At 62.7% G+C, this 56,353-nt stretch carries 54 protein-coding genes, 2 tRNA genes and 1 riboswitch (1 of these 57 only partly in view); of the genes, 31 read left to right on the top strand and 25 right to left on the bottom strand.

Annotated features, from left to right (window positions below):
* From murA to AC0L2X_RS12200, 9 genes are all read left to right on the top strand, one after another.
* A protein-coding gene (murA, locus tag AC0L2X_RS12240; protein ID WP_292662909.1) for a UDP-N-acetylglucosamine 1-carboxyvinyltransferase crosses the window boundary here: on the top strand, positions 1-1,174 show its 3' portion. The gene continues 119 nt to the left of window position 1, outside the view; only the last 1,174 of its 1,293 coding nucleotides appear in the window; its start codon lies beyond the left edge, outside the window; the stop codon is at positions 1,172-1,174.
* A gap of 299 nt (positions 1,175-1,473) precedes the next feature.
* On the top strand, positions 1,474-1,905 hold the full coding sequence (locus tag AC0L2X_RS12235; RefSeq protein ID WP_473559481.1) for a DUF2948 family protein: 432 nt from the start codon (positions 1,474-1,476) through the stop codon (positions 1,903-1,905).
* A gap of 4 nt (positions 1,906-1,909) precedes the next feature.
* Positions 1,910-3,202, top strand: a complete 1,293-nt coding sequence (hisD, locus tag AC0L2X_RS12230) for a histidinol dehydrogenase (protein WP_473559479.1) — start codon at positions 1,910-1,912, stop codon at positions 3,200-3,202.
* A 2-nt stretch (positions 3,203-3,204) separates the two neighbouring features.
* A complete protein-coding gene (locus tag AC0L2X_RS12225) occupies positions 3,205-3,690 on the top strand; it encodes a UPF0262 family protein (RefSeq protein WP_473559477.1) in 486 nt (161 codons plus the stop codon).
* 28 nt (positions 3,691-3,718) lie between these two features.
* Positions 3,719-4,174, top strand: a complete 456-nt coding sequence (locus tag AC0L2X_RS12220; RefSeq protein ID WP_473499636.1) for an arsenate-mycothiol transferase ArsC — start codon at positions 3,719-3,721, stop codon at positions 4,172-4,174.
* An 89-nt stretch (positions 4,175-4,263) separates the two neighbouring features.
* Positions 4,264-4,482, top strand: coding sequence for a translation initiation factor IF-1 (gene infA / locus AC0L2X_RS12215; RefSeq protein WP_006200926.1), 219 nt, complete (start codon positions 4,264-4,266; stop codon positions 4,480-4,482).
* Positions 4,483-4,507: 25 nt separating this feature from the next.
* Positions 4,508-5,137, top strand: a complete 630-nt coding sequence (locus tag AC0L2X_RS12210) for a Maf-like protein (protein ID WP_352470150.1) — start codon at positions 4,508-4,510, stop codon at positions 5,135-5,137.
* Complete coding sequence (gene yacG / locus AC0L2X_RS12205; RefSeq protein ID WP_352488273.1) at positions 5,134-5,325, top strand: DNA gyrase inhibitor YacG; 192 nt, start codon at positions 5,134-5,136, stop codon at positions 5,323-5,325. Before AC0L2X_RS12210 ends, yacG begins: the two co-directional genes overlap by 4 nt.
* A 375-nt stretch (positions 5,326-5,700) precedes the next feature.
* A tRNA-Phe gene (locus AC0L2X_RS12200) sits at positions 5,701-5,776 on the top strand.
* A 39-nt stretch (positions 5,777-5,815) separates the two neighbouring features.
* Here AC0L2X_RS12200 and AC0L2X_RS12195 read toward each other — a convergent pair.
* The 12 genes from AC0L2X_RS12195 to AC0L2X_RS12140 all read right to left on the bottom strand — a co-directional run bounded on the left by AC0L2X_RS12195 (position 5,816) and on the right by AC0L2X_RS12140 (position 16,432).
* A complete protein-coding gene (locus AC0L2X_RS12195) occupies positions 5,816-7,003 on the bottom strand; it encodes an IS481 family transposase (protein WP_473556222.1) in 1,188 nt (395 codons plus the stop codon).
* A gap of 265 nt (positions 7,004-7,268) precedes the next feature.
* Positions 7,269-8,087 (bottom strand): class I SAM-dependent DNA methyltransferase, encoded by an 819-nt coding sequence (locus AC0L2X_RS12190; RefSeq protein ID WP_473556224.1) that lies wholly within the window; start codon positions 8,085-8,087, stop codon positions 7,269-7,271.
* 13 nt (positions 8,088-8,100) lie between these two features.
* A complete protein-coding gene (locus AC0L2X_RS12185) occupies positions 8,101-8,856 on the bottom strand; it encodes an AAA family ATPase (RefSeq protein WP_473556226.1) in 756 nt (251 codons plus the stop codon).
* Positions 8,853-9,257 (bottom strand): hypothetical protein, encoded by a 405-nt coding sequence (locus AC0L2X_RS12180; RefSeq protein ID WP_473556228.1) that lies wholly within the window; start codon positions 9,255-9,257, stop codon positions 8,853-8,855. The genes AC0L2X_RS12185 and AC0L2X_RS12180 overlap by 4 nt, the downstream gene beginning before the upstream one ends.
* Before the next feature lie 351 nt (positions 9,258-9,608).
* Positions 9,609-11,201, bottom strand: a complete 1,593-nt coding sequence (ggt, locus tag AC0L2X_RS12175; protein WP_473556229.1) for a gamma-glutamyltransferase — start codon at positions 11,199-11,201, stop codon at positions 9,609-9,611.
* Between the two features lie 21 nt (positions 11,202-11,222).
* Positions 11,223-11,942 carry an ABC transporter permease gene (locus AC0L2X_RS12170; protein ID WP_352488573.1) on the bottom strand — a complete coding sequence of 240 codons (720 nt, stop codon included), beginning with the start codon at positions 11,940-11,942 and terminating at the stop codon, positions 11,223-11,225.
* Positions 11,939-12,652 (bottom strand): ABC transporter permease, encoded by a 714-nt coding sequence (locus AC0L2X_RS12165; RefSeq protein ID WP_352488268.1) that lies wholly within the window; start codon positions 12,650-12,652, stop codon positions 11,939-11,941. Before AC0L2X_RS12165 ends, AC0L2X_RS12170 begins: the two co-directional genes overlap by 4 nt.
* A gap of 70 nt (positions 12,653-12,722) precedes the next feature.
* Complete coding sequence (locus AC0L2X_RS12160; protein WP_473556232.1) at positions 12,723-13,568, bottom strand: transporter substrate-binding domain-containing protein; 846 nt, start codon at positions 13,566-13,568, stop codon at positions 12,723-12,725.
* Positions 13,569-13,652: 84 nt separating this feature from the next.
* Entirely contained in the window at positions 13,653-14,324 is a 672-nt protein-coding gene (locus AC0L2X_RS12155) for a GntR family transcriptional regulator (protein ID WP_473556234.1), read from the bottom strand.
* Between the two features lie 511 nt (positions 14,325-14,835).
* Complete coding sequence (locus AC0L2X_RS12150) at positions 14,836-15,186, bottom strand: VanZ family protein (protein ID WP_473556237.1); 351 nt, start codon at positions 15,184-15,186, stop codon at positions 14,836-14,838.
* A gap of 684 nt (positions 15,187-15,870) precedes the next feature.
* Complete coding sequence (locus tag AC0L2X_RS12145; RefSeq protein ID WP_473556238.1) at positions 15,871-16,200, bottom strand: DUF6894 family protein; 330 nt, start codon at positions 16,198-16,200, stop codon at positions 15,871-15,873.
* Between the two features lie 40 nt (positions 16,201-16,240).
* Positions 16,241-16,432: a DUF3606 domain-containing protein gene (locus tag AC0L2X_RS12140; RefSeq protein ID WP_473556239.1), complete on the bottom strand. Its 192-nt coding sequence runs from the start codon at positions 16,430-16,432 to the stop codon at positions 16,241-16,243.
* Between the two features lie 421 nt (positions 16,433-16,853).
* On the opposite strand from AC0L2X_RS12140, the gene AC0L2X_RS12135 reads away from it, so the two are divergent.
* The 3 genes from AC0L2X_RS12135 (at position 16,854) to AC0L2X_RS12125 (ending at position 18,266) form a co-directional block, all read left to right on the top strand.
* Complete coding sequence (locus AC0L2X_RS12135; RefSeq protein ID WP_473556242.1) at positions 16,854-17,153, top strand: DUF1236 domain-containing protein; 300 nt, start codon at positions 16,854-16,856, stop codon at positions 17,151-17,153.
* A 140-nt stretch (positions 17,154-17,293) separates the two neighbouring features.
* On the top strand, positions 17,294-17,743 hold the full coding sequence (locus AC0L2X_RS12130; RefSeq protein ID WP_473556243.1) for a hypothetical protein: 450 nt from the start codon (positions 17,294-17,296) through the stop codon (positions 17,741-17,743).
* Positions 17,744-17,924: 181 nt separating this feature from the next.
* A complete protein-coding gene (locus AC0L2X_RS12125) occupies positions 17,925-18,266 on the top strand; it encodes a hypothetical protein (protein WP_292663955.1) in 342 nt (113 codons plus the stop codon).
* Positions 18,267-18,330: 64 nt separating this feature from the next.
* Here the strand turns inward: AC0L2X_RS12125 and ggt (AC0L2X_RS12120) are convergent, their stop codons facing one another.
* From ggt (AC0L2X_RS12120) to AC0L2X_RS12110, 3 genes are all read right to left on the bottom strand, one after another.
* Positions 18,331-20,067: a gamma-glutamyltransferase gene (gene ggt, locus AC0L2X_RS12120; RefSeq protein ID WP_473556245.1), complete on the bottom strand. Its 1,737-nt coding sequence runs from the start codon at positions 20,065-20,067 to the stop codon at positions 18,331-18,333.
* A 550-nt stretch (positions 20,068-20,617) separates the two neighbouring features.
* Positions 20,618-21,910 carry an L-rhamnose catabolism isomerase gene (rhaI, locus tag AC0L2X_RS12115; protein ID WP_473556248.1) on the bottom strand — a complete coding sequence of 431 codons (1,293 nt, stop codon included), beginning with the start codon at positions 21,908-21,910 and terminating at the stop codon, positions 20,618-20,620.
* A gap of 177 nt (positions 21,911-22,087) precedes the next feature.
* Positions 22,088-24,190, bottom strand: a complete 2,103-nt coding sequence (locus AC0L2X_RS12110; RefSeq protein WP_473556249.1) for a bifunctional rhamnulose-1-phosphate aldolase/short-chain dehydrogenase — start codon at positions 24,188-24,190, stop codon at positions 22,088-22,090.
* Between the two features lie 187 nt (positions 24,191-24,377).
* Here AC0L2X_RS12110 and AC0L2X_RS12105 point away from each other — a divergent pair, with 187 nt between their 5' ends.
* From AC0L2X_RS12105 to AC0L2X_RS12075, 7 genes are all read left to right on the top strand, one after another.
* Complete coding sequence (locus AC0L2X_RS12105) at positions 24,378-25,187, top strand: DeoR/GlpR family DNA-binding transcription regulator (RefSeq protein ID WP_352488252.1); 810 nt, start codon at positions 24,378-24,380, stop codon at positions 25,185-25,187.
* Between the two features lie 55 nt (positions 25,188-25,242).
* Positions 25,243-26,238 carry a rhamnose ABC transporter substrate-binding protein gene (rhaS, locus tag AC0L2X_RS12100; RefSeq protein WP_352448664.1) on the top strand — a complete coding sequence of 332 codons (996 nt, stop codon included), beginning with the start codon at positions 25,243-25,245 and terminating at the stop codon, positions 26,236-26,238.
* 83 nt (positions 26,239-26,321) lie between these two features.
* The gene (locus tag AC0L2X_RS12095; protein WP_473556253.1) at positions 26,322-27,863 is read left to right on the top strand and encodes a sugar ABC transporter ATP-binding protein; all 1,542 of its coding nucleotides are present in this window, start codon (positions 26,322-26,324) and stop codon (positions 27,861-27,863) included.
* Complete coding sequence (locus AC0L2X_RS12090) at positions 27,860-28,837, top strand: ABC transporter permease (protein WP_473556254.1); 978 nt, start codon at positions 27,860-27,862, stop codon at positions 28,835-28,837. The genes AC0L2X_RS12095 and AC0L2X_RS12090 overlap by 4 nt, the downstream gene beginning before the upstream one ends.
* Positions 28,834-29,835, top strand: coding sequence for an ABC transporter permease (locus tag AC0L2X_RS12085; RefSeq protein ID WP_473556257.1), 1,002 nt, complete (start codon positions 28,834-28,836; stop codon positions 29,833-29,835). Before AC0L2X_RS12090 ends, AC0L2X_RS12085 begins: the two co-directional genes overlap by 4 nt.
* Positions 29,835-30,152 (top strand): L-rhamnose mutarotase, encoded by a 318-nt coding sequence (locus AC0L2X_RS12080; protein WP_473556258.1) that lies wholly within the window; start codon positions 29,835-29,837, stop codon positions 30,150-30,152. Before AC0L2X_RS12085 ends, AC0L2X_RS12080 begins: the two co-directional genes overlap by 1 nt.
* Entirely contained in the window at positions 30,149-31,519 is a 1,371-nt protein-coding gene (locus AC0L2X_RS12075; protein WP_473556260.1) for an FGGY-family carbohydrate kinase, read from the top strand. Before AC0L2X_RS12080 ends, AC0L2X_RS12075 begins: the two co-directional genes overlap by 4 nt.
* Positions 31,520-31,555: 36 nt before the next feature.
* Here the strand turns inward: AC0L2X_RS12075 and AC0L2X_RS12070 are convergent, their stop codons facing one another.
* Together AC0L2X_RS12070 and galE are read right to left on the bottom strand one after the other, a co-directional pair.
* Positions 31,556-32,806: a D-amino acid dehydrogenase gene (locus AC0L2X_RS12070; protein ID WP_473556263.1), complete on the bottom strand. Its 1,251-nt coding sequence runs from the start codon at positions 32,804-32,806 to the stop codon at positions 31,556-31,558.
* Positions 32,807-32,851: 45 nt separating this feature from the next.
* Positions 32,852-33,847, bottom strand: a complete 996-nt coding sequence (galE, locus tag AC0L2X_RS12065; RefSeq protein WP_352516604.1) for a UDP-glucose 4-epimerase GalE — start codon at positions 33,845-33,847, stop codon at positions 32,852-32,854.
* A gap of 265 nt (positions 33,848-34,112) precedes the next feature.
* Here galE and hemA point away from each other — a divergent pair, with 265 nt between their 5' ends.
* A complete protein-coding gene (gene hemA / locus AC0L2X_RS12060) occupies positions 34,113-35,390 on the top strand; it encodes a 5-aminolevulinate synthase (protein ID WP_473556265.1) in 1,278 nt (425 codons plus the stop codon).
* A 32-nt stretch (positions 35,391-35,422) separates the two neighbouring features.
* On the opposite strand, the gene AC0L2X_RS12055 is transcribed toward hemA, so the two are convergent.
* The gene (locus AC0L2X_RS12055; RefSeq protein ID WP_473556268.1) at positions 35,423-36,589 is read right to left on the bottom strand and encodes a pyridoxal phosphate-dependent aminotransferase; all 1,167 of its coding nucleotides are present in this window, start codon (positions 36,587-36,589) and stop codon (positions 35,423-35,425) included.
* Positions 36,590-36,700: 111 nt separating this feature from the next.
* Positions 36,701-37,123 (bottom strand): large conductance mechanosensitive channel protein MscL, encoded by a 423-nt coding sequence (mscL, locus tag AC0L2X_RS12050; protein WP_473556439.1) that lies wholly within the window; start codon positions 37,121-37,123, stop codon positions 36,701-36,703.
* A gap of 235 nt (positions 37,124-37,358) precedes the next feature.
* Between mscL and AC0L2X_RS12045 the strand changes: the two genes are divergently transcribed.
* Entirely contained in the window at positions 37,359-40,847 is a 3,489-nt protein-coding gene (locus tag AC0L2X_RS12045) for a PAS domain-containing hybrid sensor histidine kinase/response regulator (protein ID WP_473556269.1), read from the top strand.
* A gap of 3 nt (positions 40,848-40,850) precedes the next feature.
* On the opposite strand, the gene AC0L2X_RS12040 is transcribed toward AC0L2X_RS12045, so the two are convergent.
* Both AC0L2X_RS12040 and AC0L2X_RS12035 read right to left on the bottom strand, forming a co-directional pair.
* Positions 40,851-41,513 (bottom strand): response regulator, encoded by a 663-nt coding sequence (locus AC0L2X_RS12040; protein WP_473556440.1) that lies wholly within the window; start codon positions 41,511-41,513, stop codon positions 40,851-40,853.
* Positions 41,514-41,633: 120 nt separating this feature from the next.
* Positions 41,634-42,065 carry a hypothetical protein gene (locus tag AC0L2X_RS12035; RefSeq protein WP_473556272.1) on the bottom strand — a complete coding sequence of 144 codons (432 nt, stop codon included), beginning with the start codon at positions 42,063-42,065 and terminating at the stop codon, positions 41,634-41,636.
* A 125-nt stretch (positions 42,066-42,190) separates the two neighbouring features.
* Between AC0L2X_RS12035 and AC0L2X_RS12030 the strand changes: the two genes are divergently transcribed.
* Together AC0L2X_RS12030 and AC0L2X_RS12025 are read left to right on the top strand one after the other, a co-directional pair.
* Complete coding sequence (locus tag AC0L2X_RS12030; RefSeq protein WP_473556274.1) at positions 42,191-42,541, top strand: DUF952 domain-containing protein; 351 nt, start codon at positions 42,191-42,193, stop codon at positions 42,539-42,541.
* A complete protein-coding gene (locus tag AC0L2X_RS12025) occupies positions 42,538-43,614 on the top strand; it encodes a quinone-dependent dihydroorotate dehydrogenase (RefSeq protein WP_473556276.1) in 1,077 nt (358 codons plus the stop codon). Before AC0L2X_RS12030 ends, AC0L2X_RS12025 begins: the two co-directional genes overlap by 4 nt.
* 3 nt (positions 43,615-43,617) lie before the next feature.
* Here the strand turns inward: AC0L2X_RS12025 and AC0L2X_RS12020 are convergent, their stop codons facing one another.
* Positions 43,618-45,042 (bottom strand): MATE family efflux transporter, encoded by a 1,425-nt coding sequence (locus tag AC0L2X_RS12020; RefSeq protein ID WP_473556443.1) that lies wholly within the window; start codon positions 45,040-45,042, stop codon positions 43,618-43,620.
* 50 nt (positions 45,043-45,092) lie between these two features.
* Here AC0L2X_RS12020 and AC0L2X_RS12015 point away from each other — a divergent pair, with 50 nt between their 5' ends.
* Positions 45,093-45,995 (top strand): histone deacetylase family protein, encoded by a 903-nt coding sequence (locus AC0L2X_RS12015; RefSeq protein WP_473556278.1) that lies wholly within the window; start codon positions 45,093-45,095, stop codon positions 45,993-45,995.
* 4 nt (positions 45,996-45,999) lie between these two features.
* On the opposite strand, the gene AC0L2X_RS12010 is transcribed toward AC0L2X_RS12015, so the two are convergent.
* Entirely contained in the window at positions 46,000-46,263 is a 264-nt protein-coding gene (locus AC0L2X_RS12010) for a DUF6460 domain-containing protein (protein ID WP_023677362.1), read from the bottom strand.
* A 133-nt stretch (positions 46,264-46,396) separates the two neighbouring features.
* Here AC0L2X_RS12010 and AC0L2X_RS12005 point away from each other — a divergent pair.
* A tRNA-Gly gene (locus AC0L2X_RS12005) sits at positions 46,397-46,470 on the top strand.
* A gap of 311 nt (positions 46,471-46,781) precedes the next feature.
* On the opposite strand, the gene AC0L2X_RS12000 is transcribed toward AC0L2X_RS12005, so the two are convergent.
* Positions 46,782-47,771 (bottom strand): LysR family transcriptional regulator, encoded by a 990-nt coding sequence (locus AC0L2X_RS12000; RefSeq protein WP_352488235.1) that lies wholly within the window; start codon positions 47,769-47,771, stop codon positions 46,782-46,784.
* 319 nt (positions 47,772-48,090) lie between these two features.
* Between AC0L2X_RS12000 and chvE the strand changes: the two genes are divergently transcribed.
* The 5 genes from chvE (at position 48,091) to AC0L2X_RS11975 (ending at position 53,741) form a co-directional block, all read left to right on the top strand.
* Entirely contained in the window at positions 48,091-49,158 is a 1,068-nt protein-coding gene (chvE, locus tag AC0L2X_RS11995; protein ID WP_352488234.1) for a multiple monosaccharide ABC transporter substrate-binding protein, read from the top strand.
* A gap of 99 nt (positions 49,159-49,257) precedes the next feature.
* Entirely contained in the window at positions 49,258-50,790 is a 1,533-nt protein-coding gene (mmsA, locus tag AC0L2X_RS11990) for a multiple monosaccharide ABC transporter ATP-binding protein (RefSeq protein WP_023677359.1), read from the top strand.
* A complete protein-coding gene (gene mmsB, locus AC0L2X_RS11985; RefSeq protein ID WP_292659525.1) occupies positions 50,787-52,079 on the top strand; it encodes a multiple monosaccharide ABC transporter permease in 1,293 nt (430 codons plus the stop codon). Before mmsA ends, mmsB begins: the two co-directional genes overlap by 4 nt.
* 189 nt (positions 52,080-52,268) lie before the next feature.
* On the top strand, positions 52,269-53,261 hold the full coding sequence (gene araD1, locus AC0L2X_RS11980; protein ID WP_473556283.1) for an AraD1 family protein: 993 nt from the start codon (positions 52,269-52,271) through the stop codon (positions 53,259-53,261).
* Positions 53,262-53,288: 27 nt separating this feature from the next.
* On the top strand, positions 53,289-53,741 hold the full coding sequence (locus tag AC0L2X_RS11975) for a hypothetical protein (RefSeq protein WP_473556285.1): 453 nt from the start codon (positions 53,289-53,291) through the stop codon (positions 53,739-53,741).
* Positions 53,742-53,757: 16 nt separating this feature from the next.
* On the opposite strand, the gene AC0L2X_RS11970 is transcribed toward AC0L2X_RS11975, so the two are convergent.
* Positions 53,758-54,852, bottom strand: coding sequence for a 2'-deoxycytidine 5'-triphosphate deaminase (locus tag AC0L2X_RS11970; protein ID WP_352566449.1), 1,095 nt, complete (start codon positions 54,850-54,852; stop codon positions 53,758-53,760).
* 135 nt (positions 54,853-54,987) lie between these two features.
* Positions 54,988-55,065: riboswitch (SAM riboswitch) on the top strand.
* 70 nt (positions 55,066-55,135) lie between these two features.
* Between AC0L2X_RS11970 and AC0L2X_RS11965 the strand changes: the two genes are divergently transcribed.
* Positions 55,136-56,326, top strand: a complete 1,191-nt coding sequence (locus AC0L2X_RS11965) for an O-succinylhomoserine sulfhydrylase (protein WP_473556288.1) — start codon at positions 55,136-55,138, stop codon at positions 56,324-56,326.
* The last annotated feature ends 27 nt before the right edge of the window (positions 56,327-56,353 follow it).

The following is a 56,353-nucleotide window of genomic DNA, read 5'->3' as shown; positions in this document are numbered from 1 at the left end:
GCTGGAAAACGTGCCGCATCTGGCCGATGTCGAGCAGCTGATCCGCATCCTCGGCAATCACGGCGTCGACTATTCGGTCAATGGCCGCCGCGAAAAGCAGCAGGAAGGCTATTCGCGAACCATCACTTTCTCCGCCCGTAACATTGTCGACACGACGGCGCCTTACGAGCTGGTGTCGAAGATGCGGGCGTCGTTCTGGGTGATCGGGCCGCTGCTGGCCCGCATGGGCGAGGCCAAGGTGTCGCTGCCCGGCGGCTGCGCCATCGGCACGCGCCCGGTCGACCTCTTCCTCGAAGGCCTGCAGGCGCTGGGCGCCGACATCGACGTCGACACCGGCTATGTCATCGCCAAGACCAGGAACGGCCGGCTTGTCGGCAACCGTTATGTGTTCCCGAAAGTCTCGGTCGGCGCCACCCATGTGCTGATGATGGCGGCCTCGCTGGCCAAGGGCGAGACGGTGCTCGAAAATGCCGCCCGTGAGCCCGAGATCGTCAACCTCGCCGAATGCCTCAACGCCATGGGCGCGAAGATCTCCGGCGCCGGCACGGCGACCATCACCATCGACGGCGTCGAGGCGCTGTCGGGCGCTCGCGTCAGGGTGATCCCCGACCGTATCGAGACCGGCACCTATGCGATGGCGGTGGCGATGACCGGCGGCGACGTCGTGCTGGAAGGCGCGCGGCCCGACCTGTTGCAGACGGCGCTGGACATCATCTCGCAGACCGGCGCCGAGATCACGCAGACCAATTCCGGCATCCGCGTCAGGCGCAACGGCGCCGGCATTTCGCCGGTCGACGTGACGACGGCGCCCTTCCCGGCTTTCCCGACCGATCTGCAGGCGCAGTTCATGGGCCTGATGACGATGGCCAAGGGCAAGTCGCGCATCACCGAGACGATCTTCGAAAACCGCTTCATGCACGTCCAGGAACTTGCCCGGCTAGGCGCCCACATCACGCTGTCCGGCCAGACGGCGATCGTCGACGGCGTAGCGAAGCTGAAGGGCGCGCCGGTCATGGCGACCGATCTTCGCGCCTCGGTGTCGCTGGTCATCGCCGGCCTTGCGGCCGAAGGCGAAACCACGGTCAACCGCGTCTACCACCTCGACCGCGGCTTCGAGCGGCTGGAGGAAAAGCTGTCCGGCTGCGGCGCGGAGATCGAGCGCATTTCGGGGTAACGATAGCAGGCTCAGGTCGGCGCTGCCCCTCATCCCCCTGCCGGGACCTTCTCCCCGTATAGGGACGGGGAGAAGTACCGCCTCGCGAAGGATTTCGCCAATCTCCAGCGTTGCGGAGAAGGTGCCGAGGTTGCGGCCAGTCCCTTCTCCCCGTCCCTATACGGGGAGAAGGTCCCGGCAGGGGGATGAGGGGCGCTGACCGGAGCGATTGCCTGGCCAAGACCTCCGGCGCGGTTGCACGAGCCGGGAAGACCGCCTAACAGAAGGTCGAATAGCCAACCTTCAGGTGTGAAATCCGCATGGCCCTCAAGCTTGTCGCGCTCGACGATCAGGATCTGAGCATCATCTCGGCGCATGTCCAGGATGCTGTCATGAAGGTCAGCGATCTCGAATACCTGCCTTCGGTAAAGCGCTTCGTGCTGACCATGAACCGCTTCGTCTGGGAGGCGAAATCCGGCTTCTTCCGCCAGCACAATGAACGGCGGCAGGCCGTGCTGCATTTCGACCGGGTGCTCGGCGCCAAGACCAGCGGCATTGCCCGCGACAAGCCCGACGAAGTGCTGTCGCTGCTGGCGATCAGCTTTCTCGCGCTCGACAAGCCGGCCGGCATCGTCGAGCTGATCTTTTCGGGCGGCGGCACAATCATGCTCGACGTCGAATGCATCGAGGCACGGCTTGCCGATGTCGGCGGCGCCTGGGAAGCGACGTCGCGCCCGGTCCACAGGGTTTGAGCCAATGGCCGTCACGCTTCGCCAGTCCGACCCCGATTTCGAGCAGCGCTTTGCCGCGTTCCTGCTGACCAAGCGGGAAGTCTCGGCCGATGTCGACGCCGTGGTGCGCGAGATCATCGCCAGGGTGCGCGCCGAGGGCGACGCGGCGGTTATCGGGTACACGCAGAAATTCGGTGGCGGCGACCTGGCCAGGCTCGGCATCGCCGTCTCCAGGGACGACATTGCCAGGGCCTACGAGGCCGCCGATCCGCAGACGGTCGAGGCGCTGAAATTCGCGCGCGAGCGCATCCGCGCCCACCACCAGCGGCAGCTGCCGCAGGACGACCGCTACACCGATGCCGCCGGCGTCGAGCTCGGCTCGCGTTGGACGGCGATCGAGGCCGTCGGGCTCTACGTGCCGGGCGGCACGGCGAGCTATCCGAGTTCGGTGCTGATGAATGCCGTGCCGGCCAAGGTCGCCGGCGTCGAGCGCATCGCCATGGTGGTGCCGGCCTCAGGCGGCGAGGTGCCGCCGCTGGTGCTGGTGGCGGCCGACCTTGCCGGCGTCTCCGAAATCTACCGCGTCGGCGGCGCCCAGGCGATCGCGGCCCTTGCCTATGGCACCGAGACGATAAAGCCGGTCGCCAAGATCGTCGGCCCCGGCAATGCCTATGTCGCTGCAGCCAAGCGTCAGGTGTTCGGCACGGTCGGCATCGACATGATCGCCGGGCCGTCGGAAGTGCTGGTCGTCGCCGACGGCAGCAACGATCCCGACTGGATCGCCGCCGACCTGCTCGCCCAGGCCGAACATGACGTGTCAGCGCAGTCGATCCTGATCACCAACGACCGTGCGTTTGGCGCAGCGGTCGAACAGGCAGTCGAACGCCAGTTGCAGAACCTGCCGCGCCGAGAAACGGCGGCGGCGAGCTGGCGCGATTTCGGCGCCATAGTCCTGGTGCCGACGATCGAGGCAGCATTGCCGCTGGTCGACCGCATCGCGGCCGAACATGTCGAGCTTGCCATCGACGACCCAGAGGCCTTCCTGGCGCGGATGCGCAATGCCGGCGCGGTGTTTCTCGGCCGCCACACGCCGGAAGCCATTGGCGACTATGTCGCCGGCTCCAACCACGTGCTGCCGACGGCGCGCTCGGCGCGCTTTTCGTCCGGGCTTTCGGTGCTCGATTTCGTCAAGCGCACGTCGATCCTGAAGCTCGGGCCGGAGCAATTACGGGCGCTGGCGCCGGCGGCGATCACGCTTGCCAAGGCGGAAGGCCTCGATGCGCATGGACGCTCCGTCGCCATCCGGCTGAACATGTAGAAATGTCCGACTACGACCAAATCCGCGCCAGGCTGATCGATGTCGAGCTCGACGAGACGATCGGCCGCTCGACGCCCGATGTCGAGCATGAGCGGGCGGTGGCGATCTTCGACCTGATCGAGGAGAACCGCTTCCAGCCGGTCAATGACGACGGCGCCGGGCCGTACCGGCTAAAACTGTCGCTGGCCGAATCCCGGCTGGTGTTCGCGGTGGCGCGCGAGGACGGCGCAGCCGTGGTCACCCACATCCTGTCGCTGACGCCGCTTAGGCGCATCGTCAAGGATTACTACATGATCTGCGAAAGCTATTACGATGCCATCCGCACCGCGACGCCCAGCCACATCGAGGCGATCGACATGGGGCGGCGCGGCCTGCACAATGAAGGCTCGCAGACGCTGATGGACCGGCTTGCCGGCAAGATCGAGATTGACTTCGACACGGCCCGCCGGCTGTTCACGCTGGTTTGCGTGCTGCACTGGCGAGGCTGAACTGGCCGCCCCGCTGCCCCGCCCGATCTTGCCCCGGTCGATCCTGCCCCGGTCGATCCTGTTTGTCTGCGGTATGAACGCCGTGCGCTCGCCGATGGCCGAATTGCTGGCGCGCAAGGTGCTTCCGCCTACCACCTTCGTCGCCTCGGCGGGAGTGCGCGGCGGCGAACGCGATCCGTTCGTCGATGCCGTGCTGGCCGAAGAAGGGCTGTCGCTGGGCGAACGGCACCCGAGAACGATGGACGACCTCGAGGACGACTATTTCGACCTGATCGTCACGCTGGCGCCGGAAGCTCACCACACCGCGCTCGAGCTCACCCGCTCGCTGGCCGTCGAGGTCGAGTATTGGCCGATGCCCGACCCGACCGGCGTCAGCGGCACGCGCGAGCAGATCATGGCCGCCTACCGCGACGTACGCGAGCGGCTGAAGGCGCGGATCGGCCGCCGTTTTCTCGGCAACGGGGCTGAAAACGCCGCGGATTAAGCATGTTCACAAGCGGACGTTTATCATATAGGTTCCGCGCAACTTTCCGGCCGGGGCGCTGGAAGTACCCATCCAAGCAAAGGTATCGAATGCCGAAGGAAGAAGTCCTCGAGTTTCCGGGTGTCGTGACGGAACTGCTGCCCAACGCGATGTTCAGGGTCAAGCTCGAAAACGAACATGAAATCATCGCCCACACGGCCGGCCGCATGCGCAAGAACCGCATCCGCGTTTTGACCGGCGACAAGGTCCTGGTCGAGATGACGCCCTACGACCTGACCAAGGGCCGCATCACCTACCGCTTCAAGTAAGTTCAAGGACCCGGCCGGGATCGCGATGGGCATTTTGCAGAAGCTCGTGCTTGCCTCGGGTTCGCCGCGCCGGATCGAGCTGCTGCAGCAGGCCGGCATCGAGCCGGACCGTGTGTTGCCGGCCGATGTCGACGAGACGCCGCTGCGCGCCGAACACCCGCGCTCGCTGGCCAAGCGCCTGGCGACCCAGAAGGCCGAAAAGGCGCTGGCCTCGCTGAAGACCGAGACGGACTACGCGCCGAGCTTCGTGCTGGCCGCCGACACGGTAGTTGCCGTCGGGCGGCGCATCCTGCCCAAGGCCGAGACGCTCGACGACGCCGCCAACTGCCTCGGGCTTTTGTCCGGCCGTTCGCACCGCGTCTATTCCGGCATCTGCCTGATCACGCCGGGCGGCAAGCAGCGCTTGCGGCTGGTCGAGACCAGGGTGCGTTTCAAGCGGCTGCCGCGCGAGGAGATCGAGGCCTACATCGCGTCGGGAGAATGGCGCGGCAAGGCCGGCGGCTATGGCGTCCAGGGGCTTGCCGGCGCCTTCGTCGTCAAGCTTGTCGGCTCCTACACCAACGTCGTCGGCCTACCGCTCTACGAGACGGTAGCGCTTTTGAGCGGCGAAGGATTCAAGGTGCACGCCAACTGGCTGTCGGGTGCGCGGATATGAGCCCGGACGACAAGGTCACGCCGTTGCGGCCCAAGCGGCCCTGCCCCGAATGCGGCAAGCCATCGGCGCGCGAAACCTATCCGTTCTGCTCGAAGCGCTGCAAGGACATCGACCTCAACCGCTGGCTGAAGGGGGTCTACGTCATCCCGGGTCGCGACGACGAGGACGACAACGACGACCAGAAATAGCGCCATCCACCTGCAGTTTTCCACAGGCTTGGGACGGCTTGCCAACCCTGACCGCGGCCGGTGAACTGGCCCGCATTGAGGGCCAATCGTTTCTGGCTGAAATCAATATCCAGCCTGTTCCATCCGGATAGAATCGGATGGAACAGGTTCTGGCTTTTCGTCTGAGCATGATGTTTTCCGAAAACCGGATTCCACTTTTCGGGATCATGCTTTTTGTCTGAGCATGATCTTTTTCCGAAAACCGGATTCCACTTTTCGGGATCATGCTCTAAGCGCTGGACAGGCCGAATTCCCGTGCTATAACCCACGCGCTTTCAAGGGGTGCCGACGGCGCTTTCATGAACCCGGTGTGCAGACTGCCGCGCGCCGGAGCAGGCCCAGATAGCTCAGTTGGTAGAGCAGCGGACTGAAAATCCGCGTGTCGGTGGTTCGAATCCGCCTCTGGGCACCACTACTTCCTCAGGTCCATTCTGGACACATGGGTTACGGTTTATACCGAAGACATGGGTAACACTTTTGGCCCGAAGGGGTTTTGAAGTGGTTCGAGCCTGCATGTCTCATCGTCGAAGTATCCCAAATCATAATCCATGAAGCTAGCCAACCAGATTCGGTCGTCGACCTGTTTGATGCCGACTTTTTGGCCAGCGAAGACGAGTCTGAGATTGATCTTCTTACGGTCGAAGCAGATGCGGCCGCAGGTGGTGACGGTGACCGCCTTGTCGTGGAAGGGATACTCGAGGTCGGGTAGTCCGCGATAGGGCCGTGGTGAGGCGCTGTAGCGCTCGGCTGGGCAAGCCATATCGAGCGCCTGGTGCGGGCGCTCGGTATTGAACTCCTCGACGAAGTCGTCGAAGCGGGCCTGCTGCTGCAGGAAGTTGGCGCCGGCCGGCTTGGTGGTTTCGAGCTTGAGCGTCAAATGCATGCGCTCATGGCGGCCGTTCTGTTGCGGGTTGCCCGGTTTGATGCGCTCGATCTCGATGCCGAGCCTCAGCCACCAGACCGACAACCTGGACAGGTTGAAGAGGGCATTGGGGCTGGCGAAAGGCACACCGTTGTCGGTCCTGATCGCGCTGGGCAGGCCGAACTCCTTGAAAACTCTCTCGAACACCGTGAAGGCATAGGCCTCCTTGGTGGTGTGGAGCGCCTCACAGGCCAATAGATAGCGGCTGGCGAAATCGCTGATTGTCAGCGGGTAGCAGTAACGCCGATCGGCGAGCATGAACTCGCCCTTATAATCGGCGCACCACAGGTCGTTGGGCTGGCAGCCATGCGAGAGCGCGGTTCCCTCCGCCCTGTTGCGACGGCGCCTGCGGCGTTTGACCAGGCCGTGGCGGTCGAGCACCGCATGCACCGTTGAGATCGCCGGCGTGTGGACATCCGGGTAGAGCCGAGCCAGCCGCTCCCTGATCTTCGGCGCGCGCCAGTTCGGCTTGTCCTGCTTGGCACGCACAATCAGCTTCTCGATTTGGAAAGGAAGCTGATTGGCGTGCCGGTAAGGTCGGCGCGAGCGGTCCGTCAGCCCTTCCAGCCCACAGTTATTGTAGCGGCCAAGAATCTTGTAGCCGGTCTTGCGTGAGATGCCGAACTCACGGCACAGCTGTGCCATCTTCTCGCCGTCCAGTAGGCGGGCGACGAACTTGAGACGCTCATCCATCGGGTTACACTCCTTCCAGGGCATTTTTGCTCTCCCGCAAAAAGCCCGATTGTGTAACCCATGTGCTCGGAATGAACTGTCACCCATCTCTCGGGAAGGGCACTCATATGAAATCAATGGCTTGCGATGTCGCCAACTTGGCGACTTATGGCATTTCATGTCGCGCCGCGTTGCGAACTGATTGAGCCAAGCGAAGCGCAGCCAAAAACAACACTCGATACTTTCCTGCCAATAGCTTCAACAAAGACCGGCCCCATGGCAAATGCTCGGTTTCATGTGCCCGCCGGCTTTACCGCTTTCTGGCAACCACCAGGAAATTCTGCGCAAGCCCCGCCGGAATCCTGGTACTTGCGCACATCCTTTCAAACGGCACGATCAATATTTCGCAGAGTCTTGGCAGCAAATTCCCGGGTCGCGGCAAAAAACCGTACCCAACTATCCGCTCGACAATAAAGCCATTTGCGATGAGCGTCTGCTCGTATCGTTTAATGCTCAAAGTGTGGCGGACTGTCCCTCCTGCATAACGGTTCAGAATGCGGCAGACCAGCCCTATTGGCGAGGTCGCATTCATGTGGATATTCGAGATCAGCAATCCACCTTCGTTCAAATGCGCGCTGATGGCCGACAGTGCATCCTTCCTGAGCTCATCTTCAGCATTGAGGAAGAATCTGAATGCCGTGACCACGTCGAACCTTTCGGCAAGCGGAGAGAACGTAAGATCCGCGCGGACCAATTTCACGTTCTTCGGAACCCGTGCGCTAGCCAGCATGGATTGGGAGATGTCAACGCCGACGACTTCACCAAAAAATTGAGCTGCGATATTTGCTATGCGGCCTGTGCCGCATGCGAAGTCCAGGCATTTCCGGTTCGGCCCGCCGACAGGCAGGAGAGTACGTTCGACCAAAGGCTTTTCGATACCCGACCACAGAGCTGCATAGTAGCCGGACCGGAACGTGTCGGAGTAATGGGCACCGTACCCAGCCGTCTGGTGGCTTGCGCGGTAATCCGGACGAGCGGGTGCACGGTTCTCATGAACGCTCCCTACCGGTCGCCACTGCGCCCGCAGAAATCTGCGAATGCCAACGAACGATCTCACCGTGAGCACCATGCAACTCGCGCCTCTAGTCTGGCCCGACGCATGCCGTCGCGGGCAATGCGTGTCCCACGATGCGCGCGACGACCTGTTCGAAATTGCGTGGGTCGAGGCCGTCGACACGCATCAGCGGCCATTTGTCTTGCAGGCATTGGCCGATCTCCCTCGCAATATCCGCTTGCTTCAGGCCCCTGACCACTCCGACTTCGAGAAGGCGCTCGAGGTACGGCTGCCGCGCATACCGCTCAATGAGGCGGTGGCGCAGCGTTTCCCCGGGCGCGTCGACTTGAATGAGGAGATCCGGTCGCGGCAGGAACGTCAGGCAATTACGAACCATGTCGATACTTTGATCTCGTCCCAACAGGACGAGCGCACACAACGCCTGAACGATGCCCTCTTCGAAAATGAAGTACCCTTCTGAGGCCTGCGCCGTATTCCAGGCTTCGAAGAGCAAAACGACGTCGATCTTCAGACGCAACGCCCATAATCGACTTTTTGGAGGGATCGATGCCAAAAGCCGCGCAGCGGCCCCCTCGCTCGGCGGGGTCGAGAACAAGACCGGACTCGCGGTGGCGAGCTTGTGCACCAGACGCTGGATGCCATGGCGTGTCTCCGGGCCTTCATCCTCGACCGAATCGACTTCGCTGCCGAAAGACACAAAATCAATCCGGCGATAGCCGTTGACGGTCTTCACACGGATTTCGTGTTTCGCCAGCTCACGGCAAAGGGCGCGTAGAAGGGTCGTCTTGCCTGCGCCAGGCGGACCGAACAACTCGATAATCATGTAGGGATCTCCCGAACAGGAAGCAGAAAGATCGGATGAAGCGAACTCGCCCGCTCCGGCGGTGTGGCGAGCGTAAACACTCTGGCATCCGCCTGGCCGAGTTGACCCCGCTCGCTGGCATCCTGCTGACGCCGAAAAAAGCCTTGGAGGAGATGCGATGCGGCGGAAGACTGCCTTTCCATGGCGTGCAGTCCCGCCTGTTGAGCCGCGACAGCGTTGCCGGTTGACGTGAGAACTTGCAATTGCTTCTCGATCGCCGGTGCCATCTCCTGATCGATCGAGCGCCCCTCGGTTGCCCGTTGGTCGACGTCGGTCGTGGTGGCTTCCAGGCGTGCGAGCCTCGACGACGCCGACCCCGGCGCCTGCGCCAACACCTCCGTCGTCGCGCCGCTTGCGCCCATACATGGACCTCAGAAAGTCTCTAAATCGCCTGGGGATCGGAGCTTACTGTGAGTGCCGAACCATACCATCATCCATCTGAATGACTGTCGGCACCACGGCACGCGCGTTTGGGCGCTGAACAGGGCAACGAGTTCAGGCCGAGCGGGCGCTTTTGGCTTGACGCGACACAAACGCGACATTCGGCCTAAAATCTGAACAATATCAATCACCGACAGCGGACTGAAAATCCGCGTGTCGGTGGTTCGGCGTGCAAGAATTATCTGGACCATGGCGCCAGCGACCCCTGCTCGCCGGCCAAATGTCGATGAAGACGTCTTCAGCATCTTGGAACCCGCTCTGGCACAACCGCTCTACAGACCGAGGGCGCAGCCGTCCTTGCGCGGTTCGGAACCACCCAGCAGCGTCCCGTTTGCCCAATCGATGCGGATGGCCTGCGCACCGCCGATCGGGTCCGTCGCAGGAATGATTTCGAAACCGCGTCGGCTAAGTTCAGTCGCGGTTTCGCCAGCGAGCCCGTGTTCGGCCTGGACCTTCATCGTGCCGCTGACGGGGGCGACCCGCGGCAGATCAATCGCCTCCTGCAGATCCATGCCGAAGTCGAGCACCTTCGTCAGCAGATGCGCGTGGCCCATTGCCTGGTAGTAGCCACCCATAACGCCGAAAGGCATTTCTGCCCGGCCGCTTCTCGCAAGCATCCCGGGTATGATGGTATGCAAAGGCCGCTTGTTCGGCGCCACCGCATTGGGGTGCCTGGGGTCAAGCGAAAAGCTTTGCCCGCGATTGTGCAAGACGACACCGGAGCGTGGCGAGACCAGGCCCGAGCCAAAGCTGTCGAAGACCGAGTTGATGAAACTGACCGCATTGCGATCCTTGTCGACAACGGAAATATAGACCGTGTCGCTGTGCAGCGGCATATCGAACCCCGGCAGATCCGCGCGGGCGCGCTTTAGGTCAATCATGCCGGCCAGACGATCGGCCCAGGCATTCGACAACATGTCGGCCACCGGGACTTCGGACGTGTCTGGATCGGCGACGAGCAGGTCACGCGCGGCGTAAGCGAGGCGTGTCGCTTCGATTTCCAGATGAAGCCGGTCCGCGGATTGCGGGTCCCCCTTGGCTTCGAAGCGCGAGAGGATGTTTAGAATGAGCAGCGCGATCACACCCTGGCCGTTCGGCGGACATTCGAACACATCGCAGCCTCGAAACGCCGTGCTGATCGGGGTCACGTATTCGCCTGTTGCCGAGGCGAAATCTTCGAGTGTGTGCAATCCGCCGAGCCCACGAAGATAGGCGACCATGTCTTCGGCCACTGGGCCGGTGTAGAAAGCCTCGCGTCCCTTCTCGGCGATCAGCCGCAGCGTTGCAGCCAACTCAGGCTGGCGATGTACTTCGCCAACGCGTGGCGCGCGGCCGTTTGGCAGGAAAATCCGTTTCGCGGTAACATCGGAGGCCAGAAGTTCTTCCTCCAACGCCCAGTCACGATGGACCCGCGGTGAAATGGCGTAGCCTTCCTCGGCGAAACGTATAGCGGGGGCCAGGATTTGATCGAAGGGCATATGCCCATGATCAGCGTGCAATCTGGTCCAGGCATCGATCGCTCCCGGGATGGTGACGGAGCCAGGAGAATTGCGGGCCACCTCGGCCATGCCACGTTCGAGGAACCAGTCAATTGTGAGGGCGGCGGGTGTCCTGCCCGATCCGTTATAGGCGATGACCTCGCCGGATCCGTTTCGCGACAGAAGAGCGAAGCAATCGCCTCCAATGCCGGTCGAGGCTGGCTCGACGACACATTGCACCGCGCAGGCTGCGATGGCGGCATCCATGGCGTTGCCGCCGGCCGCCATGACCTCGACTGCCGTCAGGGTCGCCGACGGATGAGAGGTGGCGGCCATGGCCTCGCGTGAAACGACGACCGAGCGCGTGGGTTTCTCAAAATTTCGCATGCTATGCCCTTCTGATCGTGATCAAGAGGCGGCGTCGCTCATCGTCGAGGGGCGGTGCCGCAGATGCCGCGACATCCAGTATTCGAGTGCCGCCAAGGCACGGATGATCGCGAAGTTCAAAGTGAGATAAATGGCGCCCGCGCAGATGAAGACTTCAAAGGCGCGGTAGGTCTGGGAGATCAATCCCTGGGCAATTCCGGTCACCTCCATCAAGGTCACGATGGAAGCCAGAGACGTGCCCTTGATCATCAGGATGATTTCATTGCCGTAACTCGGCAGCGCCTGGCGAAAGGCCAGCGGCAGGATAACGTGCCGATAGGTCAGAGAGGTGGACAGGCCGACAGACCGGGCCGCCTCGACAAGGCCGCGTGGCACCGATTGAATCGCGCCGCGCAGGATTTCGCTGCCATAGGCGGTAGTGTTGAGTGTCAGCGCGATGATTGCGCACCAGTAGGGTTCGCGGAAAACGGCCCATAATCCAATTGCCGACAGCTGGTGCCGGAACTGACCAAGGCCATAATAGGTCAGAAAAATCTGCACCAGCAGAGGCGTGCCCCTGAACACGGCAACGAAGCCACGGATCGGCAAGACGACGAAGGGCGATTCCGATTGCTGGGCAAGCGCCAATGTGACGGCAAGAACGAAGCCGGCAACAATGGAAGTCAGGGCCAGTTCCATCGTAAGCGGCAGGCCGGCAAGGAGCTTCGGCAGGATCTCGAGGAAAAAACTGAAATCTATCATGCCGACCGGACGCGCCACGGCGCCTTTCGTTCCAGACGGTAAAAGGCATGGCCGGTGACGGAAGCGATAGCCAGATAGAGCAAGGCTGCAGCAATGTAGAAGACGAACGGTTCACGGGTCGAACCTGCAGCGACCTGTGCCTGGCGCATCAGTTCAACGAGGCCAATTACCGATATCAGCGAGGAGTCCTTCAGAACCAACTGCCACACATTGCCGAGACCCGGCAGCGCGTATCTCAGGAGCTGGGGAAAAATAACCTGTCGCAGCCGCTGCAGCCGGTTGAGACCAAGCGCGCAAGCGGCATCGTGCTGTCCCTGGTCGATGGCGAGGTAACCCCCTCGATAGACCTCGGCTTGATAGGCGCCCGAGATGATCGCGATGGCCAATGTTCCAGTGGCAAAGGCTGGAACGCCGACGAATCCAGATCCGCCCAGGCTATGACCAAGCGAGGTCAGGGCGACGCTTCCTCCATAGTAAAGCAGATAAATGGTCAGAAGGTCGGGCACGCCCCTGAAAACCGTGCAATAGCCAAGGGCCAAGAACCTCAATACCTTGGAGTTGCGCAGACGCCCGGCCGCTGCCAGCCCACCGAACACAGCGCCAAGCGCAAAGCCCAGCACAGACAGGAGCACTGTGACTGAGGCCGCCACGAGAAGAGCAGCCCCCCAACCTCCGTGCTGGAAACCAAGCAGCCGGAATGCGTCAACCATTGATACCCCCGGCAGGACGAACGGCTCAGCTCCGGAACGTGGTCAGGAATGGCCGTTCGCCGACAAGCGCTTACTTGACTGGAGTGACGTCGCTCTTGAGCCATTTAAGCGACAGGGTTTTGATCGTGCCGTCGGCGGTCGCGGCGTCGATGGCCCCGTTGAGCATGTCTTTCAGCTTGGTGTCCTCTTTGCGGATACCGGCCCCGGAGCCAAGACCGAAGAGACCCCCGACAAATCCTGGTCCTGCAAGCGTATAGTCGCTGAACTCCGGTTTGCTCAGCGTGGCGGCCAGCGCTGTCTGCTGTGCGAAGAGCGCGTCGATGCGACCCGCGGCAAGATCGAGATCGTGTTGCTCGGTGGTTTTGTATTCGCGAATCTCGGCGACGTCCGAGAAGTATTTTTTCACAAATTCCAGGTTCGCCGTTGCGGCCTGAACGCCAATGATCTTTCCCTTCAGCAATGGCTTGAGCTTGTCGATTGCCGCCTGCGCAGAGGCTTCATTCTCCAGCTTGAACCGCTCATTGGAAATGCCGAGCTTGCCCAGTTCGCTATCCTTGGCGACCGCGAAACCTGAGGGATCCACCGCATATGGCTGGGTAAAGTCGATGACCTTCAGACGTTTTTCGGTGATGAACATGCTCGCCATGATCACGTCGAACTTGCCGACGGTCAGCGCGGGGATCATGCCGTCCCAGTCCTGTGCGACGATCTTGCACTCGATCTTCATTCGCCCGCACAGATCATTGGCGAGATCGACTTCGAAGCCGTCCAGCTTGCCGTCGGCTGTTGTGAAATTCCAGGGCGCGTAGGCCCCTTCGGTGGCAATGGTAATTGCCTTTGGTGTTTCTTGTGCAACGGCGGCCTGGACCAGGCCGAACAGGACCGACGCAATGGCTGCGATGCGGCTAACTTTCATGTCATTCTCCTCTTTTGCCGGTATGGCAGTTCCCTTTCGTCGTGCCGGATTATCTTCCGGCTTCAACGAGTCAGATGATATTTCCTAGCGGCGGCCGGGACTTGCGAAGTTGGCCAGAAGCGGCGCCGTCTCGACGATATGATCCCGCATGGCGATCTCAGCCTTGCCGGCATCACCTGACCGCAGCACGTCGATCAGGATCTCGTGCTCGGCGCGCGCGCTGGCGGGCTTGTCGACGTAGTCGAACCAGATGCGCAGGTAGGGCTCGATCACGACGTGCAGGCTGGCAATCTGCCGGACCAGCTTGGGTCTGTTGCTCAATTGGCAAATCTGCAAATGGAAAGCCTGGTGGCGCACGACCCAGTCGCTGCTGCCGGTCTGGCTGGCGCGCTCCATGCGGTCGAGCTGGCGTTCCAGTTCTTCAAGCACTTCGACATCGATGTGCGGCATGGCAAGCCTTACCGCCAGCCCTTCGAGCACCGAGCGTATTTCGAATGTTTCGTAGATCTCATCGAGGGTAAGCCCGGCGACGATGCAGCCACGGTTCGGGCGAATGACCACGAGACCTTCCGCGGCCAGTTGGCGGAATGCTTCGCGAACCGGCATGCGGCTCATGCCGATTTCCGTCGCGATCTCTTCCGGGATCAGCCGGTCCCCGGCCCGATAACGCCCCATCCTCAGGGCCCGCTGGATGTGGCGATAAGCCTCCTCCTCGGCGGTCGTGATGCCCAACGGCTCGATTGCGTCTGCTGCCATGTCCTGGGTCCGATCAGAGCGTATCTGTGTATCCACTTATCCAGTTGTCTGAACCTGTGTCAAGCACCGATGCTTGCGCGCGTTGGAATTTCTGTTGTGAGAATAAGCGCTTGGTAGGGAAAATCGGGCAGACAAAACCCGTAATCGGCTATGCCGCTGATCGGCCGCTTGGCGGCGTCCTGCAAAAAGGCCCGCCGCCCCATTTGCGAAGCGGCGAGGCCCCATATTCGGGGACGTTGCCGGGGTTACCGGCAGTGCCTACAGTGCAATTCAGGTGCCAGAATTGTTGATCCAAAACGGGTCACCGCACCGGAGGCGCGAACGCGGACCTTCCGCGATCACGCTAGTGCCGCGCATTGCCGTTCCTGCTATGCTACTTTCTGGCGGACCTGATTTTTCCGCCTGGCCGGCGCCCCATCAGGCAACTTACCCCAACGCGCCCCCCAAGTGGCGCCGGCCATTTTCCCCTTATTGGGGCACGGGCGCGCCGATTCTGTCATGCGCTTTCGAGCTATGGCAATCCGCCGGCGAGCCGCTTTGTCCAGCCTGCAATTGTCAGCCCGCCCGCGATTCCCGCGCAGTCGGCCACCCAGTCGAATAGATCCGGGTCGCGCCCTATCAGTTGCACGGCCTGAAGACCCTCGATCGCTGCGCCCGTGAGAACGAGGAGTGCGATCAGCTTCGCCTTGTGTTCCGGCCAGCCGAGACTTCCGAGAGCCGCAAGGACGACGAAGGCGCCGGCGTGATTGAGTTTGTCGTGATCAACCGCGAAAGACAGGCCAAGACCCTGCAGGAGCTGCTCCGGCAGAAGGGCGAACAGCAGAACGCCGGCAAACGCGGCCGGAAAGGCAATCCTTGCCACGACCTGATAAGAATCCAGGCTCGACAGGGATAGAATGGCCTTTCGTCGGAAATCTGCAGGAGACATCGCCGGCCGCTGAATCGAGAGCGAGCGTGGCGTCCAATTTCCGCCGTCCGGGCGTCCGATGCATCGTCAGAATGAATGAATGCCACGGTTCAGCCGCTGGGCAGGCCGGGGCTGCTGGCAGTGCTCTGCATTGGTGTAGCTTCCGCGATCACGCAATTACGTGTTGCGCCAGTGCGGCTACTATCCGGCTGCGGCGGACCTGATTTCCGCTTGGCCGGCGCTGCGTCAGGGCATCTTACCCCATGCTACCCGAAGCGGCGCCGGCCAGAATTCCACCGGTTGCGTGAGGAGCGGCCCGCGTCAAAAAAGCCCGCCGCCCTGTCGGACGACGGGCTCCGTTGCCTGGGCGCCAGGGCGCCACGGTAGCGACTGATGTTACGAGTGCTCCCGCAGGTTTCCAATATGCTGCTGCCGAACGGCGTTGCGCATCGGCTAAACAAACGAAGCCCGCGCCTCTGGCGGAGGGCGCGGGCCGACCGGGTTGCACCCCGATCTGCAGCAGAAACCCGGGAGGTTCCCGCTGCTCAGGATAACAATTAGAGACTTCTAATGTTCCGGTCTAGGGAAGATGCCGGCTGCACCAGAAATCTCATGGTCGGAGCGATGACGATCGAGGCGTCACCTCCTGCGCAAGTCGATCTGGAAAATCCGCTCGTCGAAATGCCGCGTTTCGGCGGCAAAGGTCAAAGCCACTTCAAGGACCAGGCCGCCATAGTCGTTCCGGACCTTGACTGCAATCCTGCGATGAGGAAGGCCATCCCTGGCCATCTCCGCCAATGAGCGAAGGGCTTCTTTCCTGACCAGCGGGAAATCGTCGTACAACGTTCCCTGATCGTCGGAATAGACGATTCCGTCTTCATCGGAATCGAAGAAGTAGCGGGGCATTGCGCTTGGCCGAAGCGGCGGCATCCGGGCACGTTGTCGATAGCTGGCCGCGATCTCGGCCAATCGCGATCAATGCCTCTCCACCGTTGGCTTCGCCGCCATCTCACTTGCGCTCGCGCAATGCCTTCACCGCCTGCGAGAGGATCATCCGGTCGCCGCCGGTCCTTTTGATCAGCTTACTCACCTGGCTGGGCGAGACACCATTTTCCCGCGCGAAGTATTCGACCTCATAATACCCATCCGCCGAAACGCGATTGCGATCACTGAAGTCTCGCTTGGTCTTGTCGTCGGCCATTTCTGTTCTCCTCGCCCCTTCTCTTCGCTTCAGGGGATCAACTTTGGTGCACGCAGCAATTTGAGGGTTCGCCCGCCACAAAGTGACGCGCGAACCCTATCGGCGCAGGAAGGGACAGGGCTGCGCAGATGCCGGGTTCGATCGGAATGGAAACAGCCAAGATCGGTGCGAGCAACCGTCGACTTTTTCCATGGAATCCTCCCGGAACGTGCAGCCAGCAACGGCCACGCGCCGCCACGGTTCCGGGTGATGCGGCAAACCCACCCTTTGCGCGCAAGGATCAGACTTAAGTCCTGCGGCGCTACGTCGGTTGGTCCCTGCCGGGCGGGACCGAAGCCCCGTCGACGGAACGTTTTCAGCTGCCTTCCGTTCGAATGAGCCTTGGCGCGAAGAGCGGACCGAGTTCGCAAAGGAGACGACCATGAGAATGCATCTTTCCACCGCAGTGGCGGGATTTTTGCTGCTGGCAGGCGTCGGTGCCGCTGCGGCGCAAGACGTTGTCATCGAACCGCAGCAGGAAACCGTCATCAGGGAGTATGTGAAAAAGCAGCCGCTGGCCTCGGTGAAAATCCCTGGGGTGGAACTCAATATCGGCTCGACACTCCCCGACACCGTCGAGCTTCATGAAGTCCCCAACGTCAAATACCGCTATGTCGTCGTCGACAACCGCACCGTCGTCGTCGACCCCGGCACGCGCAAGATCGTCAAGATCATCGAATGACGTGAAAGCTTCGGGCAGCCATCGCCCGCCGCTCAGAAATGAGCGGCGGGCGACGCATGCGTCAGGGGTTGCTCGGCGTCGTCGCTCGGCAGGAACCCCGCCGTACCGTGGAGGGCCGGGGGGCCTCACAGGCAGTTTCAATGCGAACAATCAGCAGACTTTTCGATTCCCATGACCAGGCGGCGCGAGCCGTCGAAGCACTTCAGGCGGCAGGAATTGCGCGCCACCAGATCAGTGTCATCGGACCCTACGACGACGAAATCGGCGCCGTCTTGCGCGGTCCAGGCAGCGGTGCCGCCCTTGGCGCGGCGGCGGGTTTGTTGGCCGGCCTCGGCGCCTTCAATATTCCCGGCATCGATCCCCTCGGCGCGGGATGGCTGGCATCGGCCCTCGTCGGTACAGCCTTGGGCTGCGTTGCCGGCAGGTTTTTCGGCACATTGTCCGATATCGGCAAGCAGCCGGGCAAGCCGGATGCAGCACAAGGTGTGATCCTGGTGCTGGCGCATGTCGATGAAAGGCAGGCCGACACCGCACAGGCGGTGCTTGGGGCTTCCGTTCAGGCAACGCAGTCTTTGGCCAGGGCAGCATGAAGATTCAGCTCGGGCGAAGCGCTTGACCAGGCCGCGCAGCGGGGCGGCGATCCAAGCGCGAATTCAAAAATCTCTGGCAAGCCGCCGTCAGAAAGTGTTGAACACCGTGCCGATCACATTCGGCGAGCGGTTGCGCTCGGCGAGGCTTGATGATTTGCTGTCGGTTTGCGGAGAACGAATAATGCATGAGCCTGTCGGTCAAGACGAATATGGGTCGACCAGCCCGTTCGATCCGGACGATCTGTCGAGGTTGAACGCGATCGGCCCGAGCGCCGGCAGCAACGATTTCGAAAAATACGCAGTCGCCGTGATCATCGTGTTCGGCGCGCTGATCATCGGTGGCCTGATGGCTGCCGGCTTGAGCTTCGGGCGCCGCAGCACCTTCTTTTTCGCGCTTGGCGGCGCCACCGCAGCATGGATATCCGGCAATGCGCTTCTGCTCGACCGGCCGCGCATCTACGCGCTGTTCGTCGGCATCGCGGCACTGATGCTGATAGCGTCGACGATCGCGCTGGTCACCTGATTCAGAGCGAAATCTTCCTGTTGACCATGATCTTATCCGAAAACCGGTTCCCACTTTTTGGGGTCTAATACCCGATAGCCTTGCCGGATGCGGCGCGGCTGTCGATGGCGCCATTGTAGCGGGCGCCACCACCCTTCTCGATTTCCGCCAGGCTCTTGCCGCCGACCAGGATGCCGGCTGCCTGGCCCCAGGTCGTGTCGGCAAGATCGAGGTGGTAGCCCATGCCGGTAAGCAGCTTTTCGGTATCGGGCGACAGGCCGAAAGGTTCGATATAGACCGTGTCGGGCAACCATTGGTGATGGACGCGCGGTGCGTCGATGGCCTCCTGGATGTTCATGCCGTGGTCGACGACGTTGACGATCGCCTCCAGCGTGATGGTGATGATGCGTGAACCGCCGGGGCTGCCGATGACCATGAACGGCTTGCCGTCTTTGGCGAGGATGGTCGGGCTCATCGACGACAGCGGCGTCTTTTTTGGCGCAATCGCATTCGCCTCGCCCTGGACCAGGCCATAGAGATTAGGCACTCCGGGTTTCTGGGTGAAATCGTCCATCTCGTTATTGAGCAGAATGCCGGTGCCGGCGGCGACAACGCCGGCACCGAAAGAGCCGTTCAGCGTGTAGGTTACCGCGACGGCGTTGCCGTCATTGTCGATGATCGAATAATGCGTCGTCTCGCTGCTTTCGCCAAAGCCCTTCGGCATCAGTTCCTGCGAGACGCCGGCCCGGAACGGATCGATCTTTTCGCGGATTTCCCTGGCGTAATTCTTGTCGAGCAGTTTTGCGACCGGATTATCGACGAAGCCGGGATCGCCGAGCGCCGAATTGCGGTCGACATAGGCGTGGCGCATCGCCTCGACCATGACGTGAACCGTCTCGGCCGAACCGGCGCCGAGATAGGACAGCGGATAGAGCTCAAGCACGTTGAGGATCTCGCAGATGATGACGCCGCCGGAGCTCGGCGGCGGCGAGGAAATGATCTCGTAGCCGCGATAATTGCAGGTCGCCGGCTTGAGCTCACGCACCGCATAGTTTTCGAAATCGGCCCTGGCCAGAATGCCACCCTTCTCGCCGCTCGCCTTGACGATGGCGTCGGCGGTCGCGCCTTTGTAGAATGCATCCGCACCGCGCTCGGAAATGGCGCCAAGCGAAGCCGCAAGATCGGGCTGAACGAGGCGCTCGCCGACAGTATAGGGCTTGCCGTCCGGCTTGAGGAAAATGGCTGCCGCCGCTGGGTCCCTCGCCAACCGCTCCGCGCCGCCCCGGAGCGAGGCCGCATCGCCCTGCTCCAGCACGAAACCTTCTTTGGCAAAGCGGATGGCCGGCGCCAGCAAGTCCTGCCGCGTCAGTGTGCCGTATTTCTCCCGCGCCAACTCGAAACCGGCAACCGAGCCCGGCACGCCGACCGCGAGGTAGCCGTCAAGACTGGCGCCCTTCACCGGCTTGCCGTCCTTGTCGAGATACATGGTTTTGGTCGCGGCCAGCGGTGCGCGCTCGCGAAAATCGAGGAAGGTCGAGCGGCCGTCCTTGAAGCGGATGGTCATGAAGCCACCACCGCCGATATTGCCGGCGGTCGGATACACCACGGCGAGCGCATAGCCGACGGCGACCGCGGCATCGACGGCATTGCCCCCCTTCTTCAGCACCTCGACGCCGACCTCAGACGCAAGATGCTGGGCGGTTACAACCATGCCGTGCTCGCCCTTCGCCGGCTGCGGCGAGGCGGCAAAGGCGAGGAAAGGTACGAAGGTCAGGGTGAGGGAAAGGCTGACGGCGATTAGGGTTCGGCGGGTGTTGTGCATGGCCGTTCTCCGAGGCGTGGGGTAGGCCTAGGAAACGCGCTTGGCGAGGTTGAGTCTACTGACATTAATGGAAAGATACGGCGGGGCGTGCACGCTTCGTAACCAACGTTGCGATCTTCGGCTGATGTAACGGCATGGATCCTAGGGTCTCCGCGACGTCGCTTCGCTCCTGCTTCGCCCTAGGATGACGAAGGCGTAGAGGCAAAGGCTAATCGCAGATGTCGGAGATTGCCAGTTGGCACCGCTGCGTAGAAGGTGCTGCCATGGCGAACCTCGAGCTTTCGAGGTTAGCTGAAGACTCCTCCTCCCTTCGTCATCCTAGGGCGAAGCAGGAGCGAAGCGACGTCGCGGAGACCCTAGGATCCATGCCGTGACCGCTGAGCGCCGCAGCGTTTAGCAAGGCCACGCTTCATTGCGGCTGTCAGCATTTTTCACACCTCAGCAATTTTGTTCTTGCTTTGTGCCGGCAGCTATGCTACTAATTCGGCTGTGGTGCTAATTGGCTCCAATGACCCGCCTTTCGTGGCGGGTTTTTCATTTTCACCCAACTTCAAACAATCCCGCCACCGACGCTCGCCACCGCCGGCCGTTCCGCTGCGACCTTCGCCCGATAGCCGGCGGCGCGGTAGGCGGCGACCGGATCGATGGCGCCACCGGTCTTCAGCCGCGCCATGGCGAGGATCGGCTCGACGTCGGTGCGATAGGCTGTCTTCAGCGTCTGCGTCGCCATCAGCGCGTCATTGGCGTGCTGAAAACCTTCGAGCGCCTTGCGGTCGACCAGCAGCGCCTGGGCATAGGCGCGCTGCACCTCGATCGCCGACAGCATCAGGCTTTCGATCGGATCGGTGACGTTATGGCTTTGGTCGAGCATGTGGGCCGGATCGAAACCTTCGGCACCGGCAAGCTCGGCATCGACCAGTTCGTTGAAGACCAGGAACAGGCGGTAAGGATCGATCGAGCCGGCGTCGAGGTCGTCGTCGCCATATTTCGAATCGTTGAAATGGAAGCCGCCGAGTTTCTTGAACTGGATCAGCCGCGACACGATCATCTCGATGTTGACGTTGGGGGCGTGATGGCCAAGGTCGACCAGACAGAACGCCTTGTCGCCGAGTTCCGTGGCGATGATGTAGTTGGTGCCCCAATCCTGCACGACGGTCGAATAGAAGGCCGGCTCGTACATCTTGTGCTCGGTGAACAGCTTCCAGTCGCCCGGCAGCCCGGCATAGATCTCCTTCATCGCGTCGAGATAGCGCTCGAATGCCTTGGCGAAATTGACCTGGCCGGGAAAGTTCGAGCCGTCGCCGATCCACACCGTCAGCGCTTTCGAGCCCAGCGTCCTGCCGATGTCGATGCATTCGAGATTGTGCTCGACCGCCTGCCGGCGCGTCGCCGCGTCGGCATGCGACAGCGAGCCGAACTTATAGGAAAGTTTTTGGTCCCTGGCGTCGGAGAAGGTGTTGGAGTTGATCGCGTCGAAGCCGAGGCCGAAGCGGGATGCCGCCTGCTTCAGCCGGTTCGGATCGGCCTTGTCCCAGGGAATGTGCAGCGAGACGGTCGGCGTCGCCTGCGTCAATTGCCGGATGACGGCGCAGTCCTCGATCTTGTCGAAAATGTCGCGCGGCTCGCCGGCGCCGGGAAAGCGGGCAAAGCGGGTGCCGCCGGTGCCGACGCCCCAGGACGGGATGGCGACGGCGAATTTCTCGACCTTGTCTCGAATGGCATCGATGGCGATGCCGCGGCGGTCGAGGCGCTCGCCGAGAGACTCGTAGTCGCGTCTGAGATCTGCATCGCGCGCGGCATTGTGCCTGTCGACGAGGTCGGCGGAGATGATGGTTTCGGACATGGTGGTTTCCTCCCAATTTGCGTTGGTCGGCGCTGCCCCTCACCCTTACCCTCTCCCCGTAAAGAACGGGGAGACGGGGATCACCGGCGCTGGAGCGCTTCCCTTCTCCCCGTCACTATACGGGGAGAAGGTGCCGGCAGGCGGATGAGGGGCAGCGCAACCCTCAAAGACGGTCGCTTATCGCGTAAAACTCTGCGCGTTGCCGGCGTCGACGTTGATGATGTTGCCGGTCGATTTTGCCGACATGTCGGAGGCGAAGAAATAGATCGCCTCGGCGATGTCTTCGGGGAACACCGACCGCTTCAGCATCGAACGCGAGCGGTAGTGCTCTTCGAGATCGTCGGTCGACATCTTGTAGGCGGCGGCGCGCTGTTCCTTCCACTCGCCGGTCCAGATCTTCGAGCCGCGCAGCACGGCGTCGGGATTGACGACATTGACCCTGATCTGCGCTTCCGCGCCTTCCAGCGCCAGGCAGCGGGCCAGATGGATCTCGGCGGCCTTGGCCGTGCAATAGGCGGCGGCGTTTGGCGATGCGGCAAGCCCGTTCTTGGAGGCGACGAAGACGACGTTGCCGCCGATCTTCTGCGCCCGGAACAGCCGGAACGCCTCCCGCGAAACGAGGAAATAGCCGGTCGACAGGATGTCCATGTTCTTGTTCCACAGGGCCAGCGTGGTGTCCTCGATCGGCGCCGACGTTGCCAGACCGGCATTCGACACGAGGATATCGATGCCGCCGAATTCGACTGCCGTCTCGGCAAAACCGGAGATCACCTGATCCTCGGACGTGACGTTGATGACGACGGGCCGCAAGAAATCCTTGCCGTAGGCTTTCGCCAGCTCGTCATTGGCGCTGGCGAGAGCTGCTTCGTCGATATCGGCCAGCACGACGCAGGCGCCTTCGCGCAGCAGCCTGTTGGCGGTGGCCCGGCCGATGCCGCCGGCGCCGCCGGTGACCAGTGCAATCTGGCCGGCAAGGGTTTTTGGTTTCGGCAGGCGCTGCAGCTTTGCCTCTTCGAGCAGCCAGTATTCGATGTCGAAGGCTTCCTGGTCGGGCAGGCCGACATAGGTCGACACCGTCGAGGCACCGCGCATGACGTTGATGGCGTTGACGTAGAATTCGCCCGATATGCGCGCCGTCGCCTTGTCGCCGGCGAAGGTGAACATGCCGACGCCGGGCATCAGATAGACGACGGCGTTGGGATCACGCACCGGCGGCGAATCCGCGTGCTTGCAGCGATCATAATAAGCCTGATAGCCGACGCGATACTCAGCCACATCGTCGGCAAGGCGGGCAATGACGGCATCGACGTCGGGATTTTTCGGGTCGAACTCGATGACCAGCGGCCGGATCTTGGTGCGCAGGAAGTGGTCCGGGCAGGACGTGCCGAGTGCCGCCAGCGGCCGCAAATCCCTGGAATTGACGAATTCGAGCACGGCAGGAGAATCGTCGAAATGGCCGAGCTTGTGGCTGTTCTCCGAGACCAGGCCACGGATCCTCGGCATCAGTTTTGCGGCGACGGCGCGACGCGCCGGCGCATCGAGGGATTTGACGACTTCGCCGCCGAAGATCGGCTTGCCCTGGCTCTTGCGCTCGAACCAGTCAATCGCCTGATTGATCACCGAGATCGTCGTCTCGTAGCATTCCTTCGGCGTGTCGCCCCAGCTGAACAGGCCATGGCTGGCCAGCACGACACCCTTGGCTTCGGGGTTCTCGAGGCAGAATTTCTCCAGCCACAGGCCGAGCTCGAAGCCCGGACGTTTCCATGGCAGCCAGCCGATCGTGTCGCCGAAGATCTCCTTGGTCAGCGCCTGCGAATCCTTGGCGGCGGCAATGGCGATGATGGCATCGGGATGCATATGGTCGACATAAGGCTTCGGCACGAAGGCATGCAGCGGCGTGTCGATGGAAGCCGCTCGCGGGTTGAGATTGAAGGTGCAGTGAGGCAGATAGCCGACCATCTCGTCTTCGTGTTCGAGGCCGCGATAAAGACCTTTCAGCGCACGCAATTTGTCCATGTAGAGCGTGGCGAAGCCGTCTGTTTTAATCGAGGCGCTGTCGCCGCCCGAGCCCTTGACCCACAGCACTTCCACGCTCTCGCCGGTGAGCGGATCCTTTTGCCAGATCTTGGACGAGGTGTTGCCGCCGCCATAATTGGTGACGCGCTTGTCGGAGCCAAGAACGTTCGAGCGATAGACCAGACGTTCGGGCTCGCTCATTTCTTGCGCTTTTGCGTCATCCCAAAGATTGGCGAGGCGCGTGCCGGAGCGCTTGTCGAGCATAGGTATCCTCCCTTTGGGACACGCAAACGGCGCGGGTCCCTTTTGTGCGAATTTCTACGCAAGCGGCCGTCTTGTCAATCACAAACGATCAACATCAATCATATTGCACTGCACAATGAAATTATCTGATCGGAAATGATTGACACTGCGCGTTTAGGGTGCCTAGATGCTCAGGCAGGGAGGAACCATGCACGAGAAAGAGCGCCACAGGATCATTCTGTCCGCCGTCCAGGAAAAACCTGTGGTGACGGTGCAGGAGATGGTCGACTTGACGGAGTCGTCGGAGGCGACGATCCGGCGCGATATCGCCGCATTGCATGTGCAAAAGCGCCTACGCCGGGTGCGCGGCGGTGCCGAGGCGCTTTCGCCGCCGCAGTTCATCGGCCTTGCCGGACGGCCGTTTTCCGTCAACGAGACGATCAACGCTTCGCAGAAACGGGCCATCGCGCGGGAAGCCGTGGAGCTGTGCAAGGACGGCGAACCGATCATCATCAATGGCGGCACCACCACCTTCCAGATGGTGCACTTCCTGACCGGCCGCCGCATGCCGATCTTCACCAATTCCTTCCCGATCGCGGAGCACCTGCTCAGGCACTCCAAGAACACGGTGATGCTGTCGGGCGGCACCATCTACCGCGAGCAGAACATCATCCTGTCGCCGTTCGACAATGACGTGACGCGGAATTTCTACGCGCGCCGCATGTTCATGGGCGCGCAAGGGCTGGGGCCGCTCGGTCTGATGGAAGGCGACCCGCTGCTGATCCAGGCCGAGCAGAAGCTGATCGACCAGGCGGACGAGCTGGTGGTGCTGGTCGATTCCTCGAAGTTCCGCAAACGCTCGAGCCTGATCCTGTGCGGCCTGTCGCGCATCGCCACGGTGATCACCGACGACGCCATCGAGGATCGCGAAGCCAAGATGCTGGAGACCGCCGGCGTGACGCTGATCATCGCCCGCACAACGGCAACCAACAAGGAAGAATCTTCGCTGCAGGCCTGAGAACCACTCACGCCCGCAGCGGCGATGGAATGCAACGCTCAAGGGAGGATATTCGATGAGCTTTCTGAAGAAATTAATGGTTACGGCGGCGTTCTCCGCTGCCATGTTCGTGAATGCCGCCTATGCCGAAAACGTCAAGATCGCGCTGGTGGTGAAGTCGCTCGGCAACGGCTTCTTCGACGCCGCCAACAAGGGCGCCGAAGAGGCGGCCAAGGAGCTCGGCGATGTCGACATCATCTACACCGGCCCGACCAAGGCGACCGCCGAAGCACAGATCGAAGTGGTCAATTCGCTGATCGCCCAGAAGGTCAATGCCATCGCCATTTCGGCGAACGACGCCGACGCGCTGGTGCCGGTGCTGAAGAAGGCGATGCAGCGCGGCATCACCGTCATCTCGTGGGATTCAGGCGTCGCGCCGGAAGGACGCCAGCTTCACCTCAACCCCTCCGATACCAACCTGATCGGCGAGACCATCATCAAGCTTGCCGCCGACTACCTGCCGGAAGGCGGCGATGTCGCCATCCTGTCGGCTTCTTCGACCGCGACCAACCAGAATGCCTGGATCGACGCGGCCAAGAAGGTGCTGCCGGAGAAGTTCCCCAAGATCAAACTCGTCGCCACCGTTTATGGCGACGACGACTCGGCCAAGAGCACGGACGAAGCCAAGGGCCTGCTGAAGTCCTATCCGAACCTCAAGGCGATCATCGCACCGACCACGGTGGGCGTCGTTGCCGCCGCGCAGGTGGTGACCGATGAAGGCCTGATCGGCAAGGTCAACGTCACCGGCCTGGCGCTGCCGTCGGAGTTCAAGAAGTTCATCGACAATGGCGCCAGCCAGGCGGTTGCGCTGTGGAACCCGATCGATCTCGGCTATTCGGCCGTCTACCTCGCCCATGATCTGGCGGTGAAGAAGGAAGAAGCCAAGCCCGGTGCTACGCTGTCGATCGGCCGCGTCGGCAAAGTCACGCTCGACGACACCAACTCGGCTGCGATGGCTCCGCCCTTCCAGTTCGACAAGTCGAACATCGAAAAGTTCTCCAAGATCTATTGATCCTGGAGCCTTCGAAACGGTGCGGCGGGGCTCAGGTTCCGCCGCGCTTTCAAACGAACCTTGCTTCAGGGCTTGATACGATTATGGACACGACAGCCCAACACGAAATGGCGAAGGAAGCGCCTTTGTTTTCCGGACCGCGCCTGACGCTGTCCGGCATCTCGAAAAGCTTTCCCGGCGTGCGGGCGCTGCACGATGTCGGCCTGTCGCTCTATCCCGGCCAGGTAACCGCGCTGATCGGTGAAAACGGCGCCGGCAAGTCGACGCTGGTCAAGATCATGACCGGCATCTACCAGCCTGATGCTGGCACGATCAGCATCGACGGCCAGCCGGTCACGCTGCCCAGCGCCCACGCCGCGTTCGGGCATGGCATCACCGCCATCCACCAGGAAACCGTGCTGTTCGACGACCTGACGGTGGCCGAAAACATCTTCCTCGGCCATGCGCCGCGCACGCGTTTCAAAACCATCGACTGGCGTACCATGCGCAAGAATGCCCGCGAGGTGCTCGACACGATGGGCGCCGGCCATATCGACGCCGATGCCAGGCTGAAGGATCTCGGCATCGCCAACAAGCACCTTGTCGCGGTTGCCCGCGCCATGTCGATCGACGCGCGGATCGTCATCATGGACGAGCCGACGGCAGCACTTTCGATGAAGGAGATCGAGGAGCTTTTCCTGCTGATCGAATTCCTCAAGAGCGACGGCAAGGCGATCCTGTTCATCAGCCACAAATTCGATGAGATCTACCGCATCGCCGACCGCTATACCGTGTTCCGCGACGGCGAGATGGTCGGCGAAGGCCTGATCAAGGACGCCGGCCAGAGCCAGATCGTGCGCATGATGGTCGGCCGCTCGGTCGATCACATCTTTCCGCAGCGCAAGGCCGAGATCGGCGCGCCGGTGCTCGCCGTCTCCGGCCTGTCGCATCCGACCGAGTTCGACGACATCGGCTTCGAACTGCACAGGGGCGAAATCCTCGGCTTCTACGGCCTTGTCGGCGCCGGGCGCAGCGAGGTGATGCAGGCGATATCAGGCATCACCCGCACCAGCGGCGGCACGATCACGCTGGAGGGCAAGGCGATCGCGCCGAAATCGGCGGCGGATTCGATCAATGCCGGCATCGTCTATGTGCCGGAGGAGCGCGGCAAGCAAGGTGTGGTGATCGGCCTGCCGATCTTCCAGAATGTCTCGCTGCCCTCGCTCAAGCGGACATCCAAGTCCGGCATGTTGCGGCTGGCGGAAGAGTTCGCCCTGGCCCGCGCCTATACCGAGCGGCTCGACCTGCGCGCTTCTTCGCTCAGCCAGGATGTCGGCACGCTGTCGGGCGGCAACCAGCAGAAGATCGTCATCGCCAAATGGCTGGCGACCGCGCCCAAGGTGATCATCCTCGACGAGCCAACCAAGGGCATCGACATCGGTTCGAAGGCAGCCGTGCACGGCTTCATGGCCGAGCTCGTCGCGCAAGGCCTGTCGGTGATCATGGTGTCGTCCGAACTGCCGGAAATCCTCGGCATGTCCGACCGCGTCGTCGTCATGCGCGAGGGCCGCATTGCCGCGGTCTACGACAATAAGGGGCTCGACGCCGAAACCTTGGTCAGGACGGCAGCGGGGATCGCGGCATGAAGGCTTTTCTCAGATATCGCGAGGTCTGGCTGCTGGCGGCAATCGTCGTGCTGATCGGGCTGATCTCAACGCGTTTTCCAGGTTTTGCCGATCCGGCCAATCTGCGCCAGGTGTTCAACGACACGTCGATCCTGATGATCCTGGCACTGGGCCAGATGGTCGTCATCCTGACCCGCTCGATCGACCTGTCGATGGCTTCCAATCTCTGCTTCACCGGCATGGTGGTGGCGATGCTGAACGCCGCGCATCCGGCAATCCCGATCCCGCTGCTGATCGTCATCGCACTTCTGGTCGGCCTGGTGCTCGGCGCCATCAACGGCCTGCTGGTATGGCGGCTGAACATTCCCTCGATCGTGGTGACGCTCGGCACGCTCACCATCTACCGCGGCGCCACCTTCGTCATATCAGACGGCGCCTGGGTCAATGCCGACCAGATGAGCCCTGATTTCATCGGCCTGCAGCGCGCGGCTTTCCTCGGCATTCCGGTGCTGTCCTGGATCGCGATGCTGGTTATCGCCCTGTTCTTCCTCGTGATGACGCGCACCGCGCTCGGCCGCTCGATCTACGCCATCGGCGTCAACCCGACCGCATCGGTCTATGCCGGCATCGATGTCGGCCGGACGAAATTCATCGTCTTCTGCATCTCGGGGATGATCGGCGGCCTCTGCGGCTATCTCTGGATTTCGCGCTACGTCATCGCCTCGGTCGAGGTCGCCAATGGCTATGAGCTCAACATCATCGCCGCCTGCGTCATCGGCGGCATTTCGATCGCCGGCGGCATCGGCTCGGTCGGCGGCGCGGTGCTCGGTGCGCTGTTCCTCGGCATCATCTCCAACGCACTGCCGGTCATCAACATCTCGCCCTTCTGGCAAATGGCGATTTCGGGCAGCGCCATCATCCTGGCCGTGGTGCTCAACGCACGCGGCGAACGCCGGCAAGGCCGCATCATTCTCAAGAAGGCGGAAGCGGCATGATGGACGCCCCTGCCCCACGCCACATTCCCGATCGGCTCGACAAGCCTTTCACCGCGGCGGTCTTCTCCTGGGAGGCGCTGCTGGTCGTTGTCGCTGTTGCCATTTTTGCCGTGAACAGTTTTGCCTCGCCCTATTTCCTCGATCCATGGTCGCTGTCGGACCTGACCTTCAACTTCACGGAAAAGGCGCTGATCGCGCTGGCCATGGCGCTGCTGATCATCTCCGGCGAAATCGACCTGTCGGTAGCCGCCATCATCGCACTGGCGTCAACAATGATGGGCATGGCGGTGCAGGCCGGCGCCGGCACTCCGGTGCTGGTCGCAATCGGCCTCGTTGTCGGGCTCGGCTGCGGCGCCTTCAACGGGCTGCTCGTCACCAGGCTCGGCTTGCCGTCGATCGTCGTCACCATCGGCACGATGAGCCTGTTTCGCGGCATTGCCTTCATCATCCTGGGTGACCAGGCCTATAAGGGCTATCCCGCGAGCTTCGCCTTCTTCGGCCAAGGCTATGTCTGGTGGGTGGTGTCGTTCGAACTGACGCTTTTCCTGATCGCGGCAGTCGTCTACTGGTTCCTTCTGCACCGGACGAGCTTCGGCCGCCGGGTCTTTGCCATCGGCAACAACCCGGTCGCGGCGCAGTTTTCCGGGGTACGTGTCGGCCGCATCAAATTCATCCTGTTTTGCCTGACCGGCCTGATGGCGGGCATCGCCTCGGTGCTGATCACATCGCGGCTCGGCTCGACCCGGCCGTCCATCGCGCAGGGCTACGAGCTCGAAGTCATCACCATGGTGGTGCTCGGCGGCGTCAGCATCCTGGGCGGCGCCGGCAGCATTCTGGGTGTGGTGCTGGCGGCCTTCATCATGGGATTGGTGACCTTCGGCCTCGGCCTGCTCAACGTGCCGGGGATCGTCATGTCGATCTTCATCGGCCTCCTGCTGATCATCGTCATCGCGCTGCCGATCCTATGGCGGCGCGTGCGGCGGGAGCGCTTTGCCTGATGCCCGAGAAATACGCGTTCAAAATGAAGCTCAAGCCGGGCATGAAGGCCGAGTACAAGAGGCGCCATGACGACATCTGGCCGTCACTCGTGGCGTTGCTGAAACAGGCCGATATCTTCGATTACTCGATCCACCTCGACGAGGAGACCAACAGACTGTTCGGCGTGCTGTGGCGACACGATGACCACGGCATGGACGAATTGCCGAAGCATCCGGTGATGCAGCGTTGGTGGGCCGAGATGGCGGACATCATGGAAACCAGGCCGAACAACGAGCCGGTGGCGGTGCCGCTGGAAACAATGTTCCATATGGAATGACCCGCCACGTCGCCGTCATCGACATCGGCAAGACCAACGCCAAGGTGGCGCTGGTCGATCTTGCCGCAGCAAGCGAAGTCGCGCTGCGCAAGATGGTGAACGAGCCGGTTCGGCAAGGCCGGTACCCGCACCATGACGTCGAGCGGTTATGGGCGTTTATCCTCGGCAGCCTGGCCGAGATCGATCGCGAGCAGCGCATCGATGCGATATCGATCACCACCCATGGCGCAACGGCCGTGCTGGTCGACGCATCTGGCGAACTGGCGCTGCCGGCGCTCGACTACGAATTCGACGGGCCGGATGCCCTTGCCGGGGACTATGACACGATCCGTCCGGCGTTCTCCGAGACCGGCACGCCGCGCCTGCCGGCCGGCCTCAATCTCGGTGCGCAGCTGTTCTGGCAGCAGAAGCGCTTTCCGGCGGATTTCGCCAGAACCGCCGCGATGCTGATGTATCCGCAATACTGGGCCTTGCGCCTGACCGGCGTCGCCGCCAGCGAGGTGACTTCGCTCGGCTGCCACACCGATCTTTGGAACCCGTGGAAAGCGGATTTTTCGTCGCTGGTCGACCGGCTGCAATGGCGCCGGCTGATGGCGCCGGTGCGGCAGGCCAAGGACCGCCTGGGCCCGATCCTGCCCGCTCTGGCGCGGCAAACCGGCCTCGACCCACAAACGCCGGTGTATTGCGGCCTGCACGATTCCAACGCCTCGCTGCTGCCGCATCTCCTATCCGGCAAGCCGCCTTTCTCCGTCGTCTCGACCGGCACCTGGGTGGTGTCGATGGCGGTCGGCGGCAGCAAGGTCACGCTCGATCCGGCACGCGACACGCTGGTCAATGTCAACGCACTCGGCGATCCCGTGCCCTCGGCGCGCTTCATGGGCGGCCGCGAGTTTTCCGTGCTGACCGAGGGCCAATCGGAGAACTGGACGGAAGACGATGTTGCCACGGTGCTGGCGCGCAAGACGTCCCTATTGCCTTCGACCCAACAGGTTTCGGGGCCGTTTCCGCATCGTACCGCATCATGGTTTAACGCGGACGGCATGAGCGCCGGCCAGCGCTTTGTCGCCATCTCGTTCTACCTGGCGCTGATGACCGCGACCTGCCTCGACCTGATCGGCGCGGAGGGGTCAACCATCGTCGAAGGACCCTTCGCCCGCAACCGGCTGTTCACCCGCATGCTGGCTGCGGCGACGGCGCGCGCCGTCATTGCCTCCGAGGCTGCAACAGGCACCAGCATCGGCGCCGCCTTGCTGGCGTCGGACCAGGGGACACCGCAAGGCAGAGGCGAAAGGACCGAACCGTCGGACGATCCACTCTGGACAAGTTACGTGCGCTCCTGGCGTTCGGCGGTCGACGAACGAGCCTGACCGCCGAGCTCATGGCGCCCTGATGTCCGGAGATGCCTAGCCCGCGTAGAGCAATCCTTGCGGATCGATCTCCGGCTTGCGGCCGGCGACCACGTCGGCGAGGAACTTTCCCGAGCCGCAGGCCATGGTCCAGCCGAGATGGCCGTGGCCGGTGTCGAGGTAGAGATTGTCGTACCGCGCCCGGCCGATGACCGGCACGGAGTTCGGCATCATCGGGCGAAGTCCAGCCCAGAGCTCGGCCCTGCTCTCGTCGAAGGCGCCGGGGAACAGGTCCTTGCCGGTGTTCAGGATCGAGTTGAAATCGCGGGGCTTGAACGTGCGTTCGAAACCGGTGAACTCCGCCGTCGAGGACATCCGCAGCCGATTTCCCAGCCTGGAATAGCCGATCAGCCGGTCCTCGTCGGCGCCACCCATGATCGGCCCCTTGCTTTCATCTTCCAGCGGAACAGTCACGGTATAGCCCTTCACGGGATAGACGGGCAGGTCGATGCCGTAGCGGCGGCCGAGCAGGCCGCTCTCCGGCCCCATCGAGATGACCACGGCGTCGCCAGGCACCGGGCCGGCCGAGGTCATCACCGCGCGCACGCGGCCGCTGTCGATGTCGAGGCCTTCGACAGTGGTGCCGTAGAGGAACTGGACGCCGAGTTTCTCGGCGGCATAGGCAGCGAGGCGCTGCGTGAATTGGCTGGAGTCGCCGGTCTGGTCGATCGGCGAATAGACGCCACCGGCAATCTTGTCCTTGGCGCCGGCGAGGCCCGGCTCGAGCTCGACCAGCCGGTCGCGGCCGACGATCTCGATCGGCAGGCCGTGTTCGCCGAGATAGCGGTAATTGTCGGTGCCGGTATCAAAGCTCTGCTGCGAGCGGAAGAAATACAGAATACCTTTCTTGCGCTCGTCATAATGGATGCCGGTTTCGGCCGAGATGGCGTTGATGCAGTCGCGCGAATAGAGCGCCAGACGCAACTTGACGTCGGTGTTGGCGCGCATGCGCTTATGCGTGCACTGGCGCAGGAATCGCAGGCTCCAGGCGAAAAAATACGGATCGAAGCGCAGCCGCACCTTGATGCCGAGATCGTGGTTATAGAGGCCACGCAGGAACGTCTTCAGCGCGGCGGGCGAGGCCCAGGCGGTGGCGTCGCCGGGCGACACCAGGCCGGCATTCGACCGGCTGGTGCCGCGCGCCGCCGCCGGATGGCGCTCGATCACCGTCACTTCATGGCCGTCCCTGGCTAAATAATAGGCCGCCGCCGTACCGACGACGCCGGCTCCAAGCACCAGGATTTTCATTCCGCCCCCCCGGCGCGCTGAACCAACCGTTGCGGAGACCCCACTTCACCCCAGAGCCGAATTCTTGCTGGTCAGGATGCGCTCCCAGGCGAGCGCATCGGCAACGATCTGGTCGAGGTTGTCGCGCTGCGGGGTCCAGCCGAGTTCGCCGCGCGCCAGCTCCGAATTGGCGACCACCGCGGCGGCGTCACCGGCGCGGCGATCGCCCATCCGCACGTCGAAATCATGGCCGAAGACGCGGCGGACGCTGTCGATGACCTCGAGCACCGAATAGCCGTGGCTGTAGCCGCAATTGGCGACCAGGCTCGATCCGCCGGCACGCAGCCGCTGCAGCGCCAGCCGATGCGCCGCCGCCAGGTCGCTGACGTGGATATAGTCGCGCATGCAGGTGCCGTCCGGCGTCGGATAGTCGGTGCCGAACACCTGCATGAACGGCCGCTTGCCGAGCGCCGTCTCGCAAGCGACCTTGATCAGATGCGTGGCACCGGGCGTCGACTGGCCGGTGCGGCCCTTCGGATCGGCGCCGGCGACGTTGAAATAGCGCAACGCCGTATAGCGCAACCCATGGGCAATCGCCGCGTCGCGCAGCATCCATTCGCTCATCAGCTTGGACAGGCCGTAGGGCGATTCCGGCGCAAGCCGGGCATCCTCGCGCACCGGCTCCAGGCCCGCGCCGCCATAGACGGCGGCGGTCGAGGAAAAGATGAAATTGGGCACGCCTTCGCGCACCGCGGTCTCGATCAAGGTGCGTGTCTTGCAGGTGTTGTTCTCGTAATAGGCAAGCGGGTCGGCGACCGATTCGGGGACCACGATCGAGCCGGCGAAATGGATGATCGCGTCGACCTTATTGTCGCGGATGATCGAGGCGACCAGTTCCCTGTCGGCGACGTCGCCGACGACGAGCTTTGCTTCCGGGGCCACGGCCCATTCAAAGCCGGTGGAAAGCCGGTCGAGGACGACGACGCTGTCACCCGTGTCCAGCAATTCCCAGACCATATGGCTACCGATATAGCCGGCCCCGCCTGTCACCAAAACCGTCATCCGCATCCTCGCTATTCATGATTTATCGGAACTGTCTCAATCGTCGCCTTACTGGAAAATCTGCCGCCAAGCCATTAGAACCTGCGGTAACCGGTCTCATTGGCGCGTGGCATTGTCCTGAAACAAGATTGATCCACATCAAGGGAATAGGCCACGTTCCGTGGTCGTTAGGAACAGGCTCGGGGCGTGGCATTTTGACCAAAAAGGCCAGGTGGACGACGAATGGGCCAATGACTATGATCCCGCGCAAAACTGGGAAGGCGACATGAACTATCAGCGGTTTTTCGAGGAAGCGATCGACCAGCTCCATGCAGAGCGTCGCTACCGCGTCTTCGCCGACCTTGAACGTATCGTGGGGAAATTCCCACGCGCCATCTGGCGTGCCAATGGCCGCGCCGAGGAAATCACCGTCTGGTGCTCCAACGACTATCTCGGCATGGGCCAACATCCCGACGTCATTGCCGCGTTCCAGAAGGCGGCAGGCAAGATGGGCTCGGGAGCCGGCGGCACCCGCAACATTTCCGGCACCAGCAACCCGCTGGTCGAGCTCGAACTGGAGCTGGCCGACCTGCACGACAAGGAAGCGGCACTGGTTTTCACCTCCGGCTTCGTTTCCAACGAGGCGTCGATCTCGACCATTGCAAAGCTGCTTCCCAATTGCCTGATCATCTCGGACGAGCTCAACCACGCTTCGATGATCGAGGGCGTGCGGCGCTCGGGCTCCGAGAAGAAGATCTTCCGCCATAACGACGTCGCGCATCTCGAAAGCCTGCTGCAGACTGCCGGCCGCGAGCGCGCCAAGCTGATCGTCTTCGAGAGCGTCTATTCGATGGACGGCGACATCGCGCCGATCAAGCAGATCGTCGATCTCGCCGAGCGTTACAACGCCATGACCTACATCGACGAGGTCCACGCCGTCGGCATGTACGGGCCGCGCGGCGGCGGCATCACCGAGCGCGAGGGGCTGGCCGACCGCATCGACATCATCGAGGGCACGCTGGCCAAGGCGTTCGGCACGCTTGGCGGCTACATCGCCGGCAATACTGCGGTAATCGACGCGGTGCGCTCCTATGCGCCGGGCTTCATCTTCACCACGGCGTTGCCGCCGGCGATCGCTGCCGCGGCAACCACCTCGATCCGCCATCTCAAGCGCTCCCAGGCCGAGCGCGACGCGCAGCTGCGCCAGGCGACACGGACCAAGCAAGTGCTGGCCGCAGCCGGCCTGCCGGTGATGGAGTCGCCTACCCACATCGTGCCGCTTCTGGTCGGCGATCCCGAGCTCTGCAAGATGGCCAGCGACCGCCTGCTCGGTGTGCACGGCATCTACATCCAGCCGATCAACTACCCGACAGTGCCGCGCGGCACCGAACGGCTGCGCATTACGCCGACACCGTTCCATTCGGACGCGCTGATTGCGTCCCTGCAGGACGCGCTGGTCGAGACATGGGACGCGTTGGGGATTCCCTACGGTTCGGCCGGCCGGCCTTCGGTGGCCAAAAGCGACCGCATCATACCGCTGCTGGTGCCGAAGTCGGGCGGCTGAAGCCCGAGTTGAAACTCGGGCTTCGAGGCAGCTCACACAGTCTTCATCCATTTCGCCAGCCGGTGCGCGGCTTCTTCGAGCTGGTCGAGGCGGCGGTGGAAGCACAGCCTGAGGAAGGCTTCGCCGCCGGGGCCGAAGGCGGTGCCGGGAGCCAGGCCGACATTGGCGCGGTCGACCATGTCGAAAGCGGCAGCGCGGGAATCGGTGATGCCGTCGACCGCGAAGAATAGATAGAATGCGCCCTGCGGCACGGTGAACCGCGCCCTGCCGGTTTCGGCGAGAATGCCGCAGACCAGGTCGCGCGCCACCCTCGCCCGCTCCACCTGCTCGACGATGAAGGCGTCGCCCTCATCGAGGGCAACGACGGCGCCTCGCTGCATGAACTGCGCAACTCCGGAAGTCGAATACTGGACCAGGTTCTCGAACACCTGCTGCAAGGCGGGATGGATCTTGATCCAGCCGATGCGCCAGCCGGTCATCGCCCAGTTCTTGGAAAAGGAATTGACGAACAGGATCCGATCCTCATCGGCCATGATGTCGATGAAGGAGGGCGCGCGGCCATGGCCGTAATGGAACAGCGAGTAGATCTCGTCGGCGATGATCCACAGGCCTCTTTCGCGGGCAAGACCGAGGATCGCCTGCAGCGTTTCCCTGTCGGCGGTCCAGCCGGTCGGGTTGGACGGCGTGTTGACGAACAGCGCCTTGGTCCGCGGCGTGATCGCCGCTGCGATCTTGTCGACATCGCAGGACCAGCCATTGCCCGACTGGTCGAGCGTGACCGCGACTGGCACGGCGCCGGCCACCCCGGCGGCGGCGGCGAAGTTCGGCCATGCCGGCGACAGGTAGACGAGTTCGTCGCCCTTGCCGGCCACCGCGTCGATGGCCATCTGGATGGCATGCATGCCGGAGCCGGTGACGATGAATTCCTCGTCGGCGAAAGTCTTGCCGAAATGCCTGGTGTAATAGCGGGCGAGCGCCTGCCTGAGTTCGGGAATGCCCCGCTGCCAGGTGTAGAAGGTCTCGCCGGCGGCCAGCGACTTGGCGGCGGCATCGGTGATGAAGGCAGGCGTCGGCAGGTCGCCCTCGCCGGCCCAAAGCGGGATCATGCCGTCGCGGCCGCGGCCGCGGTTCATGACGGCGACAATGCCGCTTTCAGGCGCCGCCCGCGCTTCGGCGCGCAGAGTATCGATCAGGGTCATGGATGGGTCCGTTTTCGTTTGCTCGACTGCTAGCGTGTTTCAGGGCGGACGAAAACAGAAAACCCCGGCCGCAAGCGACCGGGGTTTTGGTCCAGAAAGTTGCCGCAGGCGCTACTTTCTGGCGAGGAGATCGCGAATTTCAGTGAGCAGCGCGACGTCGGCCGGCGGCGGAGCGGCCGGGGCGGCCGGTTTCTCGCGCTCCAGCCGCTGGCGCAGATTGTTCACCGCCTTGACCATCATGAAGATAATGAAGGCGAGGATGAGGAAATTCAACGCCACGGTGATGAAGCTGCCGTAGGCGAAGACCGCGCCCTGTTTCTTTGCGTCAGCCAGCGAGGTTGCATTCACCGCAGAAGACAGGGGTATGAAGTAGTTGTTGAAGTCCAGTCCTCCGAAGATCGCGCCAACAATAGGCATGATAATGTCGTCGACCAGCGAGGTAACGATCTTGCCGAAGGCAGCGCCAATGATGACAGCGACGGCCAGGTCCATCACATTGCCCCTGGAAATGAATTCCTGAAACTCTTTCAGCATTCGACTCCTCCTTGTCCTGAACGGCCGTTCTGCCGCCCGCTCCTCCGGCATCGACTGGCCGGCAGAATAGCAAAAACCTGCGGTTGCAACAGGAGCAAAAGCTGGTTTCAGCCGGTCACGATTGCCCGACGCAGCCGATATAATACGCCGAAAGCCGCGATGGACTCGATCGCCAAGCTGTGATTGCGTCTGCAAGGCCGGATGAAAAAGCCGGCGCAGGGAGGAAGTTCGAGGCGTGCAGGGCTGGTTCATCGTCATCATCGCGATCGCCTATGTGACGTTGCTGTTCGTCATCGCCAGCCTGGGCGACCGCCGCTCGACTTCATCCGGGCCTGGCCGCGCCCGGCCCTTCATCTACGCGCTCAGCCTCGCAATTTATTGCACCTCCTGGACCTTCTTCGGCTCGGTCGGCCTGTCCTCCGAGCGCGGCCTCGAGTTCCTCGGCATCTACATCGGACCGGTTCTGGTGTTCGTGTTCGGCTTTCCGCTGCTGCAGCGCATCGTCAGGCTGGCCAAGACCGAGAAGATCACCTCGATCGCCGACTTTCTCGGTGCCCGCTACGGCAAGAGCTTCGCTGTCGCGGCGATCGCTACGCTGATCGCGACCATCGGCGCCGTGCCGTATATCGCGCTGCAATTGAAGGCAATCTCCGGCTCGGTCAGCCTGATGGTCGAGCACTATACCGGCTCGCCCCCGTCGTTCGATCCGTTCGTCAGCGACATCTCGCTGGTCGTGGCCATGCTGCTGGCGCTGTTTGCGGTGCTGTTCGGCACGCGCCATGCCGATGCCACCGAGCATCAGGACGGGCTGGTGCTGGCTGTGGCGGTCGAAACCGTGGTCAAGCTCGCCGCCTTCCTGGCGATCGGCCTAATGGTCACGTTTCTGATATTCGGCGGGCCAGGCGATATATTCGACCGGCTCGCCGTAAACACGCAGGTGCGCCAGGCGATGGGCTACAACACCTCGCTCGCCACCTGGCTGGTGCTGACATGCCTGAGCGGCTTTGCCATCCTCATGCTGCCGCGCCAGTTCTACGTCACCATCGTCGAAAACCGCAGCGAGGCCGAGCTGCGCACCGCGACATGGGTGTTTCCGCTCTATCTGGTGGCAATCAACCTGTTCGTGCTGCCGATCGCATTGGCCGGCCTGGAACTGGTCGGCAGCAGAACCAGCAGCGACCTCTATGTGCTGTCATTGCCACTGTTCAGCGGCCACGACGTTCTGGCCATGGCCGCCTTCATCGGCGGCCTGTCGGCGGCGACCGCAATGGTGATCGTCGAAAGCGTCGCGCTGTCGATCATGATCTCCAACGACCTGATCATTCCGCTGTTCGTGCGCCGGCTGCTGCGGACCACGACCTCAGAGAGCGAGGACTGGTCGACGCTCATCCTCAATGTACGGCGGGCGGCGATCTTCATTATGCTGTTCATCGCCTTTCTCTACTACCGCGAGAGCACCAACAGCGCGCGGCTGTCCTCGATCGGCCTGATGTCGTTCGCCGCGATCGCGCAGTTCGCGCCGGCAATGATCGGCGGCCTGGTCTGGCGCGGCGCCAACGGCCGGGGTGCCGCGCTTGGCATGGTTGCCGGCATCGTCGTCTGGAGCTACACGCTGCTGCTTCCGTCGCTCGCCGCGCCCGATACCGGCATCCTCGTCCACGGCCTGTTCGGCTTGGATGCATTGCGGCCGCAGGCTCTTTTCGGCACCGTCGCCGAGCCGCTGAACCATGGCGTGCTGTGGAGCCTGTCGATCAACACGCTGTTTTTTGTGTTCGGCTCACTGTCGCGTGCGTCGGTGCCGCTGGAGCGCATCCAGGCATCGATCTTCGTGCCGCGCGAGGCGGGGCCGCTGCCGAGCCTGCGCCGCTTCCGCACCACCATCACCGTCAACGACCTCAAGGACACGATCGCGCGCTATCTCGGTGTCGAACGCACCGAGCGGTCCTTCCAATCGTTCGAGAAGAGCAGCGGCACTTCACTGCACGGCAACGAACAGGCCAGCATGGATGTCATCCGCTTCTCCGAACAGCTTCTGGCCAGTGCCGTCGGCTCCTCCTCGGCGCGGCTGATCCTGTCGCTGCTGCTGCGCCGCAACGATCGCGAATCCAAGGACGCCTTCCGCCTGCTCGATGACGCCACCGAGGCGCTGCAGCACAATCGCGACCTGCTGCAGATCGCGCTCGACCAGATGGAACAGGGCATCACTGTCTTCGACCGCGATTTCCGGTTGATCTGCTGGAACCGCCAATACCGGGCGCTGTTCGACCTGCCCGACGAGATGGGCCAGGTCGGTGTCTCACTCGATCGTATCCTGCGCCACCTTGCCGAGCGCGGCGACATACCGGCAGACCAACGCGTCACCATGCTCAACCGCCTGACCAGCTTCGTCAGCCCATGGCAGATGGAGCTGAAGACCAGCGGGCGCATCCTCGAATTGCGCTCCAATCCGATGCCGGACGGCGGCATCGTCGCCACCTATGCCGACATTTCCGGACGCGTCGAGCAGGATCTGGCGCTGAAGCGCGCGAACGAATCGCTGGAACAGCGAGTGAAGAGCCGCACCGCCGAGCTCACCCGCGTCAATGAGGAGCTGGCGCAGGCGCAGATGCTGGCTGAGGAGGCCAATCTCGGCAAGACCCGCTTCCTCGCTGCCGCCGGCCACGACATCCTGCAGCCGCTGAACGCCGCCCGCCTTTATTGCTCGTCGCTGATCGAGAAGACCGGCAAGGGACCTGCCGGCAAGGCGGCGATGAACATCGAATCGTCGCTGGAATCGGTCGAGACCATCCTCGGCGCGGTGCTCGACATTTCGCGCCTCGACGCCGGCGCGATGAAGCCGGACGATACGAGCTTCGGCCTCGACGGGCTGCTGCGCCAGATCGGCAACGACTTCCGGCCGCTTGCCGCCGAAAAGAAACTCGAGCTCTCGATCATGCCGTCGTCGCTCAGCGTCATGACGGACCGCAATCTGCTGCGCCGGCTGATCCAGAACCTGGTCTCAAACGCCATCAAGTATACGCGCCATGGCCGCATCCTGGTCGGCGTGCGGCGGCGCGGCGAACTGGCCGAGATCCAGGTGATCGACACCGGCATCGGCATTGCCGGCGACAAGCTGAACACCGTGTTTCGCGAATTCACCCGGCTGGACGAGGGCGCTCGCGAGGCGGAAGGCCTCGGCCTGGGGCTCTCCATCGTCGACCGCATCGCCCGCGTCCTGCGGCTCGAAATCCGCATCTTCTCCAACCCCGGCAAGGGCACACGCTTTTCCGTGCTGCTGCCGGTGGCAGCCGTGCAGGCACCGCGGCGGGAGGCCGAGGCGAAGCCCCCTGCCCGTGCCGCGGCCTCGCTTGCCGGGCTCAATGTGCTCTGCATCGACAACGACGCCCGCATCCTCGACGGCATGCGGCTCCTGCTCGAGGGCTGGGGCTGCAGCGTCGACACGCTTTCCGGCGCGGAGGACCTCGACAGGTCCGGCATGCATCGGCCGGACATCGTGCTTGCCGACTATCATCTCGACAACAGGACCGGCCTCGAATTGATCGCCCAGTTGCGTGCGATCCATGGCGAGGACCTGCCGGCCGTGCTGGTCACCGCCGACCGCTCCAGCGAGGTTCGCGCCGCTGCCGGCAGGCTCGACGTACCGGTGATCAGCAAACCGCTGAAACCGGCGATGCTGCGCTCGATGATGGCCAGGGTCAGGCCGCTGGCGCCGGCGGCCGAATAGGAATCAGCCGGCCGTCTGCAACGGGTCGCTGCCGATCTTGGACAAAAGGATGACCGCCTGAGTGCGGCTGTCGACGCCGAGCTTCTGCAGGATGGCCGAGACATGCGCTTTGATCGTCGCTTCGGAGACCCCGAGCTCATAGGCGATCTGCTTGTTGAGCAGCCCTTCCGCCAGCATGCCAAGCACGCGCGTCTGCTGTGGAGTCAGCGCCTGCAGCCGCTTGATCAGGTCGGAAATCTCGGGATCGCGCTCGACGCCGAGATCGACCCCGGCGGGTGCGGCGATATCACCTGCGAGCACCGACTGCACCGCATTGCGGATCTCCTCCATGCTGGCCGATTTGGAGATGAAGCCGGAGGCGCCGAGATCGAGCGCGCGCCGGATCGTCACCGGATCGTCATGCGCCGAGACCACCATCATCGGCACCGCCGGATGGATGCCGCGCAACGAAATCAGGCCGGAAAGACCGCTTGCGCCCGGCATCGAGAGATCGAGCAGCACCAGATCGACATCCTCATTGGCCAGGACCAGCGCCTTGGCGCTTTCGAAATCGCCGGCCTCGTGAATGGCGGCAACGTCGCCGATGCCCGCGAGTGCCTCCCTCAATGCACCGCGAAAAAGCGGATGATCGTCGGCAATGACGAATGTGTAGCCCAACGGTGATATCCCTCCCCGAATCCCGTTGGCGATTTTCCGCCTTGCAGGATCTGAACGATCATAACGCAACGCCTGCTGTTCGGCGTGGCCGGCTTGCTATTCCCGCCCCAGGTCTTTTTTGCGAATTGCCTAGGTCTTTTGCGAATTGGGCTTGGCGCCGTCTTCGTCCTTGTCCATGTCCTTGACGATGTCCATAAAGCTGCGCAGGAAGCGCTCCATGTAGCCCATCGTCTTGTTGAAATCCTCCTCGCTGGGCAAAGTCGATTCGAAACGCGCGGCGAGCGAATTTTCGAGCTTGGCGACGCGTTCGTCGAGCGCCTTCACCGAATTTTTCAGCCGGTCGACCTCATCCTGGAAGGCGGCACGTTCGTCGGCCGCGGTCTTGCAGACAAGCTGACCGGAGCGCTCCTCGCAGAGCGACATGGCGCCGGTTTGCGTATCCATGCGCACATAGCCATTGGCCGATTTTTCCAGCCGGTAGCGATCGGCCTCCTCGGAAAAGGCCGACGCCGCGACAAGCGAGATCAGTGCTGCGGGGATCAAAACGTGTTTCAGACGCATGTTTTCCTCCATGAGCCGGTTGGCTCAATCTATCACATGTTTGCGCCTGAAATGGGGAAGAGTTCGGAGCCTGCGAAACCCGCTTGCCCCTTCCCCGCATGGCCTGTTCGGACTATAGCGCAACGATGTCCGAGATCATCTACAAGATAGTTCCCGAGGCGCTGTGGCGCGAGGCCGAAAGAGAAGGCCGCTTCACCGGCGCGCCGATCGACGTCGCCGACGGCTTCATCCATTTTTCCACCGCCGGGCAGGTCCGGGAAACGGCAGCAAAACATTTCGCCGGCCAGGCCGGGTTGCTGCTGGTTGCCGTCGACAGCGCGCGCCTCGGCGATGCGCTGAAATATGAGGTCTCGCGCGGCGCCGCCTTGTTCCCGCATCTCTATGGCGGGCTCGGCCTCGATGCGGTCGTCTCGGTGCGGGCATTGCCGCTCGGCCCCGACGGCCGGCATGAATTCCCGGCGGTGGGGGCCGAATGAGCGCGTTCGACCGGATCGGCCAGAAACTGCTGTTCACGCTCGATCCGGAAACCGCGCATGGGCTGTCGATTGCCGCGCTGAGATGCGGTCTGCCGGTCGCCGGTCGCCCGCCGCAGGACAACAGGCTAAAGGTCAGCCTTTGCGGGCTCGACTTCCCGAACCCGCTCGGCATGGCCGCGGGTTACGACAAGAATGCCGAAGTGCCGGACGCGCTGCTCGGCCTCGGCTTCGGCTTCGCCGAGGTCGGCACCATCACACCGCTGCCGCAGACGGGCAATCCGAAGCCACGCATCTTCCGGCTGCCTTCGGACGGGGCGGTAATCAACCGGCTGGGCTTCAACAATGAAGGCCACGCTGCCGCAGAGAAGCGTCTTGCCGCCCGAAAAGGCCGCCCCGGCATCGTCGGCATCAACATCGGCGCCAACAAGGACAGCGCCGACCGCGTCGGCGATTATGAGCGCGGCGTGATCCGGTTCGCGCGATACGCCAGCTATCTGACAATCAATATCTCCTCGCCGAACACGCCGGGCCTGCGCAACATGCAGGCGCGCGAACAGCTTGGCGAGCTCCTGTCGCGGGTCATGGCTGCGCGTGCGGCGGCACCGGCAAAACCGCCCGTCTTCCTCAAGATCGCGCCGGATCTGGTCGAGGGCGAGCTGGAGGACATTGCCGCCGAGGTCACTGAGAAGAAAATAGACGGCGTCATCGTCTCCAACACCACGATCGCGCGGGCGGGACTGCGCAGCAACGCTTTTGCCGGCGAGGCCGGCGGGCTTTCGGGAAAACCGTTATTCGAGCGCTCAACCACCGTGCTGGCAAAAATGCGGAAACTGCTTGGCCGGGATCCTGCCGTCATCGGCGTCGGCGGCGTCGATTCCGCCGAGACGACGCTGGAAAAGATCCGTGCCGGCGCCGATCTCGTCCAGCTCTATACCGGCATGATCTATGCTGGGCCGGCGCTACCGGGGCGCATTCTTTCCGGCATGGCCCGTTTCATGGACAGCCAAGGCCTGAAGTCGCTGCGCGAGCTTCGCGACAGCCGCCTCGATCAATGGGCGGCGAAACCGCTTTAGCGATCAGCCAAAGGCCGTTCGCACCCGCAGCCGCAATATGGCGAGCAGGCTGAAGCCGCGTACCAGCAGGAAGACATGCAACGCCGCCCACAAGCCGTGATTGCCGAAGGCCGGCGCCAGGATCAGCAGCGCGGCGCTGAACGCCAGGAATGACACCAGCATCATGTTGCGCATGTCGCGCGACCATGTCGCGCCGATGAAAACCCCGTCCATCTGGAAAGCCAGCGCGCCGCTGAGCGCGGTGAACGCCGCCCACGGCAGGTAGATATCGGCAATGGTGCGAACGTCCGTCGAGGTCGTGATCAGGGCGACGAGATCGGTGCCCTCCAGCAGGAAGAAGAGCGTCGCCGCGCCCGCCAGCCCGAGCCCCCAAAGCAGCGTCAGCCGCACAGCCTGGTCAAACGCCGTGGCGGCACGGGCGCCGATGGCGCGCCCGGCGAGCTGTTCGGCGGCGGTGGCGAAACCATCGAGGAAGTAGCCGGCAACCAGGAAGAGGTTCATCAGCACGGCGTTGGCGGCCAGCGTCAGAGTGCCGAATTGTGCGCCTTGTCGCGTGAACAGCGCGAAGGCGGCGAGCAGCGAAAAGGAGCGGATCATGATATCGCGATTGAGCGACATCATGCGCAGGAATGCCGGCAGATCGAGGACGCGGTGGCGCGGCAGCCTGGGCGCCGCCCAAAAGCGCCGGCCGACGATGGCGAGACCAAGCAGCATGGCGACGAATTCGCCGGTAAGCGTCGCCCAGGCGACGCCGGCAACGCCCCAGCCGAGCTCCAGGCCAAGCAGGAAGCAGAGGGCGATGTTGATGCCGTTCAGTATCAATTGCAGCATCAGCCCGAGCCCGCCTTCGCCGCGCCCCAGCACGTAACCGAGGATGGCGTAATTGATCAGCGAGAACGGTGCTGCGAGCATCCTGATGCGGATATAGACGTCCATCGCCGCGCTGACGCGCGGTTCGGCGCCGATGAACCATTGCCCGGCGGTGGAAACCAGCGGCGCAAGCGCGGCAAGCACGACGCCGGCGACGACCGCGATCAGCACGGCGCGCCAGAACACCGCCTGCTCCTCCAGCGCATCGCCGCGCCCGAAGGCCTGGGCGACGAGGCCGGTGGTGCCGGAGCGCAGGAAGTTGAAGGTCGTGAAAACGACATCGAAGATCAGGGCGCCGGCCGCCAGGCCGCCGAGAAGGGCGGCGTCGCCGAACTGTCCAACCACCGCCGTGTCGACAATTCCGAGCAACGGCGTCGTCAGATAGGCAAGCGTCATCGGCACGGCGATGGCGAGCACGGAGCGGTTGGTGACGACGAATGCCCTGGCTTCGGTGGCGTGGACTTCGGTGGGTAAAGCCTGCTCCAAACGCGTGTCGCTTCCTGTTGCGGCTTGATCGGCTAGCCGATGTGCCCCAGTTTGCGGATCTCGCGCAACCATCCACCCCATTGTGGTCAACCGAAACCCGCCTCTGGCGCACCGGCCGCCCCATGCCCTTGCAGATCGTTCATCATCCCGACTACGACGCCGGCTTCGCCGTCAACCACCGCTTCCCGATGAGCAAATATCCGCTGCTGATGGACGCCTTGCGGGCACGCGGCCTGGCGCGGCCCGAAGCGCTCAACATGCCGGAGGCGGCGCGGCCATCATGGCTGAAGCTTGCTCATTCGGTCGACTATGTCGACCAGGTGCTCGCCTGCGACGTGCCGGTGAAGATCGAGCGCGAGATCGGTTTCCCTATTGGACAGCGGGTCTCGCTGAGGGCGCAGCTCGCCACGGCCGGCACGGTGCTGGCGGCGCAGCTAGCTTTGCTCAACGGCATCGCCTGCAACACCGCCGGCGGCAGCCATCATGCACGGCGCGCGCAAGGCGCCGGCTTCTGCACCTTCAACGACGTGGCCGTGGCTGCGCTGGTGCTGCTCGCCGAAGCTGCTGCCCAAAACATCCTGGTCGTCGATCTCGACGTGCATCAGGGCGATGGCACGGCGGATATCCTGAACGACGAGCCGCGCGTGTTCACCTTCTCCATGCATGGCGACCGCAACTACCCCGCGCGCAAGATCGCCTCCAACCTCGATGTCGCCCTGCCCGACGGCACCGGCGATGCAGCCTATCTGGAGCGGCTCGGCGCCATTCTGCCGGAACTGTCGGCACGAAGGCGCTGGGACCTCGTCTTCTATAATGCCGGGGTCGACGTCCATGCCGAGGACCGGCTCGGCAGGTTGTCGCTCACGGATGAAGGGCTGCGCGCTCGCGACGATATGGTGATCCGCCATTTCCGCACGCTTGGCATACCGGTGTGCGGCGTCATCGGCGGCGGCTATTCGACCGATGTCGCAGCACTCGCCGCACGCCATGCCATCCTGTTCGAAGTGGCCGCTGCCTACGCCTGAAAATTCACTTCCGGTAGTTAGCGATCCTGAGCAGGATGAAGGCCGGCACGACGATCGCGGCACCGAGCAGGATGTAGCCGAGGAAGCGGTCGATGGCGTGGAAGCCTAAATTCCACAGGTCGATGAAGAATTTGCGGATGCCGTAAAGCACGTCCATCGGCGACCAGCCGAAAGCGTTCATGACCAGGCCGACGAGAAACGACACCACGAGCAGCTTCAGGATCACCCGGAGCGGCGTATCGCCGAGAAAGCGGTTCAGTGCGGACAAGGGCCTGTCTCCACAGTCGGGTGCCGCGATTCGGGCACATGCCAAGAAATACGCAGTCGCCCGCGCTGCATCAAGGCGGCGCCTCAAATCGGATTGCGCATCGGCGCCGGGCCATGATATCGGAGGAACCAGCGCGGGTATGATGTAATGGTAGCTTGTCAGCTTCCCAAGCTGAACGCGCGGGTTCGATTCCCGCTACCCGCTCCAGCTTTTGCCCCGGTGCATTGCACTTGTTCTGGCCAGGCTGAAAACCAGCGGCTTCACAGGCATTTTTTTGCAGCCGGCTGGCCGTCTTTCATCTGTTTGGCCGATGTGCCAGTTCGTGGAATATCTCACATTGAGGGTCGGCGGGGCCTCGAATGACCCCAACCGGAAAGTCTACCCTTGGCCCGCTGGCGTCTGCTGGCGGGCTTTTTTTGAGCATCACGCGGTATTGCCAACGTGCACCGGCGCCGCTCAGGCGGGCCCGTCTGGTCGTCTGGCTGGCCACGGAATGCGCCCGCTACCCGCTCCAACCCTCAGCCCACCTCCCGCAAAATAAAATCGTGCAGCATCTTGGCTGCCGGTGACAGCGCGCGGTTCTTTACCGTGATCAGGCTGTAAGGCCTGACCTCGATGTCGAACTCAGTCTGGACGACATCGATAGCGCCGGCCAGGCCTTCGGGGTTCTGGATGAACTTCGCGACCTGGACCGACACCGGCGCGATGGCGTCGGATTGCGCGACCATGACCAGAGTCAATAGCAGCGAACTGGTGTTGAGGATGCGGTCCGGCAGCGCGATGTTGCGGTTCAAGAAGTTGCTTTCCATCGCCTGGCGCAGCGGCGAGCCGCCCGACTGGAAGACCCAGTCATAGGCGGCGGTGTCTTCCAGCCGCACCGCCTTGCCCTTGGTCAGCGGGTGGCCGCGGCGCACGATCAGGCAGGCCTTCTCGACGCCGATGACTCGCGCTTCGAACAGCCGCGGATTGAGGTCGTCTGGGATGCGGGCGATGATGAAATCGTGGCGGGAGGCGATCAGCTCGCGCGCCAGCACGTTCGAGGTCTCGACCTGCATGGTGATTTCGATGCGCGGATAGAGGCGCCGGATCTCACGGATCGCCGGCACCGCCAGCTCGATCGCCGGTGCTGTCACCGCGCCCAGGAACACCGAGCCGCCCTTGCCCGCCTTGAGCTCGAAAATCTCGCGGTCAACCTCGCGCATCTCGAGCAGGATCGATCGCGCGCGCCGTGCCAACGCCTTGCCATAAGGCGTCAGCGTAATGCCGCGCGGCAGCCTTTCGCAGAGCTTGACATCGAGCACGGCCTCCATTTCGGCGATCATGCGCGAGGCCGCCGGCTGCGAGATGTTCATGACCTGGGCCGCGGCACTCACCCGCCCGTGCTCGTCGAGGGCCGCGATCATGCGCATGTGACGCAGGCTCAAGCCGCTGCGCAGCAAGGTTCCGCCATCGCCCGGGATTTCATCGTAACCGGCTGATATTCCGCCAGGATTTCGCAGCGCCGCCATGATTTTTCCCTACTTCTGCGCCGGCCGCCCCGGCTGATCACCCGGCAGCCTCGCCACTAGCTTTAGCCATATCGGTTTCGATATAGCAACCATCAAAGATCGCATTTGACAGTTATGGCAAAGCGACACACCCTTCGCGCGTCCTGATACCTGACGATCGGCGACGAGGGAAAACTCGTATCGATTGAAACCAGAGTTTCGGGGCCGATTGGGAGGATACCGGAGATCGATTGACGGCAGCGGCGCGTTTGGCGCTCCTGCACGATTGCGCGGCCCACGAAACCCAAGGGTACGCGTCCATCAACCAGGGAGAGTTAATGTGAAGATTATCAAGACACTGGCCGCCGTCGCGGCCCTAGGCATCGCGGCTATGACGCTGCCGGCGCAGGCGGGCGAAGGCCTGATCGGCGTGCTGATGCCTACCAAGACCTCGCAGCGCTGGATCAACGACGGCGACGCCGTCAAGTCCCAGCTCGAGGCTCTGGGCTACACTGTCGACCTGCAATACGCGCAGGACGACATTCCGAACCAGCTCAGCCAGCTGGAAAACGAAATCACCAAGGGCCCGAAGGCGCTGATCATCGCTTCGATCGACGGCACCACGATGGGCGATGCGCTGCAGAAGGCGAATGACGCAGGCGTCGTCGTCGTCGCTTACGACCGCCTGATCAAGAAGACGCCAAATGTCGATTATTACACCACCTTCGACAATTTCGGCGTCGGCGTCATCCAGGCGAATTCCCTGGTCAAGGGCCTCAAGGAGCGCTTCCCAAGCACCAAACCGTGGAACGTCGAATTGTTCGGCGGCTCGCCCGACGACAACAACGCCTTTTTCTTCTACAATGGTGCGATGTCTGTCCTGCAGCCGATGATCGACGACGGCTCGATCAAGATCAAGTCCGGCCAGATGGGCATGGACAAGGTCGGCACGCTGCGCTGGCTGGCCGCCACCGCCCAGGCCCGCATGGACAATCTGCTCTCCGCCAACTATTCGGACGGCAGCCGCGTCGATGGCGTGCTCTCGCCCTATGACGGCCTGTCGCGCGGCATCATCGCTTCGCTGCGCGCCGTAGGCTACGGCACCGCCGATCAGCCATGGCCGATCGTCACCGGACAGGACGCCGAGACCGCTTCGGTCAAGGCGATCATCGCCGGCGAACAGTACTCGACCGTGTTCAAGGATACCCGCGAACTCGCCAAGGCGACGGTCGAACTCGTCGACAAGGTGCTCTCGGGCGGCAAGCCGGAAGGCCTCGACACCAAGACCTACAACAACGACGTCAAGGTCGTTCCCTCGATCCTGTTGACGCCGCATGATGTCGACAAGTCGAACTACCAGGCACTGGTGGTCGACTCCGGCTACATCAAGGCCGAAGAACTGAAGTAATCGCGGTTACAAAGCCTGGGGTCCTGCGCAGGCAGGGCCCCTTTTCGTTGGCGAGCCAGCCCGGTATTGTTTGCGGACCTCGCAGGAGTGGTATTCTCAATGGCATCGACGATTTTGGAGATGCGCGACATCACCAAGACGTTTCCCGGCGTCAAGGCGCTGTCGAACGTCAAGCTCATGGTCGAGGAAGGCGAGATCCATGCCGTGGTCGGCGAGAACGGCGCCGGCAAGTCGACGCTGATGAAGGTGCTGTCGGGCGTGTATCCGTCCGGCACCTATGACGGCCAGATCATCTATCGCGGCGATGAGTGCCATTTCAAAGGCATCCATGACAGCGAGCGCAAGGGCATCGTCATCATCCACCAGGAGCTTGCGCTGGTGCCGATGCTGTCGATTGCCGAAAACATCTTTCTTGGCAACGAGCACGCCAGATACGGCGTCATCGACTGGAATGCCAATGAGGCGCGCACCAGCGCCCTGCTCAAGAAGGTCGGCCTCAAGGAGGACCCCAACACGCTGATCACCAATATCGGCGTCGGCAAGCAGCAGCTGGTCGAGATCGCCAAGGCGCTCAGCAAGGAAGTGAAGTTGCTCATTCTCGACGAGCCAACGGCGAGCTTGTCCGAAAAAGACAGCCAGGCGCTGCTCGATCTGCTGCTCGAATTCAAGCGGCAGGGCATCACTTCGATCCTGATCTCGCACAAGCTCAACGAGGTGAACCGGGTCGCCGACAAGGTCACGATCATCCGTGACGGCCGGACCATCGAGACGCTGGCCAAGAAGGACATCTCGGAGGACCGCATCATCACCTCGATGGTCGGCCGTTCGCTCGACGACCGCTATCCGCCGCGCGAGCCGAAGATCGGCGAGACCGTTCTCGAAGTGAAGAACTGGTCGGTCTACCACCCCATCCATGCCGAGCGGCAGGTCATCAAGGGTATCAACCTCAACGCCCGCAAGGGCGAAGTGGTCGGCATTGCCGGGCTCATGGGCGCCGGCCGGACCGAGTTTGCCATGAGCCTGTTCGGCCGGTCTTATGGCCGCCGCATCACCGGCGAGGTGTTCCTTAACGGCAAGCCGATCGATGTCTCTTCGGTGAGCAAGGCGGTGGAACACGGCATCGCTTACGTTACCGAGGACCGCAAGACCTACGGTCTCAACTTGATCGACCATATCAAGCACAACATCACGCTGGCCAACCTGCCCGGCGTCTCGCGCCATGGCGTGATCGACGATTTGCGCGAGCTTTCGGTCGCCAATGACTATCGCGGCAGGACCAATATCCGCGCCTCGAGCGTCTACCAGATGACCGGCAACCTTTCTGGCGGCAATCAGCAGAAGGTGGTGCTGTCGAAATGGCTGTTCGCCAATCCGGAAGTGCTGATCCTCGACGAGCCGACGCGCGGTATCGACGTCGGGGCCAAGTATGAAATCTATACGATCATCGCGCGTCTCGCCTCCGAGGGTAAGGCAATCATCGTCATCTCGTCGGAAATGCCCGAACTGCTCGGCATCACCGACCGCATCTACGTCATGAACGAAGGACGCATCGTCGGCGAAATGGCGGCAAGCGACGCCAGCCAGGAAAAGATAATGCGCGCCATCGTCCGCGGAGAAGGAAAAGCATCATGAGCACCGAAAGCGCTCCCGGGCCGCAAACCGGCGTTGCCCAGGACCTACAACAGGGACCTCGCATTGCCGTCTCGGCGCTGGTCACCAACCTGCGCGAATACGGGTTGGTGCTGGCGTTGATCGCAATCATGGTGTTCTTCCAGTTCACCACGTCCGGAACGCTGTTCAAGCCGGTGAACCTCAGCAATCTGGTTCAGCAGAACAGCTTCATCATCGTGATGGCGCTGGGCATGCTTCTGGTGATCGTTTCGGGCCATATCGATCTCAGCGTCGGCTCCGTCGCCGGCTTCATCGGTGCGCTGGCGGCGATGATGATGGTCATCTGGCCGCTTGGCCCGTTGAGCAATCCGCTGGTGGTGTCGATCATCTGCCTGATCGTGGGTGGCGCAATCGGCGCGGCACAAGGCTACTGGATTGCCTATCACCGAATACCGAGCTTCATCGTCACACTGGCGGGCATGCTGATCTTCCGCGGCATCTGCCAGGCGCTGCTGGGTGGCGGGTCTTCGGTGGGGCCGCTCCCCGTCGGCTTCAAGGCGCTCAGTTCAGGCTTCATTCCGGACCTGATCGGCCCATTGACGCTGATACCGCCAACCGTGAACGCCGCCGGCAAAACCATTGTCGGCAGCGGCCTGACGCTGCACCTGACGACGATCGTGATCGGCCTCGTCGCCGTGCTCGCCTATGCCTATTTCGGGCTCAGGGCACGGCGCACCCGCGAGAAGCATGGCTACGAAGCCGAGCCCTTCTCGCTGTTCGTCGTCAAGACCCTGGTGATCAGCGCGCTGGCGCTGTTTCTCGTCTACCAATTCGCCACCTACAGGGGCCTTCCCATCGTTCTCATGGTGATGGGCGTGCTGATCGCGTTATTCGTCTTCGTTACCAAACGCATGACGATCGGCCGTCGCATCTATGCGATGGGCGGCAATGCCAAGGCAGCGCAGCTATCGGGCATCAAGACCGAACGGCTGACGTTGATGGTGTTCATCAATATGGGTGTGCTGTCGGCACTCGGCGGCCTGATCATCGCTGCGCGCCTGGGGCAGGCTGTGCCGGCGGCCGGCCTCGGCAGCGAGCTTGACGTCATCGCCGCGGTGTTCATCGGTGGCGCTTCGGCGATGGGCGGCGTCGGCCAGGTCATCGGCGCGGTGGTCGGCGGTTTCATTATGGGCGTCATGAACAACGGCATGTCGATCATGGGCGTCAATGTCGACTGGCAGCAGGTGGTGAAAGGCCTGGTGCTGCTCGGCGCCGTCGTCTTCGACGTCTACAACAAGAACAAGGCTTGAGAGGCAACCAGGAGGCATACGGGTCACATCGCGGCGCTGCCGGGCGGCGCAAAAAAGTCCCCCGAGGGACCTGATCCGCGAGCGCAATCCGGACGAAGAATTTCAACCGAGGCGCGGACAGGGTCCGGGCCGCGCAGGGTAGGGTTTGCCGAGAAAGGCAGGCCAGCCCGCAATTCAGAGAGGGTTACCATGCTGATCTCACAGATCCTCGACGACGCCGAGACGATCCGCGTCGTTGCCCGCAACGGCGGCAAGACCCGCGTCATCAACGGCGCCCGCAGCGTCTATTCGCTGGCGATGGAGGCCGCGCGCACCGGCAGCGGGCTTGTCGCCCTGATCGAGCGCAAGGGCTTCGGCGAAACCGTCGATCTCGACGCAGCCTACAAGAAGGGGCGGCTGCTGTCGCCGATCAACCATCCCGATCCGGCGCATCTCCATCTCACCGGCACCGGGCTGACGCACCTCGGCTCCGCCGCGACCCGCGATTCCATGCACAAGAAGCTCAGCACGGACGGCGAGCAACAGCTGACCGATTCCATGAAGATGTTCCGCATGGGGCTTGAGGGCGGCAAGCCGGCGAAGGGCCAGACCGGCGTGCAGCCGGAATGGTTCTACAAGGGCAATGGCACCATGGCAGTGGCGCCCGGGGCGCCGCTTATGTCGCCGGCCTTCGCCCAGGATGCCGGCGAGGAGCCGGAAATCGCCGGTATCTATGTGATCGGCGACGACGGCGCCCCGTTCCGCGTCGGCTTCACGCTGTCGAACGAGTTTTCCGACCACGTCACCGAGCGCGTGAACTATCTCTTCCTTGCCCATTCCAAGCTGCGCAACGCTTCGTTCGGGCCGGAAATCCTGATCGGCGATCTGCCCTCCGATATCCGCGGCGCTTCACGCATCCTGCGCGACGGCAAGCTGCTTTGGGAAAAGCCGTTCCTGTCGGGCGAGGCGAACATGTCGCACACCATTGGCAATCTCGAGCATCACCACTTCAAATACTCGGCGTTCCGCCAGCCGGGCGACGTGCATGTACACATGTTCGGCACGGCGACGCTGTCCTTCGCCGACGGCATCAGGACCGAGGCCGGTGACGTATTCGAGATCGAGGCGCAGGATTTCGGCCTGCCTCTGCGCAACCCGCTCGAAATCGAGCAGCCGGTGAAGGTCGCCGTGAAGGCATTGTAAACTGGTGACAGAATTCAGGGGCGAAAAATGAACGGCCTGCGGATTGGCACCGTGTTCGTAGGTTTAGTCCTGTTCCTCGCCTATTTCTCCCCAGCGGCTTACAGCGCCGGACAATGCAGCGCAAAATCCTATCGCGAAGCCCGGATGTCGATGACTAACCGGCTTCTGGCCACCGGCTATTCGAAATCGCAAGTGAGCTTTCTGATGCGCAACGCGGATCGCATGACGTCCGCACTCCGCGCTGACAGACTGAACGACAATGGCAGGGCCTGCGGTATCGACTCCGCCAGAGCCCATGTGCTGGGATGTCTCGGCAAGCAATTCTTCCCCTTGCAGTCCAGCTCAAGCGCCTCACTTGACGACGAGAAGCAAACCAGAGGATTTTGGGGGAAGAAGCGACTGGCAGTGCGAGAACTGCTCTTTATCGGTCAGTTTCATGGCTGCCTTGGCGCCGCGAAAGAATATCTGTTTCGCGGCTGACGGCTTGCGAACAAGATCAGCGCGCGGCGCGGAAATGCTTGGACAGTTTCAGGCCCTGCGCCTGATAGTTCGAGCCGAGGTCTGTGCCGTAGAGCGCTTGCGGCCGTTTCAGCATGTGCTCGTAGACCAACCGTCCGACGATCTGGCCGTGGTCGAGGATGAACGGCACTTCGTGGCTACGCACCTCGAGCACCGCCCGGCTGCCGGTGCCGCCCGACGCCGAATGGCCGAAACCCGGGTCGAAGAAACCGGCATAATGGACGCGGAACTCGCCGACCAGCGGATCGAAGGGCGTCATTTCGGCGGCGTAGAGCGGCGGCACATGCACCGCCTCGCGCGACACCAGAATATAGAATTCGTCCGGATCGAGCACCAGTTCGCCGGCGCCGCTCTTGTAGAGCGGCTCCCAGAAATCGACGACATCCTGCGCGGCGCGCTTGTCGACGTCGACCAGGCCGGTGTGGTGCTTGCCGCGATAGCCGACCAGCCCATCCTTGTCGCCGTCGAGGTCGATCGACAGCGCGATGCCGCCGCCTGAGATGTTGGGCGGTTCGGTGGCGACCAGCATCTCGGCGCGGTGCAGTTCGTGCAGCTCGCTTTCCGACAAGAGCGCATTGCCAGTGCGGAACCTGATCTGCGACAGCCGCGAGCCTGTCCGCACCACAATCGGGAAGGTGCGCGGGCTGACCTCCAGATAGAGCGGGCCTTCATAGCCGGCGGCGATCTTGTCGAACTCGTGGCCACGGTCGGTCATCACCCGGGTAAAGATATCGAGCCGCCCGGTCGAGCTCTTCGGGTTGGCCGAAGCCGAAATATGCGCGGGCAGCGCCAGGCTTTCGAGCAGCGGCACGATGTAGACGCAGCCGGTTTCCAGCACAGCACCTTCGGCGAGGTTAATCTCGTGCAGCTTCAGCCGGTCGAGCTTGTCGACAACTCTGTGGTCCGGGCCGGGCAAGAAGGAAGCACGCACCCGCCAGGCCTTGTCGCCGAGCCTGAGGTCGAGGCTGGCCGGCTGGATCTGATCGGCATCGAGCGTGCGCGTCGATTTCAGCGCGCCCGTCTGGAACAGCGCGGAAATATCCTGATCGGGAAGAATGCCTGTCTGCCGCAAGGGTCTGGCTCCGTTCGAACGCCGGGCGAGGTCTTGTTCTGTCGCAGGTCCGACCGTGGACGCCTTTGGCACCTGCTTGGTACAACCCTCTTAATCATGCCGGCAATTGACGCAAGCGTGGCGCGGGTCTAAAGCTCGTTATCCCGTGGTGATTTGGCCGGTCGGCTTGCAGCCACGTTAAACAAGTCGCTAAAGGACCGTCGGGCCGCAAGGCCATATGGACCGGTTGCGACTTTCGCGACCGGTTTTTTGTTGTTTGGACCAATTTTGGTGTTTGGATAGAATGATGACCAAGAAGCGCGACTGGAAGCCTCAGACCGCACTCGTGCATGCCGGGACGCTGCGTTCTGGCTTCGGCGAGACCTCCGAGGCGATGTATCTCACCCAAGGCTATGTCTACGAGACGGCGCAAGCGGCGGAAGCCCGCTTCAAGGGCGAGGAGCCGGGCTTCATCTATTCGCGTTATGCCAATCCGACCGTGGACATGTTTGAAAAACGCATGTGCGCGCTGGAAGGAGCCGAGGACGCGCGCGCCACTGCATCCGGCATGGCGGCGGTGACGGCAGCATTGCTGTGCAGCGCCAAGGCTGGCGACCATATCGTGGCGGCGCGCGCACTGTTCGGCTCCTGCCGCTGGGTGATCGAGACGCTGGCGCCGAAATATGGCATCGAGGCAACGCTGGTCGACGGCACAGACATCGCCAATTGGCAAAAAGCGGTCAAGCCGAACACCAAACTGTTCTTCCTGGAAAGCCCGACCAATCCGACGCTGGAAGTGGTCGACATCGCCGCCGTCGCCGCACTTGCCAACTCGATTGGCGCCAGGCTGATCGTCGACAATGTCTTCGCCACGCCCTTGCAGCAGAAACCCCTGCAGCTCGGCGCCCACATCGTCGTCTACTCCGCGACCAAGCATATTGATGGCCAGGGGCGCTGTCTTGGCGGCATCGTCCTGTCGGACAAGAAATGGATCGACGAGAACCTGCATGACTATTTCCGTCACACCGGCCCGAGCCTCTCGCCCTTCAATGCCTGGACGCTGCTGAAAGGCCTGGAGACGCTGCCGCTGCGCGTACGCCAGCAGACGGAAAGTGCCGGCCGCATCGCGGATTTCCTCGCCGAGCGCCCGCAAATCGCCCGCGTCATCTATCCCGGCCGCGCCGACCACCCGCAAGCGGCCGTGGTCAAGAAGCAGATGTCGGGCGGCTCGACGCTGATCTGCCTGGATGTGAAGGGCGGCAAGCAGGCGGCCTTTGCCTTCCAGAACGCACTCGACGTCGTGCTGATTTCCAACAATCTCGGCGACGCCAAGAGCCTGATCACCCATCCGGCGACGACGACGCACAAGAACTTGACCGATGAGGCCCGCGCCGAGCTCGGCATCGGACCGGGCACGCTCAGGCTGTCAGTCGGCCTTGAGGACACCGACGATCTGCTCGAAGACATCGAGCAGGCGCTGAGAGCTGCCGGATAAGGGCTGGCCGAACAGAGGCGAGCGGGG

The organism is Mesorhizobium sp. WSM4828, from assembly GCF_055811175.1.
The sequence above is the reverse complement of the archived record's forward strand: the minus strand, read 5'-3'. Positions and strand labels throughout refer to the sequence as shown.

Coding starts and splice junctions, on each gene's coding strand:
- AC0L2X_RS11965 (WP_473556288.1), top strand. CDS start 55,136: ATGATGACCAAGAAGCGCGACTGGAAGCCTCAGACCGCACTCGTGCAT.
- AC0L2X_RS12070 (WP_473556263.1), bottom strand. CDS start 32,806: ATGAAAATCCTGGTGCTTGGAGCCGGCGTCGTCGGTACGGCGGCGGCC.
- AC0L2X_RS12165 (WP_352488268.1), bottom strand. CDS start 12,652: ATGGTTGACGCATTCCGGCTGCTTGGTTTCCAGCACGGAGGTTGGGGG.
- AC0L2X_RS12105 (WP_352488252.1), top strand. CDS start 24,378: ATGCACGAGAAAGAGCGCCACAGGATCATTCTGTCCGCCGTCCAGGAA.
- AC0L2X_RS12170 (WP_352488573.1), bottom strand. CDS start 11,942: ATGATAGATTTCAGTTTTTTCCTCGAGATCCTGCCGAAGCTCCTTGCC.
- AC0L2X_RS12055 (WP_473556268.1), bottom strand. CDS start 36,589: ATGACCCTGATCGATACTCTGCGCGCCGAAGCGCGGGCGGCGCCTGAA.
- rhaS (WP_352448664.1), top strand. CDS start 25,243: ATGAGCTTTCTGAAGAAATTAATGGTTACGGCGGCGTTCTCCGCTGCC.
- AC0L2X_RS12190 (WP_473556224.1), bottom strand. CDS start 8,087: ATGGTGCTCACGGTGAGATCGTTCGTTGGCATTCGCAGATTTCTGCGG.
- mmsA (WP_023677359.1), top strand. CDS start 49,258: ATGGCATCGACGATTTTGGAGATGCGCGACATCACCAAGACGTTTCCC.
- AC0L2X_RS12185 (WP_473556226.1), bottom strand. CDS start 8,856: ATGATTATCGAGTTGTTCGGTCCGCCTGGCGCAGGCAAGACGACCCTT.
- AC0L2X_RS12180 (WP_473556228.1), bottom strand. CDS start 9,257: ATGGGCGCAAGCGGCGCGACGACGGAGGTGTTGGCGCAGGCGCCGGGG.
- AC0L2X_RS12125 (WP_292663955.1), top strand. CDS start 17,925: ATGCATGAGCCTGTCGGTCAAGACGAATATGGGTCGACCAGCCCGTTC.
- rhaI (WP_473556248.1), bottom strand. CDS start 21,910: ATGTCCGAAACCATCATCTCCGCCGACCTCGTCGACAGGCACAATGCC.
- ggt (WP_473556245.1), bottom strand. CDS start 20,067: ATGCACAACACCCGCCGAACCCTAATCGCCGTCAGCCTTTCCCTCACC.
- AC0L2X_RS12025 (WP_473556276.1), top strand. CDS start 42,538: ATGAGCGCGTTCGACCGGATCGGCCAGAAACTGCTGTTCACGCTCGAT.
- hisD (WP_473559479.1), top strand. CDS start 1,910: ATGGCCGTCACGCTTCGCCAGTCCGACCCCGATTTCGAGCAGCGCTTT.
- AC0L2X_RS12195 (WP_473556222.1), bottom strand. CDS start 7,003: ATGCCCTGGAAGGAGTGTAACCCGATGGATGAGCGTCTCAAGTTCGTC.
- AC0L2X_RS12090 (WP_473556254.1), top strand. CDS start 27,860: ATGAAGGCTTTTCTCAGATATCGCGAGGTCTGGCTGCTGGCGGCAATC.
- AC0L2X_RS12235 (WP_473559481.1), top strand. CDS start 1,474: ATGGCCCTCAAGCTTGTCGCGCTCGACGATCAGGATCTGAGCATCATC.
- AC0L2X_RS12135 (WP_473556242.1), top strand. CDS start 16,854: ATGAGAATGCATCTTTCCACCGCAGTGGCGGGATTTTTGCTGCTGGCA.
- AC0L2X_RS12160 (WP_473556232.1), bottom strand. CDS start 13,568: ATGAAAGTTAGCCGCATCGCAGCCATTGCGTCGGTCCTGTTCGGCCTG.
- AC0L2X_RS12140 (WP_473556239.1), bottom strand. CDS start 16,432: ATGGCCGACGACAAGACCAAGCGAGACTTCAGTGATCGCAATCGCGTT.
- ggt (WP_473556229.1), bottom strand. CDS start 11,201: ATGCGAAATTTTGAGAAACCCACGCGCTCGGTCGTCGTTTCACGCGAG.
- AC0L2X_RS12035 (WP_473556272.1), bottom strand. CDS start 42,065: ATGCGTCTGAAACACGTTTTGATCCCCGCAGCACTGATCTCGCTTGTC.
- AC0L2X_RS12110 (WP_473556249.1), bottom strand. CDS start 24,190: ATGCTCGACAAGCGCTCCGGCACGCGCCTCGCCAATCTTTGGGATGAC.
- AC0L2X_RS12020 (WP_473556443.1), bottom strand. CDS start 45,042: ATGGTTGCGCGAGATCCGCAAACTGGGGCACATCGGCTAGCCGATCAA.
- araD1 (WP_473556283.1), top strand. CDS start 52,269: ATGCTGATCTCACAGATCCTCGACGACGCCGAGACGATCCGCGTCGTT.
- AC0L2X_RS12080 (WP_473556258.1), top strand. CDS start 29,835: ATGCCCGAGAAATACGCGTTCAAAATGAAGCTCAAGCCGGGCATGAAG.
- AC0L2X_RS12095 (WP_473556253.1), top strand. CDS start 26,322: ATGGACACGACAGCCCAACACGAAATGGCGAAGGAAGCGCCTTTGTTT.
- mmsB (WP_292659525.1), top strand. CDS start 50,787: ATGAGCACCGAAAGCGCTCCCGGGCCGCAAACCGGCGTTGCCCAGGAC.
- AC0L2X_RS12015 (WP_473556278.1), top strand. CDS start 45,093: ATGCCCTTGCAGATCGTTCATCATCCCGACTACGACGCCGGCTTCGCC.
- AC0L2X_RS12130 (WP_473556243.1), top strand. CDS start 17,294: ATGCGAACAATCAGCAGACTTTTCGATTCCCATGACCAGGCGGCGCGA.
- AC0L2X_RS12000 (WP_352488235.1), bottom strand. CDS start 47,771: ATGGCGGCGCTGCGAAATCCTGGCGGAATATCAGCCGGTTACGATGAA.
- AC0L2X_RS11975 (WP_473556285.1), top strand. CDS start 53,289: ATGAACGGCCTGCGGATTGGCACCGTGTTCGTAGGTTTAGTCCTGTTC.
- hemA (WP_473556265.1), top strand. CDS start 34,113: ATGAACTATCAGCGGTTTTTCGAGGAAGCGATCGACCAGCTCCATGCA.
- infA (WP_006200926.1), top strand. CDS start 4,264: ATGCCGAAGGAAGAAGTCCTCGAGTTTCCGGGTGTCGTGACGGAACTG.
- AC0L2X_RS12030 (WP_473556274.1), top strand. CDS start 42,191: ATGTCCGAGATCATCTACAAGATAGTTCCCGAGGCGCTGTGGCGCGAG.
- AC0L2X_RS12085 (WP_473556257.1), top strand. CDS start 28,834: ATGATGGACGCCCCTGCCCCACGCCACATTCCCGATCGGCTCGACAAG.
- AC0L2X_RS12155 (WP_473556234.1), bottom strand. CDS start 14,324: ATGGCAGCAGACGCAATCGAGCCGTTGGGCATCACGACCGCCGAGGAG.
- AC0L2X_RS12075 (WP_473556260.1), top strand. CDS start 30,149: ATGACCCGCCACGTCGCCGTCATCGACATCGGCAAGACCAACGCCAAG.
- galE (WP_352516604.1), bottom strand. CDS start 33,847: ATGACGGTTTTGGTGACAGGCGGGGCCGGCTATATCGGTAGCCATATG.
- AC0L2X_RS12225 (WP_473559477.1), top strand. CDS start 3,205: ATGTCCGACTACGACCAAATCCGCGCCAGGCTGATCGATGTCGAGCTC.
- yacG (WP_352488273.1), top strand. CDS start 5,134: ATGAGCCCGGACGACAAGGTCACGCCGTTGCGGCCCAAGCGGCCCTGC.
- mscL (WP_473556439.1), bottom strand. CDS start 37,123: ATGCTGAAAGAGTTTCAGGAATTCATTTCCAGGGGCAATGTGATGGAC.
- AC0L2X_RS12210 (WP_352470150.1), top strand. CDS start 4,508: ATGGGCATTTTGCAGAAGCTCGTGCTTGCCTCGGGTTCGCCGCGCCGG.